Origin of the sequence: Lysinibacillus sp. NPDC095746 (assembly GCF_044763535.1) — a bacterium.
Lineage (GTDB): Bacteria > Bacillota > Bacilli > Bacillales_A > Planococcaceae > Lysinibacillus.
Genome location: NZ_JBIWGL010000037.1, coordinates 1 through 44,530 on the forward strand (window position 1 = coordinate 1; position 44,530 = coordinate 44,530).

Consider the following 44,530-nt stretch of genomic DNA (forward strand, 5'->3'; position numbering starts at 1 on the left):
CAAATTTTCGAGCTAATCCATGGCATTCAAATAGAAACAGAACAATCTGTAAACATCATGGCAAAAGTTACAGAAGATGTTCAAAATGGACTACATGTATCAGACGAAGCTATCACGAAGTTCCAAGTGATAAAGTCGAGTATGGATAAAATTACTCCTAAAATGGAAGAGGTATCTTCTGCATCTGAACAAATGTCAGCAAGTGTACAAGAGGTGACAGCTGTTACGGAGAATTTAGCATTCTCTGCACAAGGAAATGCAACTGCTTCAGAGGATGTTGCAGCGTCTACAGAGGAACAATTAGCTTCTATGGAAGAAATTAATGCTTCTGCACAAGCTCTTGCGCATATGGCAGATGAGCTAAAGCAGCTAATTAGTCAATTTAAATATTAACAGAATCAGACATAATAAAAATCACGATTCCTTTTTTAATGTACCCATTGTAAAGGACATTTTAAAAAGCGCTAGGCACTTGAAGAAGAGCCGCATGGTTGAATGCACCTTTAGTTAATTTAATACCATTCTTCTAAATTCCTTATTGAGTTGGGGCGATATCTAACGTTTTTTTATTAGATACTCCATTTGCCAAAATCTCATTAAGAATAGATTGGAATAAGGATTGATAACTACTTTATCATTTGATTTCAACTCAAGCATTACTCAATAATAGAAAGATTGAAAGGCTTAGGAGATATACCTAAGCCTTTTTAAATGCTTTCATCAAAAGTTATGAATATATTACGCTCTCAGCGCAATAAGTAACTTTTATCAAATTATATGAAAAGTGATAACCCAACTTGATGGAACAACAAATATAGAAGTAGATCAAATTTCTGCTGAACACCAAATACTGCGCAACTAAGGAATTAAACGATTTAGGTAATAACTTGATTATAAATAATAATATGGTAAAATTGGAAATGTAAGGAAATAAATTATAGAAGGGGATAATTGATTATGTTTACAGCGAAACAAAAACTAGTTACCTTAGCAACTACTTTAGCATTAGGATGTGGATTTTCTTTTTTCGGGCTAACACCTACATCTGCTGCATCGAATGAACTTTCGACAGATTCTATTTCTAGTTCATCTTTTGAGAAACAACAACAAACCCATTTTACAGGTTATGTTGTTTCTGTTGGTGATCATTATATGACAGTTGTAGATACGCCGACGATGGGAGAAGCGCTATTTTATCAAGAAAATTGGTGGGACTTAGTCAACCAAAATAAAATATTACTTGTTCCTGTTTTTGATGATATTTCTTATACCAATGGAGATAAACTAGATGTTTATTTTAAAGCAATGACTATGTCTCTCCCACCTATTGCGATGTCACCTATCATTGAAAAAGTAACAGAATAGTCTATGATAAAAAGAGGAGGGTGAAACTGGCAAAAACCATAAAAGCGTGAGAAATCAATGCTTCTAGAATGATTTCTCACGTTTTTCATCAGATGTGTAGAAGTCAAATTTGCTCCAATTGTTCAAATAAATATGGTTTGCAAATCGTAGCTCTTTCTTTACATGGATTAGGCTGGAATTTTGGCTTAATTAGTGGTACTGCTCAAATAGTCGATTCGACCGAGCCGTCTACTAGCGCAAAAACACAAGAGGAATTGATGTTTTAGTTGCACTAACAGGGGCTTCTGGTGGTGCTCTCTCAGGGGATAATAGCTAATGCAAGCTATGGAACATTATCTTTAGCTGGAGGTCTATTATCCTTTAATCCTTTATCCTGTTGTCATTTGGTCAAGAAAAGCTTAGATCAATTATGGATTGCAAAATTGCCCCCTTGTGAATGATGCGTACCTGTGCAAAAGTGACCGGGTCAAGCAGGTCTAATGTACATTCGACCAATAAAAAGAATAAAAGGCTTAGGAGATAGTCCTAAGCCTTTTATTCACAGTCTTATCTAAAGAGCCTCTGACTTCTTATGCATTCGCTCCTGTCAAGAGAATATGAATGTAAATATCTTCACAGAAGGAAAGAGTCACCTTAATTTCACACTATAATATCTCATTGCTCTTGGAATTCCTTTTATTTCAAAAACTCCTTTATAGATTAGGCTTCTCACCCTATATTCAATAAAAGCATCACCTAATTGATTGTTCTGTCCATATACTTCCCCGATTAACCTTGCTGATTTCATAAAATCTTTTTCACTTTGCTCAGCATGTAAATTTCGGGCAGTATTCACAATAAAATCATCAAAGTAATCTTCATTGACAGTGTTAATTTTGTTATTTTCCCAAATCCTCACCAAACCCTCTGATTCTGCTAATGCGATCCATTCTCTTTCATATTGTGTTCTATCCTTATCAGTTAATGGTGCTAATATTTTTTCTTGATATATTTTGTTTAATTGTTCCCCATTTACTTCGCCCGTATGGATATCTAAACACCCAAATTCAGGTGTGTTAAATAATTCCTGAAAAGCAAGTGTAGTATTAATCACGAAAATTTCATTCTTTTTTTCTTTTAGCAAGTATAAAAGATAGCGTAATCCAGTTTGTTCATTTGAATTTTCAGCAGTCCATAAAACAATGGGGACCTTTTCGTTTAAACAATCTATTTCTGCAAGTGATTTTGAAAATCTATCTTCGTACTCTTCTTCAAAATAATCTTCGGAATAATTGAGATGATCCTTCAACCATTCATGTCTGTGCTTACGACCAACCTCTTGATGAAGTTCCCAAATTGGACCAACAGCAAAGAAATCAGGAAATCCGATTATTTTATTCTCACGGCCTAATCCTACTCGTAAAGAACTAGCAGGAGATTCTCCACACACAATATGAACGGTTGAATAATCTCTCTCAACAAGATTTCTATTTTGTACAGCTTCGAAAAATAAATTGTCTATAGAATTTAATTGTTCTAAAATTTCCTCTGGTAAATTCTTTGATTCCTGCATCATTTTTATTCGAAACATCATGCTTAACAATAGGTTCTTTGCGTCGCTAACGCTCAAATCTTTTATTGATTTATGTATCTCTTCTATCACTAAAATTCACCTCGTTATTTATTTCGTTTAAATTCTTTGTTATCTATAAATTTCTCGCCTGGATATTCGAACTACTTCTTCAACCTTACATAACAAGCTTTAAATACGGTAGGTTGAGGTTTACCATTAGTTATTAAGGCTATCTAATAAAGAACACGACGAGAATCCCGAACCTCACTATTGGCCTTTTACCGATGTACCAGATTGTGTATTTTTCGGCCCCTAAGTATTTCTTAAAGTCCTTATATGTATTGAATCTTTCAATATCACCAATTTATGTCCAAGCCGAGGGACAGTAGAATTTCAGTATAAGGGTGGGGTTGAAGTCCTTGTAGTACAATCCATTTTACATGATTCTGGAATAAAAAAACAATGTTCCAAAACTAACTGCAGAGTTTCTCACTTTGAGAACTCACGTTTAAATCAAAGGTACATTGATGAGTATAATTTATATTACATTTTTTAAAACACATATGTGGAGCATGTAGACTATTGAAATTAATTTAAAATAGTTAAAGACCCACAAACTAACGGAGCAGCAGTTTAGCTAAAGAATGACAAGGAGGACATTTGTGTAACTAAAGAGAATTAGTTTAACTCAAAGGGGTTGGGTAATAATGGACGGATACACGATGGAATTAAGAAAACTAATCGGAAATAGACCATTAATTTTAGTTGGTTCTACTATTATTGTTATAAATGATAAAAAAGAAATTTTGTTTCAATACCGTTCGGATACAAAAGAATGGGGTTTGCCTGGGGGAGCAATGGAAATTGGTGAGAATTTAGAACAAACTGCTGAACGTGAACTTTTTGAGGAAACAGGGTTAAAAGCAAAAAGTTTTAAGTTTATTGATACTTTGTCAGGAAGTAATCTTTATTATAAGTATCCTAACGGTGATGAAGTCTATAACGTAATTTGTGTTTACTTAGCGGAAGATACAAGTGGCGAATTAGCTATGAATGATGGTGAAAGTTTGGATTTAAAATATTTCCCCATTAATGAATTACCTTGCAAACTTGATGAAAGAGCAAAGATTATTATTGAAAAACATTTTATATAGGTTTGTTTTCAGTTTTGTTTATTTAACAAGGAATCGCCATTTTTGTTGTATAAGTGAAGTATTGTACTTAAAGTAACGGGGGGCGTTTCTAATAAATTGAAACAATTTTTTACTAAGCAAGTTTAGCTTAAGATACATAATGATATTGTAGGTGGTGATTTTATGAATAAATTTATTATTACATCAGGTGCAGTAGTTTTGGATGAACATAAGAGAATTTTATTAAAAAAAGATCCTGATCGAGGTTGGGAGTTACCAGGTGGGATTGTAGAAGAAAATGAAAATATAAAGAATGCAGTAGTTAGAGAAGTTAAAGAAGAAACGGGAATAAACATTGATATTATTGAGTTTTGTGGAGTTTTACAAGACGTAAAAAGAAATATATGTAATATGTGGTGGTTAGGAACACCTATAAGCGGAAGCTTAAAAGTAAGTAAAGAAAGTTTAGAGGTCGGTTTTTTTAGCATTGAAGATGCATTAAAACTGATAAGAAATAATGACTTTAAAGAGGAACTTTTAATATGTTTAGATAAAGATAATCATCCATTTTTTATTACATTGTAAGTGATTTTTTATTAGCTAACGGGTGAAGTAGCAGAACAACGGCTTCGGCTTTAAGAAAGGTTAACAATTAAGTTAACTGTTCAAAGGTTTTATAAAAGGTGCGATTGTACATGTTATCACAAATCTTCGCGAGCTGATAGCAGAAGAAATCTCCAAATATCCAAGAATGGTGAGCAATTGGTCATTTTTTCACTGGATTAACAGTACTTTAGGCTTAAATGTATCGCCATCAACTGCAACAGTCGATGCCTGTTTTATTTGAATTGGCAAAAGTCTGCCGAATTTTAGAAGGACATGTAGCCCCCTTAGCCCATGTTCCTTAAAGGAATACTGTAAAAATACATATTCTATGTAGGATAAGGGAAACTAATAAATATAATGAGAACTATTACATTATGCAAAGTATTATCTTAGTGAGAATAAAGGCTGGCATTGTCGTAATATCCAAATTAGGCAAAGCTGAAGGGCTTGCCATCCGATATTCACAGACGGCAAGCTCTTACGTTATTGTCTAATATTTTGGTTACTTTGTGTCGACTATTCTAAAGGTCCTATATTCGTTATCTAGTGTCACATGAACAGCACCTAAAATGTCTTTCTTTCCCAAAGAAGCTTGGCTTTGCGGTATGATTCCGTTAGGTGCTGGAAATGGTGACCGCATCTGCATTAGATACAAAAATTAAAGTAAGATCCGTTGTCTCTACAGTATCGAAATAGCACCACCGCCGTTTCCGACAACCTCAGATGTACCCAATATACTGACCTCAGTTGACTCAATGTAATAAACCATGAATAGTCTCGTTCCAGCGTTGACCGGTATATTCAAGTCAGATGCAATGACTACACTCGGTAAACGATTTGCGGGCGGGCTTGGTATAGTCCCTATTATACGCGGTGCCAGTTCAAAATCAGTTCCAGGGATAAACGTAAAAATATTGTTACCGGGCGTTCCAGGCGTATCGTTCCGATATATCCGCGCGTGCACGCCCACGTTAATAGGAAGGTCATTTTGACCCAAAATAAACTTCGCCGAGTACGACATTATGGTTCCCGCACGGGGCATTAACAACGGTTCGAGACCTACCCTACCTATAAACGCATCCAAATCTATCGTGTCAACCAGTGGCGTGACGACAGGGATTGGTGGCGTGCCGTTAAATCCAAAGAAGTACATGTTGCTAGGGTCACCGTTAACATCCGTTGTTAAGGTGATTATAAACGGTGCCGTCGAAAATCCGGATTCTGACCCGCCAAATGGTATAATCGCACCACCTCCAGGGGCACCAGTAGCACCAGTAGCACCAGTAGCACCAGTAGCACCAGTAGCACCAGTAGCACCAGTAGCACCAGTAGCACCAGTAGCGCCAGTAGCGCCAGTAGCACCAGTAGCACCAGTAGCACCAGTAGCACCAGTAGCGCCAGTAGCACCAGTAGCACCAGTAGCACCAGTAGCGCCAGTAGCGCCAGTAGCACCAGTAGCGCCAGTAGCGCCAGTAGCACCAGTAGCACCAGTAGCACCAGTAGCACCAGTAGCACCAGTAGCACCAGTAGCACCAGTAGCACCAGTAGCGCCAGTAGCGCCAGTAGCGCCAGTAGCACCAGTAGCGCCAGTAGCGCCAGTAGCGCCTGGAGTCCCACCAGAAGGCCCAGTAGCGCCAGTAGCACCGGTTGGACCTACTAAAGAAGGAGCAGCCAAGATGTTTTCCAGTTTAGATTGAAGGAGTAGCTCCTTCTTAATTAATTCTTGCATAGTACTTTGAACACTTGAATTTACCTGTAGCAACTCACTGATGGTCGCTGGAATCGAAAGTCCTGGCAGCGTACCGACAGCGTATTGGATTTTCTCCGCTTCGGCATTAATAATATGTCCTAGCCCTAACTCTTCAATCGCTATAGAAGATAACAAGAGGTTCAAGGCGTCATCTCTAGTAATTGTGATGCTAGGGGTTATATTAGGAAGATTCGCTTGTGACAATTTCTTCATCCTTTCTAAATTTATCGATCTAATAGAGAGGTCTCCCTCATGTTAGTCGTATAATGCAGAATATGATTTTTATTCATTAACCGTATGAGCTTTCACCCCGCATAAAAGCTATTTTTATAAATACATACCGAATCACACTAGAATTGGACACAAAGAGCCCGGAGTCACCTCCGTCTCGGACTTTTATTCGCGTTTCTTATTTACCATATATTGTATCCTTAACTGAACATCTAGTAAGATTTCAGATACCTACGCTATTTATAGGAAATGAAAGTGAAGCAGCAGAAGTAGTTATTTCATATAAAGCTACAATTTGAAGGTTAAACTAGTGAGGGATTACGGGATTACTTTATAACGAGCAAGAAACAAAAAATGAATATATCGGAAAATAGGACCAGCACTCACTTCAGTAAGGAGTACTGGTCCGTCTGTGTTCATTCAAAATATATGAGAAAAGGCGTTTTAAATAGCGTATTACAATATCGAGCGAATTTTTGATGATAGAGCCCATCTTTAGGCGTTTGACAAATTCAATTCCCTATTGCGACATTTTATGGTATCTGCCGTTTTAATTCATATAGTTTTTGCTGGCCACCGTATTCGCTAGATGTTAATTTTCATCATACCTTTTACATTTAAATGTTCCATTATAAAACGAGATGACTTAGTTTCACAATCTCATTTAAACACTAATATAAATGATTTATTCGAATGTCGTTAAGTAGCTATATAAATTAGGGTTTTCAGCGTTTTGTTTTGAACATTTTTTAGAGTCTTTAACGGTATTTTATAGAGGGCTTTCGGTTTTTAGTTTACTCTTTTGTTGTGGCTTCAAGCAAACGAGCTAGTTGCCTATAAACTTGAAATAAATATGTACAAAAATGCTTGTTTAACCAAGTACATTTTTGATTCCCTTTGTATATTACAACTTTGCAGGGAGTGGTGAGCATGATAGCCCTTATTATTTAAATAGCCTGAAGACATTGACGGATTTACGGAAGAACTAAGTGAAAAGGGTTTATCTGATTTATTCGACGTAAAAACAGACATGGATAGTTATAATCAAATAGTTGGTCCAGTCGAGGGCTTAAGTAGTGTATTTTCAACATTTCTTATTATCGTGTTGATATTTGGTGGAATTTCTATTGCTGTTATTTCGTCTATTGCTATTCGCGAACGTAAATATGAAATCGGCGTATTAAGAGCAATGGGTATGAAAAAATCAACCGTATCATTCAGCTTATGGTTAGAAGTTTTTCTAATTACTGCGGTTTGCGTCGTCATTGGTATTTTTGGTGGCACTATGATAGCGCAGTCAATTGCAGATATATTGCTACAACAAATAGACGCAGTTCAAGCAGCCACTCAAAATACATAAATGCAAGGCATGATGATGGCAGGTGGAATGAATAATGCAGTTGTTGAAGAACCCCTATCACATTTAGATGTCGTACTTAATATGATTACATTGCTTAAGATAAGTATGATTGCACTATGGTTAACAACCGTATCGGCAGTGAGTTCTATGTTAAAAATTGTGAAGTATGAGCCAATTAAAATTTTGATGGAAAGGAATTAACAGAATATGAGTTGTTTAGAATTAAAAGATATTTCATATGCCTATATGAAAGGTAAGCTTGTCCTTAAAGTGATTAACTATAAATTTAATCAAGGTAAAGTATATACCATTGTAGGTAAATCAGGTGCAGGAAAATCAACTTTACTGTCGCTCGTAGCTGGCATAGATAAGTGTCAAGCCGGTGCAGTGTTAATTAATGGCAAGTCATTAAATGAGATTGATCGTGACAACTATCGTGCTCAAGACGTCGGGATTATCTTCCAACAATATAACTTGCACAAATGCAACTGCACTAGAAAATATAGTGCTTTCAATGTATATCAGTAAAACCAAAATTAAAAATAAGAACAAACACGCTTTGGAGTTACTAAATAAAGTTGGGATTAATGAGGAAAAAGCCACAAGAGCAGTAATGAAATTGTCTGGTGGTGAACAACAACGAGTAGCCATTGCCAGAGCATTAGCTCATAACACCCATATTATAATTGCTGATGAACCGACTGGAAACTTAGATAAAAATACTGAAAAAGATATTTTAGAAATATTTGCAGAATTAGCCTATTCTGAAAACAAATGTGTAATAATTGTTACCCATTCTCAGAAAGTGACAAAAATTGCGGATAACATTTGTTTGATAAAAAATGGTAGTTTAATCGACTTGGGAGACGAGGACAATGATTAGTAAAAAATTACAGATATAAATTTCATGCTAAAGATTACATTATTTTTTATCGCAATGCTGTTTTTTCTATGTAGTATTTGGGGCTTTTTTGAAAATAGCAAATATTTAAATACACTTGTTGAACAAGGGCAACTTGAAGCTATTAGTTTTAATTATGAAATTGTCCAATTTTATGTAAGCAGTAGTGGACAATACTTTGTTTATTCAATACTTATATTTGTTTCTGCGATTTTAATTGGAAGAAAGAATAACAAAATAGACAATCAACCTATTCGGAAGTCAAATACAAATATTCACCTTTCTCAACAGGAAAGCAATGAAAAAGATGAAGAAATTGATGAATGGTTAACTAAAATGATGAAAAAAAGAAAAGATAATTAAAGGATTCATTTGAAAGAGAAGCATAGTGACACTTGGAGTGTACTTTATGCTTCTTTCTTTCATGGTATTTAACTAAAACCCAGTAATTCCTCTTTTGCTTCCTTATACTCAGGATATATTTCTAGTGCCTTTAGAAGTAATTTTTTAGACATAAATGGATTCCCTTTACTTTTAAAACTTAGTGCTTGATAAAATAAAGCTTGATAGGATCCTGTACCAGACATCGTTAAATAGGCAAGGTTTTGCTCTCCTAATGCAAGACAATGCTCTAAGGTTAAAATACACTCATTAAACATACCTTCATGATAAAGAGAGACTGCCTTATAAAAGTGTAAATCAACATAATCAGGGTATAGTAGAATCGCTTTATCAATTCCTTTTAATGCTTCATTAAAGGATCCGGAAGTTACTAGTATTGAATATTTAAGATTATATAGCAGGGAAGAGGGCTTTAAACCAGCTAACAAAAACCTTTTAATAGATTCATTACAATATAAAAAAGCTGTTTCGTATTTTTTTTGCCGATAGTATTCACTTGCAAGATGATATTCCATCCACGGACTATGTTTGTCGTTTTTAATTTCAGTATGAAGCAAATTCATATTTCGTTCATTTTTCTTTTTCTTCTCTGTTACCTGTGTAAGGTATCCTAAATGATGAATCTTTATAGGTAAATGCTGAATGTTATGAATATCCATATCAGCATCATTTAAGTTTATTGTTTCATGAATACTATTTTCAAATTTTAAACCTAGACGATTTTTAAATAGCCTGGACTGCGCCATTGTATAAATTCGATTTTCATCTATTTTATCACCATAATAATTCACAAGTTCTAGTGATAATATATCCACATTGGATTCCTTAATATATTTATGGAAAAGGGTTCTATCGATACTTTCAAGAGTTTCATCTGCATCGAGAATTAATATCCATTCACCATTTGCATTTTCAAGGCTAATATTCCTTGCTTCTGCAAAATTATTATTCCATTTATGTGAGATTACTTTTGCTCCGAAACTTTTACCAATCTCAATGGAAGAATCTGTAGAACCTGTATCCACAATAATTATTTCATCTACAATTTCTTGAACACTCTTGAGGCAACTAGGTAAGAATTCTTCCTCATTTTTAACAATCATACACATAGAAACAAAACAATTATCCAATTAATCTCCTCCCTCAATAGTATACCTTTAAAACTTTATGAATATGAATAAAAGAAAAAGGAGTGTTTTTGTTGAGTATCACTTTATCAATGGTGGTGAAAAATGAGGGCGATCGATATTTAAAAAGGGCGTTGATGCAACATAAGCCATTTATTAACGCTGCTGTCATTATAGATGATGCTAGTACAGATGATACTATTTCAATTTGCAAAGAAGTACTCACTGGGATTCCGTTGAAAATTGTGGAAAACAAAGAATCACGCTTTTTTAATGAAATAACGCTTAGAAAGCAACAGTGGGAGGAGACAATACAAACAAACCCCGATTGGATATTAAATCTAGATAGTGATGAAATGATGGAATCATCTTTTCTTACACAATATGAAATCATTACAAATCAACAAATGTATGATGCCGTCTATTTTCGTTTATATGATATGTGGAATGACTCACATTATCGGGAGGATAAATATTGGTATGCACATAGAACTTTTAGACCTTTTCTAGTTCGCTTCAAACCTACAGATCAATATGTCTGGAAAGAGACGGCGCAGCACTGCGGTCGGTTTCCATTAAATATTTTTGAGTATAAACACTTTTATAGTACCGTGAAAATTCAGCATTACGGATGGTCAACAGAGAAAGGTAGAAAAGCAAAGTATGAAAGATATATGGAGCTGGATAATGGAGGGGTTTATGGGTGCCTCGAACAATATCATTCAATATTAGATAAGGATCCAAATTTAATTAAATGGGGTTGAAAAAGTAATGGCAACAATTAGTCTGTGTATGATAGTGAAAAATGAAGAAGAGGTTTTAGGTCGATGTCTACAATCAGTAAAACATATTGTAGACGAGATTATTATTGTAGATACAGGATCTACTGATGACACTAAGGAAATAGCAAAAAAATACGATGCGAAAATATATGACTTTGAATGGTGTAATGATTTTTCAAAAGCTCGTAACTATTCCTTTAGTTTAGCGAACAAGGATTATATTCTGTGGATAGATGCAGATGATGTAATGGAAGAGAAGGAACAGTTGAAATTAATTAAACTAAAAGAAAGTCTATCCGAAGAGATAGACGCAGTAAGTATGCCATATATATTATCTATTAACGAATTTGGTGATGTAGGCTATCAGATACGTAGACACAGATTAGCTAAACGAGAACGACAATTTAGATGGGAAGGTAAGGTTCACGAAGTCTTATTAGTTTCCGGAAATATCTTACACAGTGATATAGCCATCGAACATAAAAAAGAAAAGAAGCACACAGCTCGAAATTTATTAATCTATATGGATTGCTATGAGAGGGGAGAATACTTTTCACCCAGAGATGTCTATTATTTTGGAAATGAGTTACTGGATCATAAAAAATATGAAAAAGCTATTGAGCAATACAAAGCATTTTTAGATGCCAATCAAGGATGGGTGGAAGATAATATTAATGCATGTTTTAATTTATCACACTGTTATAGCCAACTTAACGAGAAAAATTTACAGCTACAAGCGTTATTACGTATTCTGGAATATACCAAACCTACTCCGAAATTTTGTTGTTTGCTAGGGGATATTTTAAAAGAAAAAGGGAATATTAATGCCTCTTTGTATTGGTATTTAACAGCAATAAATATTGGTAAACCTGATGCGGAATATGCTGTTTTAGAACCACAATATTGGACATGGTATCCTCATCTACAACTATGTGCATTATATTATCATCAGGGGGACGTGAAAAACTCAAAATTTCATCATGATCATGCAAAATACTATGTGCCAGAACATCCAAGTGTAATTTTTAATGAACAATTTTTTATTCAACAACTTGAAAAAAATGAATTATCTGTAGAACATGACATGAAGGACCAAATCTTTAATTTAGTAGAAGCAGGGACCGATGAAAGAAATAAAAAGGGGAAAGTCAACATACTAATTGGGAGCCCAATTAAACAAGATAGTGATATTTTGATTCACTTTCTCTATTCACTTGATAATTTAGAAAAAAGTGATGAAGTACAAGTAAATTACTTATTCTTTGACGATAATGATGATCTGACATCAAAGGAACTACTAGAAAACTTCTCTACTAATCGAGAGGTTTCCATTATTGAAACAAAAAATAAATATGAATATATAAAAAATGATGTTACCCATTACTGGACCACTAATAATGTACATCATGTGTCATGTATGAAAAATCATATCCTTCATTATGCGAAAGAAAAAGACTTTGACTATGTATTCTTAATAGATTCTGATTTAATATTACATCCAAAAACTTTAGTTCATTTGCTTAAAGCAAACAAGGATATTATATCAAATATATTCTGGACCAAGTGGACACCCGATGCTATTGAAATGCCTCAAGTTTGGATGCAGGACGAATATCAGTTATTCAATAAGGAAGATCATCATCCTCTTTCTGAAAGTGAGATTAAACTTAAATCCATCGAATTTATTATGAAAATGAAAGTTCCAGGGATATATAAGGTCGGAGGACTAGGTGCGTGTACACTTATAAGTAAGAATGTAATAAATGCTGGCGTAAACTTCAACAAAATTTATAATGTTTCTTATGTTGGTGAAGACCGTCATTTTTGTATAAGAGCAGCAGTACTCGGCTTTTCTATGTATGTAGAAACGACCTACCCTGCTTTTCATATATACAGAAAAGAAGACCTAGAAGAAATAGAGCAATGGAAATCTAAAAATTCATTCAAACAAAAAGGGGAATGAAAATGAGTTGTTTAAACGATGCCCTTTCAAAAAAAGTAGATTTTTCATTTTGTATCGAAAAGGAAATTTCAAGACATTATCTTTATAATGTAGCTGGAAAATTAATCAAAACGGCCATTGACGATGGATCAAAACATGATTTGGTTATAGAAAATTTAACTTTTTTATTTACTAAAATTCATGGTCAACAAATATCTGATATGCAAAAATATAGTATATACAAAAAAATAATGGTTGAGTTCAATGAAGTGATAGAAACTTCTTTTACAGAAAAGTTAATTAAAAAGCTGGTTGTTGGAAATAAATTGTTATATCTTCTGAACAAAAAATTAGAGCAATATCAACTGAATAAGAAAGTGGAATGTACCCATCTCAATTTTATCTTATTAGGAATAAAACATAATTACAGTACGTTTTTGATTGAGATAGATCCAAAATTAATTGATTTAATTAATACAAATCATGCAGATGAAAGCATTATTAGCTCAAGAAATAAAAATGTATCTTCTCAAAATAATACTACAAGTGAAAATATTAGTAGCCCAAGCGATAAAAGTATATTTTCTCAAAGGAATAATAGGGAAAATATTTGGATAGATAATAAAAAAGTATGGAATCGTAAAGATGATACTTAATTTATCAAGTTTCACGATTAAACACGGGGGTATGGGATATAGAGGAATTAGCGGTTATGAAAACCTTATGAGAATCGGCTACGTGTTTGTACGATCAGGCATCAAATACTCCCGGCAATTATTATACACCTTGTAAAAGACTTAAAAGGTCCTGCACCCCTAAAGTTAGAAGTCAAAATTCTACTTTAAGGGTGTTTTTTTTATGGCGAAATACAGTGAAGAATTCAAAATAAATGTCGTTAATGGCTATATGAAAGGTCCTTTAGGTTATAAATTATTAGCGAAAAACATGACTTATAATATCATTCGTATGTAAAGCGTTGGGTAAGACTAGATGGAGCAGAACTTATGGTAAAGAACCTATTTCAAAAAATTACTAGAAGCTTCCTTATATAATATTATTTTCTACTGTACTAGTCATACGCTATATAAAACGTCTCTTCCCATATATTTATATGAACACAAACGGATCTGTACTCCTTATTGAAGTGAGTTCTGGTCCTATTTTATATAAATTCACTTTTTTTGTGTAGCTTAAATGTATCACTTTCATTTTGTAAACATAGCTTAGATATCTGATAACATACTTCATGTTCAGGTTCGGGATGTATACTATATCGGAATATAGGAAACGCGAGTCAAAGTCCAAGGGTGATTCCGGGCTCTTTTCTTCCAACTCTAGTGACATTCATTCTTTGGTATGTATTTGTAAAAAAGGCTTCTTAACGGGTAGAAAGCTCATACAGCTAATGAAAAAAATCATATTCTACATTATACGACTTAAAGGAGGGAGACCTTCTATTAAATCGACAAATTAAGAAAGGATGAAGACAATGTCGCAAGCGAATATTCCTAATATAACCCCTAGCATCACGATTACTAGAGATGACGCCTTAAACCTCTTATTAGCTTCTATAGCGATTGAAGAGTTAGGGCTAGGACACATCATTAATGCCGAAGCGGAAAAAATCCAATACGCAGTCGGTACATTGCCAGGACTATCGGTTCCGGCGACCCTTAATGAGTTGCTGGAAGTTAATGCAAGCGTTCAAACTACTATGCAAGGATTAATTAAGAAGGAGCTACTCCTTCAATCTAAACTGGAAAATATATTAGCTGTTCCTTCTGTGGGAGGTGCAACAGGTGCAACAGGTGCAACAGGTGCAACAGGCGCAACAGGTGCAGGGGCAACTGGGGCTGCAGGGGCAACCGGAGCAACAGGTGTCACTGGTGCTACAGGGCTAACGGGAGCCACTGGAGCTACAGGCGGTACGTTTACAGCCAACAACATCAAGGTAGGAAGCTTCATTCAGCAAGTAGTTACACCAGGGTCGTCTTATGTGTTTGATTCAACTATAAATAGCAATGGAATCGGTATTACACATACACCTGGATCACCAGATATCCATCTAAGTCCGAATAGCGTCTATTGGATCGATAGCTATTTGGAAGGGGTTGAGACGCCAACTGGCGGTGTCGGATTCGCGCTTCGCCTAAACGGGGTTCCTCTTTTTGGGAGTCATGTTGGCAACGGAGGCGCTGTTGGGATCGATACACAACTCTCAGGAGCATACATTTTGAACACTGGACCTGGTGTTAACGTTCTACAGATGTTCAATGATGATAACACAAATACTACGACGGCCAGTAACGGTACGCTTGGCGCTTCATTGACAATTATGCAGATTGGTTAGTGCATTAGCCTAGAAGACAATGTCGCAAACGAAGATTATTATAACCCCTAGTATTATTATTTATCATCTAATGCATTGAACGACACGTCAACAGTCATTCCGCACTTCCAAAGAAGATGCCGATATAGGACTGGTTTTAATAAAAAATATAGAGCCTTCATTACACCGATATAGTAATTTCTAACATGATAATCTAACAAACGTCTAAATAAATGCAGAAAATAGCCCCTGCGTTTATTTAGACGCGATGTATATTCCAGTACGTCGTGAAAAGGAAAGAAGTAGTGTATATCGCAGTTGCCTTCGTGAAGATGTCTCAAAGGATGGGCTAACAAAGAGATGACGCCAATTGAATCTGCATACAACTGGTAGAAACTTCTCACTGAACGCTAGGAACGATTCTTGTGCCATGGAGGTGTCACGCGTCTACAATCAGATATAATGGGCTTGACAATTTTTCTCCATTTTTCTTCGTGTTATTATCGATAATTACCTTTTGATGCCCAACTGAATTTAGGGAACAATGGTTACATCATCGTTACTTCACCCATTAATCAACCGTGTTATTTGCAATCATAATCATCATATTCACATTCACATTCACATTCACACTCTTTTTCATGCTTACAATGTTTTTTGCATTTTACTTCATGTGTCTCAGTAAAATCAACAACACTTTCTAATTTCATTAATAGGAGCATTTCTTTTTTTACAATTGTTTTTAATAACTGATTTACATTACTATTAGCTTCTAACAAAACATTAATATCACACGTTTCTTTAGTTATCTTCTCTAGTTTTCTTCCTTGTGCTTTAATAATCTCGGCTAAACCTAATTCTTCCATCGCAATTGATGAAAGTAATAAATTTGCAATATCTTTTTTACTAAGATTTATATCTGGCTTGATATCAGGTATGTTGGGCATCGACAATTTAAATCACCTCAAATGTTTCCAATTTTTTCTTCATCGATTTAAAAATAATTACGCAAATCAATATATTCATATTGTCCAAGCTTTATTCTTAACCTAATTATGCCTTGGCATAATTGAGTCCAAAGGCTGAATGTGTGATAGTTGCCCCAATTTCAAACGCCTTTGTAAAGCGCTTTTACGATGCTGCTTACATAGCATTTCTTGTGAAAAATCAAGGACCCAGAAAGATTGTCGACTACAATATGCCTGGGTATTCATGAGTCGACTTGATTTGACAATCTTGACACAAATATAAATACTCATCATACAATAAACGTGTAATCAAAAATTTGTAAAGGAAGGGGTTTTTTCATGAGTTTCCCTAACATACCGAATATTACAGCTTCAATTACTATTACTAGGGATGAAGTTTTAAACTTATTACTTTCATCAATTGCTTTTGAAGAGTTGGGATTAAGCCACATTATTAATGCAGAGGGAGAAAAAATTCAATATGTTTTAGGATTGATCCCGGGTTTAACCCAAGCAGCTTCAATACCTGATTTATTAAGTATTAATGATAGTGTGCGTAAAACATTAGATTCTGTTACGAGAAAAGAACTTGTTTTGCAATCAAAATTGCAAAACATCGTGGATCTTTTGACAGGTGACTAATTACTTAAAGAAGTGAAATTAGATTTATTTAAAAATCAAAACGATTCTTATTTATTTTATTTAGTTAAATTGCAATGTATGCACATAATCAAATAACACATATAAATAATCAAGCACTTCCGGAATGATAGGCGTATCAAAAAGGGGGTGCTTCTTAATGTGCTACCAAACTAACAATTGTCCCTGTGATACTGGATCCCATCACGGACAAGTAATCTAATAATTCCACGTAATTTTCCTCTGAGCCAAGCTGTATCATTAAAACAGGCATACATGAACGCATCATCCAAACGATCATGAAGGAGTTGAGTAATCGATAAAGCATTTTACGAGTGTGCAAGACATCTTTATCATTTGTGGCAATGCGGAAGTGTGAAAAGGCTTTGATGAACTAGTAGAGATCGTTATAAATGTTTGTGCTTCGATGGGGATGGCTTTATCATACTTTTGGCTAGAAAATGGGAAACTGCTGGCTCTTAGAAGGATTATCCCTCCAGTAGCAAAAGGCAATAACTTTGAGAAGATGATTCGTTTATCTTCTTTGTATGTTATGAAACACGAGGAAGAGATTCCTACGTTTTCTAGCGAAGGCGCTAAGATCGTATTTTACATCATGTAAGCGTTGTCACAATGGTTGGTGTTTCATACCGGTTAAAGCATTATTTAACCTCGGAATACAAGTGATTTTGTACACCCTTAATCGAGAAAACTGTACATATTTATAATTACCTCTAGCCATATAATTACCCCTTAGATTTCACCACTCTACCTTATGAGGAGCATATTAAATGCTCATTTCAATAAGGGACCCAAAAAGATTTCCACCTCCATATGCTATTAAGGATTCTGAACTGTTCGACTTGATTTGACAATTTATATGACATAAATCGAAATATACATCATACAATAACCATGTAAATTAAAAATTAGCTAATGAAAGGGGTTTTTTATGAGTTTTCCTAATATACCGAATATCACAGCTTCAATTACTATTTCCAAGAACGAGGCATTAAATTTATTACTTTCATCTATTGCTTTTGAAGAGTTGGGATTAAGTCATATTATTAATGCTGAAGGGGAAAAGATTCAATATGCTTTAGGTTTAATCCCAGGTTTAAGACACCCAGCTTCAATAACTGATTTATTAAGGATTAATGATAGTGTCCGTAAAACACTAGATTCTGTTACCAAAAAAGAAATAGTTTTGCAATCGAAATTACAAAATATTATAGATCTTATGTGTGATGACTGGAACCATGACTATAACCCCAAAAAAAAAATAGTTAGTCAAATTGAAAATCAAAATAAAAATACCAAACCTGATATTGGTAACATGGAATAGCACATAATTATTAATTTTTAGAAGGGAGCACTTTTTTATGCTTCTATTGTAGACAAACTCGGCAATCATCAAATTGGTCTTGCTAATAAAGCTAGTTCTTTTGTTGGCATAAGCTACTCCGAAATGTAAATATAGAATATACTTTTACAATAATTAATGGGTGTTAGGGACCATGTTGACAATCTAATATTTTTTTATTATTATTTTAAAAAACATTAAGGAATCAATAAATTTTCGTATAACTCCAATAATATGGTTTGGGGGTCTCTACCAGGAACCGAAATTCCTGATTACGAAGAAAGTACAAAACTTGTATTTTCTTTGTAATCAGGAATTTTTTTGTATTTATCTGAAAATTTATTGTAGGAGGTCAACAATGAACTTTTTAGCATTGCCCAAAATTGAACTTCACTGTCATTTGGATGGAAGCCTAAGGGGTGAAACTATTATCGATATTGCACAGAAGGAAGGTATTCAGTTACCCTCTTTTAATAAGGATGAACTGCAAAAGGAGCTGATTGCTCCGTTAGAATGTGAATCCCTTGATGAATATTTAAAAAGATTTTCTCTTCCTAATTTAGTCATGCAGTCCAAGGAGAACTTAAGAAGAATTACTTTTGAGCTATTTGAGGATGCAGCAAGAGAAAATGTAAAATATTTAGAAGTCCGATTTGCCCCGTTACTTCACACATTACAAGGTCTTAGTGTTGAAGAAGTTATTCAATCTGTTATAGAGGGGATGAGAGACGCTGAAAGCTGTTACGAAATAAAGGGAAACATAATCCTGTCTTGCATGAGAACGATGTCTGTAGAAAGTGCATTTGAGGTAGTTGAAAAGGGGAAAATGTTCCTTGGAGAAGGTGTGGTAGCAATAGACCTATGTGCATCTGAAGAAGAAGGCTTTTGTGAAAAATTCGTAGATCCAATCGCTTTAGCGAAAGAATATGGCTATAGAGTCACTATTCATGCCGGTGAAACGGGAATTGGTAAAAACGTACTAGAGGCAGTTGAACTGTTGGGTGCTGAAAGAATAGGACACGGAGTATTTATTAAAGATTGTGCCGAGGCTTATAAGATTGTGAAAGAAAGACAAGTAGTGCTTGAAATGTGTCCAACAAGTAATGTCCAAACGAAAGCTGTTCATCATTATTCTGAACATCCGATTTATAAGTTTCATAAAGATGGGATAAAAGTGACATTTAATACGGATAACAGAACAGTATCAGATACTACTATGGCAAATGAAATCCATTTAGTTAACAACGAATTTAATCTAAGTGAAGAAGATTATCGACAAATCTATTTAAATAGTGTAGAAGCATCCTTTGCCGACCAACAAACGAAAGACTGGTGCTTAGCGCAATATTAAAGAAGATTGGATTTAGCAACAAAAATAATCCCAAAACGCGAACATATTTTTTTGTAACATTAGGAAATAAAAATGAATTTAAAATGGCAGCACTACGTAATTAAATTATAATAGATACTAAAGTTTGATAAAAAATAACCTCTTATGGTGAAATATCCTAAAGAGGTTATCTTTTATTTTTTAATAACATCTGGTAAAAGTGTTTCCTGAATAATCCTAATAATTCAGAGTTATTAAAATCTATTGTATGCTTTGCTGAACTACTAGGTTTTTCGAATTTAATAAAAAATACGTCACTATATTTCAAACTTAGCCTTCATTTTGCATTTTCCTAATCTCAACAATTTTCTTCCAGATCGCCCTATCAATTTTGGCAAAACTACTTATGCTTGGCGTTGTATTTACTTCAAATAATATAGGTTTTCCTTCAAGATTTAATCCGAAATCAATGCCATATTCTCTACAAGGAAAGTGGGATGCTATTACTTCAGCTGCTAAAATTGAATCTTTTTTTAGAGAATCTATTGTTTTATCTTTCTTTGTCTTATCCATCATCATATAATCTGATAATAATTCATCAATCGGTATTATTTGAGAACCCCGATTTGAATTGACAATCCCATGATCCTCAGTTGCGATCCTTCCGTAAATCCCACCAATTATCCATTCTCCCTTTAGATTTTGAACATGAACACGAATGGATGTAGAATGCCCATCAGGGGTAAGACTTATGACCCCCTCCTGAAAAGGAGTGATGATATGTTAAATACAAAAGAATTTGGAAATGAGCTTAAAAGACTTGGGTTTGACTTTTACAGTGGAGTTCCTTGTTCATTTTTAAAGAATCTTATTAATTATTCCATAAATGAGTGTGAATATATTGCTGCAGCCAACGAAGGTGATGCTGTAGCCATTGCTTCAGGAGCATACCTTGGGGGAAGGAAATCAGTTGTTTTAATGCAAAACTCTGGTCTAACTAATTGTATTTCTCCCTTGACGTCTTTAAACTACCCCTTTCAGATACCTGTACTTGGGTTTGTAAGTCTACGTGGAGAACCCGGGTTGAATGATGAACCCCAGCATGAATTAATGGGGCAAATTACGACACAACTATTAGATCTTATGCAAATAAAATGGCAATTCTTATCTCCTGATAATAGTGAGGCAAAGAAACAGCTTGAAGAAGCTAACAAGTGGATTGAAGTAAATCAACCATTCTTTTTTGTAGTGAGAAAAGAAACATTTAAAAGTGAGAAATTGAAGATAGAGCAACGACTTAATCATAAAAATATGATAAAAAGTGAAAAAACGGACGTAGATGAACTGCCAAGTCGTTTTGACACTTTAAAAGTGATAAATGGACTCAAAAATATGAAAACAGTATTAATGGCGACAACTGGTAAAACAGGAAGGGAACTATATGAGGTCGAGGATGCTGATAATAATCTATATATGGTTGGCTCCATGGGCTGTGTTGGTTCTTTAGGATTAGGATTAGCCCACACGCGAAAAGATATAGATGTAGTTGTTATTGATGGAGATGGTTCCCTCCTTATGCGAATGGGGAGCTTATCTACAAATGGCTACTATCAACCTGAAAATATGCTACACATTCTTCTAGATAATCAAGTTCACGATTCAACTGGAGGGCAAAATACCGTTTCTCACAATGTTAATATGGTCGAAATTGCTGCGTCTTGCGGGTATGAAAAGTCATACTATATCCATAATTTACATGAACTTGAAGAGTGTTTACAAGAATGGAAAATGACAAAAGGGCTGACGTTTATTTATTTGAAAATCTCAAAGGGATCTAAACAAAATCTAGGACGCCCAAAAGTAACGCCAAGTGAAATCAAAACTCGTCTACAGAGATTTATTAAATAATTGTTCTGAACATATTAGTAGGTTGTTCTTGCCTATAAATAAGCCTCTTTACAGGACGAAAACTTTGTTGTAGCGAGAATTCGAACTGCGTATAAAAGTGAAATATAATGAAAGGGAGGAGTACCGTGAAGAAAATTACTAGAAATATATTACTGAATCCCGGACCTGCTACTACAACAGATACTGTTAAATACGCACAAGTAGTACCTGATATTTGCCCTCGTGAAGATGACTTCAGCCAATTATTGCACTTTGTTATTTCAGAAATTACTAGTTTAGTTTCAGAAGAGAATCAATATACAACTGTTTTATTCGGTGGTTCAGGTACTGCTGCTGTGGAGTCAATCTTGAGTTCAGTTATGACTGATGGGGTTTTAGTAATTATAAATAATGGAGCCTATGGAAAAAGAATGTGTGAAATTGCAGAAGCTTATCAGCTGGATTGGATTGAGTTTTTAAGTCCACCCGATCAACCTATTAATTTAGATCAATTACAGTCATTCATTCAAAGCATTCCAAGAAAGGTTTCTTTTCTAGCTGTCGTGCATAATGAAACTACAACGGGATTATTAAACGATATAGAATCGATTGGCTCCATTTGTGAAGAAAATGAGATTAATATGATGGTTGATGCAATGAGTTCGTTTGCAGCTATCCCTATTGATATGAGTAACATGAATATAAGTTATTTGGCGGCTAGTTCCAATAAAAACCTTCAAGGCATGGCAGGGGTCTCTTTTGTAATTGCAAAAAAAAGCGAACTAGAAAAAGGAAAAACAAAAAAGCCGACAAATTATTACCTGAATCTTTACGCTCAATATGACCATTTCATCGAGACAGGACAGATGGTTTTACTCCACCTGTGCAAACTATCTATGCTCTAAAACAGGCGATTGTAGAATTAAAAGCAGAAGGAGTGAAAGAAAGATATGAACGATATTCTAAATGTTGGGAAACCTTAATAGAAGGTCTTTCTAGACTTGGTTTAAGATATCTCGTCCCAGTGGAGCACCATTCGAAAATTATTACAGCAATAGTAGAGCCCGAAAGTGAAAATTATAATTTTAAGGAAATGCATGATTATTTATATGCTAACGGAATAACGATATATCCTGGAAAACTTCATCAATTAAATTCTTTTAGGGTAGCCAACATTGGTGATCTTAGCAAAGAGGATATCGAGCTCTTTTTAACTTTATTAGAAAAATATCTTCAATTTTAAATTATTCACGAAGCTGTAGAATACCGACAACAGTCATTTAGAAGTTATAGATCTACACATCTTAAACAAAGTATAATTCATATAATAAATGTCTGCTTATGGGGTAAAGTAAATATTTTTTTGTGGGAATTTTGGACATATCGATGTCTTCTATTGATTAGAGGATGCTTTTTATTAGATTAGGCATGGATGGTTGAATGTAAGCTGAAAGTTTGTATGTTTTCTGAACGTATTCCCTGATTACTTATATAATGGAGGCGTTTCTACAACAAGTGGAGACGCTTTTTTACTCTCGGGGGAAATAAACCTTTTTGCAAATGTTTTCTGCGCGAAAGCGAAGCGTCAGCGGCAATTATGCCGAGGCATAATTGATACGCCCTACAAGTAATCCAGACTATTGAAGATTAGGATGATTCCAACTACACATTTTCCAAGAAAGGGTTGCCCCCGTATTATTAGCTATTTTCACCCGAAGTTTCTTAAGAGTTTTTTCATCCTCCGACCAAACAGGAGGTAAAAGAGAAACAGCAAGAGGGAAGGCATCACCATGATAAAATTGTATCCAGCTAAAATAGAAGAAGACCATTCCATCCATGAGAGATTAGAAGTAGTCATGATTCCAATTGCTGCAAAATAAGGTGAAGCCATACTACTTCAATTAATGAAGTAGTGAACCCCAGAGCCACAATGAAAAGAATGCTTTTTGTTTTTGGAGAAGGCAAGTCTGAATTTTTGTTGGAATATAAAAACTTGTGATGAACAAAATTGCTCGAATAATAAAGATTATCCAGCTTACAACTCGATTTTGAAATACGATTTCATTATTTATATATAAACAATGTACACCTTTTTGGATGTTGGTTTTAATAATCCGAATTTTATCTGAGTGACGTAGTGTTCTGTTGATGATAAGGTATTGGTCAGAAAGATAGGTTGATCAGTTGATACCCATTAATAAAGTGGGAGAGCTGACAGGTGTTACAACTGTTTTATTCATTCCACTTTTATTCTTCTTTACTAAAAAAAGTTTTAAGTAGGAACCCTACACCTAAGCCAATCAGTACACCAGGAAACGCATGATCCATAGCCAGTCCAATCCCAGCACCTATAATGACACATCCATAAATAATTATATCTCCCTGTTTCATCGAATCCCCCTTATTTTCCTAATTTGTTTAGATATTGCAAAAAAGTAGTTACTTAACAGTATACAAAATGACGAAGCGTAAGCTTCAAGGTTTTTTAACAGTTTTATTAATTAATTTATAGAAACTTTTAAACCGACAAGGGGTCACCTTTTATAATGAAATCCAAAGAGAGGAGGGTAACGTCGTTGGTAAAAATCTGCAAACGCACGATCTCTGAATGAATAGTAGCAGTGTAACGTAAACTTGACTTCCTTGACTTGCATAGTTGAGGTTCACGTTACTACACCAAGTGGAATGTGGACATTGCATTGAATGAGGAGGCCACGCTCCTTCCAAAAGCGGGCTTTGTTAGTAAATGATAAACAACAAAGCAAAGGAACGTCCGGGAGCGGAGATTATAAAGTAAAGCTGGAACCTCTTCAAGAAATATAGCATTGAAATAAATAAAGATACTACTTAAAAGTGAATGCATCGTTAAATAATTACTTTTTATGTGGGAATTCTACATAATGATACGAGCGTCACTATGGAGATATCACCGCAAGTGTTGCACTATGGTGATTAAAGTTGATAGGGTCGTGTGTCATATTAACTATCTATTAACTTTTAATAATCTGAATGTAGTGCTAAGCTACTATGTTTGGAAGGGGTGCTTTTGTGGTATAATTTCCTAAAAAAAGGAGTGTTGTTTTTGGGAATTCGAAATTATTTTAAAGTAATAAAAGTACTAGTATGTTTATCTGTTAGTTTATGCATCATAAATTATCCGTTTATTTCCTTTGCTGAAACACTTGATACGAATGTAAGTGAAAAAAGCAAATCTAATGATATTGATACTGGTATCGCAAACTTGAACTATGATAATAGAGAAGTTTTAGCTGCGAATGGTGACAAGGTTGATAGTTTTGTCCCAAAAGAAGGTATTAACTCAAAAGATAAATTTATAGTGGTTGAGCGTAATAAAAAGTCACTTACAACTTCACCGGTAGATATTTCAATTATCGACTCTATGGCGAATCGTACATATCCAGGAGCATTACAACTTGCCAACAAAGCTTTTGTAGACAATCAACCAAGCTTATTGGTTGCCAAAAGAAAACCGCTAAATATTAGCATAGATTTACCTGGCATGAAAAGAGAAAATACAATGACTGTAGACAATCCAACATATGGTAATGTATCTGGAGCAGTAGATGAATTAGTATCTACTTGGAGTGAAAAATATTCAACAACCCATACTTTACCTGCAAGACTACAATATTCAGAATCTATGGTTTATAGCAAATCTCAAATTGCAAGCGCTCTGAATGTTAACGCCCAAGTTCTTGATAATTCACTTGGAATTGACTTTAATGCAATTGCGAGTGGAGAGAAAAAAGTGATGGTTGCGGCATATAAACAAATATTTTATACGGTAAGTGCAGAACTACCTAATAATCCATCAGATCTTTTTGATGATAGCGTTCCTTTTGAAGAATTAACGCGTAAAGGGGTAAGTAATGATGCCCCTCCGGTTATGGTATCAAATGTAGCTTATGGCAGAACAATTTATGTGAAATTAGAAACAAACTCTAAGAGTAAGGATGTCCAAGCTGCTTTTAAAGCCTTACTGAAGGATGTCAATACGAATGTAGAAACTAGTGGGCAGTATAAAGATATTTTTGAAGAAAGTTCCTTTACTGCTGTAGTATTAGGTGGAGATTCACAAAAGCATAACCAGGTTGTCTCAAAAGACTTTAATGATATTAGAAAAATAATTCAAGATAATGCAGAATTTAGTCTTAAAAATCCAGCATACCCAATATCATATACAAGTGTTTTCTTAAAGGATAATTCAATTGCTGCTGTTCATAACAATACAGATTATATTGAGACGACGGCTACGGAATATTCTAAAGGCAAAATCATCCTTGATCATTATGGTGCATATGTCGCTCAATTTGAAGTAGCCTGGGATGAAGTTTCATTTGATGAAAATGGACAAGAAGTACTATTCCATAAAACTTGGGATGGAAACTGGAAAGACAAGACAGCACATTTCTCTACAGTAATACCCCTTCCTCCTAATTCAAAAAATATAAGAATATATGCAAGAGAATGTACAGGTCTTGCATGGGATTGGTGGAGAACAGTTATTGATGAATACAATGTTCCATTATCTAATGAAATAAAAGTTTCAATTGGAGGAACTACATTATACCCAACAGGTACTATTAATTAGGTATAAACTTCCACTCTGGAAGAACAAACGGCTGAGGCTCTTGTTACACAAGAACTTCTGCCGTTTTTATTTTCAAACAACTAGCATACTTTATGAACACCAAAAACCCCGCCAAGTGCATCCATCATCATGGTAATCCCCTTTTTCTATGAACTAAATATGAGTTTAATACTCGATCAATTATCAAAAGATTTACGCAGGAGTTATTTAACCTTAAATATTCAATAACGCTTGTTTAAATTTGCTTGAAACGAAAGCTTACAAAATTATAAGTTTTATGTCACCAAAATTAATTGTTAAAATTAAAATTATGTTTTAGAATTGCTATTGTTGAAAAAAATTAAAAAAGTGTTTTGAAATCATCCTGTATATTAAAGTGGGAAATATGAATAAATATTTCAATAAATACTGAGGTATTCCCGTGGTTTAAAATATCCCGTAAATGTTAGTTGAAAAAATAACATATTCGGGGGTTTTTATGACAAGGGTTTACAATAATAGAAAGAAGCGTGTTACTATTTAACAGCTTGACAGAAGTCTATATGGGGAGTAGTATACAATAGCTGTGAAAAAAGCTATTGTGAAGTAACATTTTTTCAAATGTAATACTTATATTCTAAGTTTATATATAAAATGATTTAAGTTTAAGTAAGTAAAAGGTAGGTGCAAGAATGAAGAATTTATTAAGTAAAAAAAATGACCTATTAAATAAATTTTTAGGGATATATTTATTAGCTGTTTTAATGTTATGGTTAAAAACATACATCGCTCAAACAGCACAATTTAAACTGGGAGTAGAAGGATTCCTTCAAAATTTCCTTTTATTTATAAATCCACTAGGCTCAGCAATGCTATTTCTAGGAATTTCATTTTTATTTAGAGGAAAGAGAAAATATACATCACTAGTTGTAGTTTACACGCTGATGTCTATTCTTTTATATGCTAATATTGTTTATTACCGATTTTTTAGTGATTTCATTACATTACCTACAGTTACCCAAACGCAAAACTTCGGAGATTTAGGTGGTAGTGTTCTTACTTTATTAAAGCCTTATGATTTCTTGTTCTTTGTGGATGTATTTGTAATGTTTTACCTACGATTCTCAAGAAAAATACAAAAAGATAGCAATCGTTTTGGATATAAAAAAGCAACGGCAATCATTACTCTTGCATTAGCAATATCAATCCTAAATTTAGGACTAGCAGAAGCTGATCGTCCGCAACTATTATCTCGAGGTTTTGATAGAAACTATATTGTGAAATATCTAGGAATGTATAACTATACGATTTATGATTCAGTAGAAACGATGAAAGCATCTTCACAGAGAGCTTTGGCGGATAGTAGTGATATTACAGAAGTAATGAACTATACAAAATCTAACTACGCCAAACCTAATGCACAATATTTTGGTAAAGCAAAAGGGATGAACGTCATCTATTTGCATTTAGAATCATTCCAAAACTTCCTGATCAACTATAAATTAAACGGTGAAGAAGTTACACCATTTTTAAATTCATTAACAAAAGATAAGAATACAATGTATTTTGATAATTTCTTCCATCAAACAGGTCAAGGTAAAACTTCCGATGCAGAATTTATGCTAGAAAATTCTTTATTTGGGTTACCACAAGGATCTGCTTATATTACAAAAGCACAAAATACGTATCAAGCAGCGCCTAGTATTTTAAAAGATTATGGTTATACATCAGCTGTTTTCCATGGTAATAACGGAAGCTTCTGGAATCGAAATGAGATTTATAAATCATTTGGATTCGATCACTTCTTTGATGCTAGTTATTATGACATTGGTTCTTCAGAAAACATGGCTGAATACGGATTGTTAGATAAACCATTCTTTGAACAATCTAAAAGTATGTTAAGTAAATTACCACAACCTTTTTATACGAAATTAATTACAGTAGGGAACCACTTCCCATATAAAATGGATCAAAGCTTAGTAACAATTGATAAAGCTAATACTGGAGATTCAAGTGTAGATAATTATTTCCAAACAGCGCGTTATGCAGATGAAGGAATCAAACAAGTATTCGACCAATTAAAAGAATCAGGCTTGTATGATAATTCGATGATTGTTCTTTATGGTGACCATTACGGTATTTCAGATAATCATAATGATGCGATGGAACAAGTCATTGGAAAAGAAATTACACCATATGAAAGTGCTAATTTACAACGCGTACCATTATTTATACATGTTCCAGGAATGCAAGGTGGAACTAATCATACTTATGGTGGCCAAACAGACCTTCTTCCAACGCTATTACATTTACTAGGAATTGATACGCAAAAGTTTGTTCAATTTGGTTCAGACTTATTATCAAAAGAGCATGATGAAATTGTGCCATTTAGAAATAGTGATTTTGTTAGTCCTACGATTTACTCAATTAATGGGAAATTTTATGATAATAAAACAGGTTTACTACTAGATGAAAGTCAATTAGAGTTTGCGAAAACGATCAAAGATAAAGTAGAACTTAAATTGCATTTATCTGATAAAGTCGTGAATGGTGACTTATTGAGATTCTATACGCCAACAGATTATACGCCAGTGGATCGTTCTAAGTATAATTACTCCAAAGATGCGAATGAATAATCTAAGTAATTAATGAAATTTGCTGGGCAATTCAAGAAGATGTGTTTGATATCAAAGAGTTTATTTTCCGATTGCTCTTTGGTATCTTCCCGTTTCTTGAATTGTCTTTTTTAGGTTCTATTAAGTATTAAAAAGGATGACACCTTCTTTACATCTTTAGACAATATCAAATGAAGCGTTACACAATAATAGAATGACTTAAAGGCTTAGGTGTTATTCCTAAGCCTTTTGATTGTTTCAATGAGATAAATTTACGGCAGAAACTCTGTTCAATATGTCTCTTCGGGAGTGAAATGGCCGATTCCTTTTAATTCAAAGTCAAAAAATTTAAGAATTAATTCATTTTCAGTTTCAATACAGTAATATTTATCAATCTCGGCTTTTCCTCCTTGTATAATATATGTCAAAATAGGAGAGAAAAGCGACAAATCGGTCAAGCTTAAATGTTTTGCTCCTTTAAGATGAGTAGTATATGCTCCTTCGAACTGTTTATTATGGAGTTTGTTCGCTACATAAACAGGAGTACGATCCAGTTGAATCCAAACATCGTCAGAATAAATGTTAAAAAGAGGGGTTGTATAGGCTTTGCTGCTTGCCATAAAATTATCATCGGCTTTGTTATAAACAAGTTCACTAAAGAAAGGGGCATCGATATTTACTACTGCACTTACATCATTGCGTGCTCTACCTAGCCACACACTTGCAGCACCTCCCATTGAGTGCCCAAACACACCAATCTTCTCTGTATTGATATGTTGATAAATAGGGTTATTGTCACTTTTGGCTTTTGCTAGTACTGTATCAATGACAAAATTCATATCGTCTGTTCGTAGTTTCATCCATTTTTGGATAATATTATAGCGTTCTTCATTCGAGTAAACACCTTTATTTGCATTTTCAACTTCATTTTTAAAATCTGAATTGATCATCGTTACTTTTCCATCCTCTGATTGAGTATAGAAGGAATGATAAGGATGATCGATGGAAACGACTACATACCCGTGGCTTGCTAGCTCAGTAAAAGTAGATCCGTTGCTTGTCTTAATACCATATGCTCCATGTGAGAATACTAATAGAGGGTATGTTCCATCTGCGTTTTTTGGATACCAAAATTCCACATTAACACTTCTGTTGTCCCCCTTATTAGAAAACGCCTCCATACGATTCCTGTCAATATATGTGTCAGTAGCGGTTGCGACTTCATATTCTCCTGTCACTTTTGGTAATTGATACTGTGGAAAAATAATGACAGGTGAGAGTACAAAGACAAATATCAATATCATCATAATGGACTTCCACACAATGTTAGAAGTTTTGTATTGTTTGATATTCGTTTTCTTAAGAATAAGAGATCCTGTCCCTTTAACGGCCAATAAGAAAAGAAGGATAGCAAGCATTACCCAGCTAAAACTCCAGACAATAACCGATGAAACAGTAAGTATTGCAAAAACAATAAATATAGCAATTCTAATCCAATTCTTTAATTTTTTATGGTTTTGCTTAGTTGCTATGCAGTAGATTGCAAAAGCAATTTCGAAAATTAAAGCAATTACTAATAGTAATATTCCCATAGTCGTTCCTCCACCTCATTGGAAAAATTTTTATGAAATCATCATAATAAACAGTTGGAAGGATGTATATGGAAAAACAGTAAGTTGTATTTATAAGGCAATAAGATGCAAAAAAACGGTAAGCTCAAAATGCTTACCGTAAAATAATCTGTTGCAGCCGATTACTGTACTGCTTCTTGATTTTCTGTTTACTCATCAACGTCTTTCTTAAATGTCTTTAGTTTTTCATTGATTTTTTTTGCATCTTTTTTATCATTTTGCCATGACAGTAGATGAACAATGATATAGATTACCGCAATTTGCAGTGCAAGAATGATGACACCCTGACCAGTTACAAGATTCAAAGCGCTAGCAAGGACAATCAATAAAATCTCCAAAGTGAAGAAATGAATAATAATCCTTATACGCATTTTCTTCTCACTTAGATCATTTGGAGAATAAAAAATAAATTCCGTTAGTGCACCTAAAAATGAAAATGCCATAAGGATATAAATCGACTTCAAATCAAAGGCCATGTCAGGATGATACATTTGTCGCAACAAAGTAATAATCATGATTATGGATGCGAAGATGATAAAGAAATTCTTAATTATCTTTTGCACAAATTCCAAAAAATTCATATGTATCCCTCTTTACAAACCAAGCATATTTTTAAGGACAGGCACATACTGCCTTGATATAACAGCTCGTTCTCCGTTATCCAGTACCGCTTCGAATCGACCACTTATGGTCGGATAAACAGATGAAATTTTGGTGATATTCAAAATGGTTGATTTCGATGCGCGAAAACAGTTTTTTCCTTTACATAATTCTTCTAACTCGTATAGTTTTTGTTTTACCTCAAAAACGGTGTCCTTGCAATAAATAAACACTTTTCCCTCAACTGCCTCGAAATAATAGATATCATGAAGCTTAATGCGGTGAATACTATCGTTTTGATGTCCAAGTAAAATGATGTCTTCCGTTGTCAGCTTGTTAATAATTTCGTATACTTCGTCATCAACCTCATAACACCTAATAAGAATCTCTTCTTCTAATTCTTGGCTTATTTCTTCAATTGAAATTTTCAAATGATCACCCACGAAATTTCAAATTCTTTAAATCTATTCAGTTGTATAAATTTGCAAATGAAGCATAGCTAAATTGATTTGTTAAATCGACTATTAATATCTTTATATACAATTTTATACATTTCATCAGAATACTGTATAGATTTTATTTCATGATAGTAGCCAAAGTCGGCTAAGTCAAGTTTACGAAGGCACCTTATAGATAAAGTATGAGGAAAAATTACAATACCTACGATTTTCCTATTAGACTAGCGGAGGTAGCTGACATTTTAACAAAAAAGCTTATAAAAACTTTAATGGTTAAACTTTACAAACGAATAAACAAAATGTATAATGATAATCATATTAACAATGTTTATATGGTTGTTGGTTATATAATGGTGAATGAGGTGATTTTCTTGAAAGGAAGAGATGTTGTTTTAGGGTTACTCATGGAAAAAGAATTATCTGGTTATGATATAAAAATAGTTTTTGAAGATGTATTTTCTCATTTTTTTGATGGCAGTTTTGGAATGATTTATCCGACATTAAGACAGCTAGAAAAAGAAGGGAAAATAAAAAAAGAGGTTGTGATGCAAGAAGGTAAGCCTAATAAAAAATTGTATTTCATAACAGATGAAGGAAGAGAAGAGTTTTATCAATATATGAAGTCAGATGTAGAGAAGGAGGTTCTGCGTTCTGACTTTTTAATGCGCATGTATTTTGGGGATTATAGCGATACGAATACTATTAGAAAGTGGATTGAAGAGGAAATTGAGAGAAAAGAGGCGTATGTTACAGATCTCCGTTTAAAATACGAAAAATGGAAAGAAGCTATTACATTTGCGGAGGAGATTTCTTTTGATGTTGGGATTGCAAGTTATACTGCACAAGTTGAAACATTAAAAAATAAATTGGCGCAATTAACAATACAAGAAAAAAGAGAAGGAAAGTAATACAAGTGAGTGGGGAATGTTATGGAACAATCTAAAGGAATCAAAATCGTATTTTTAATGTGTCTAGGAATTTTCTTGTGTATGATTGATACGACAATTATGAATATTGCTTTACCAGCAATACAGGCTGATGTGAGTGCATCGTTGGAGAAAATGTCCTGGATATTGAATGTATATACGATGTCTATTGCGGTATTAGCAATACCACTAGGTCGGGTCGCTGATATCTTTGGAAAAGCAAAATTATATATTATAGGCTTAGTAATTTTTGGCATTGGTTCAGCATTATGTGCGCTTGCAAATACGGGCGATTTTCTTATTTTTTCTCGTTTTATTCAAAGTATAGGAGCTGCTATTTTGTTTCCAACGAGTATGGTAATTGGAGTTTCGGCGGTTCCAATAGCAAAAAGGTATGTTGCGCTTGGTATTTTAGGGGTGACACAAGGATTATCTGCAGCCATAGGGCCTGTACTAGGAGGAGTTATTACACAAAATCTAGGTTGGAGATGGGTATTCCTTGTTAATCTACCTATTTGTTTTGTCGGTATTGTTTTATGTTTCATTATGTTAATTATTAAGAATGAGGAACGAGTAGTTGCTAAAATTGATTGGACTGGATTAGTACTTTCTAGTTTGGCTATTTTCTTTTTCACACTTGTTTTAGTGAAAGGGAATAGCTGGGGGTGGCTGAGCAACTTTGCATGGATGTGCTATATCATCAGTACTATTTCTTTTATTTTATTTATATTAGTCGAAAGAAAAGTTACGTCACCGATGATAAATTTACTGTTATTTAAAGATCGAACTTTTGTTGGGGCCTCTATTGTCGTTATACTTAGTAATTTGTTTTTAATTGGGGTAACTGTTTTACTGCCAACGTTTCTCACAAAGATACAACATCGAACAGAAATTGAAGCAGCTTTCTTAGTGACACCTATTTCTGCCATGATATTTCTAGTTTCTCCATTTGCTTCATTGATTATGAAGAAGCTTGGTAAGGTTCAGGTAATATTAGTAGGATTTATAGTTATGAGTTTGGCTTATTATTGTTTACAAATGATAGGAACAAATTCAACAAGTAATGAAATTATCATTCCGTGTATGATTTTAGGTGTTGGATATGGTTTAGTTGTTGGGCCAATTACTATATTGACAGCCTCCACATTTGAGGGAGAATTATTAACTGCTTCTCAAAGTGTTGTGTCCATGCTTAGACAGATAGGAATTGTATTGGCAGTGGCTATTTTTGTATCAGGCTTGACTCATAATTTGTCAATAAATAAAGGTAATATTTTCCATTATGCAGAAGAAAAAGTGCATGGTCTTCATGTTGATAAAGCTGAGCAAGAGAAAATATTAACAGTAACAAAAGAAAAAATACAAAACAAAGAATTAGAGTCGAGTATAGAAAAGAAACAGGGAACTGATAGTATTGGCATAAGTCAACAACAAAAGGAAAGCATCATTGAAGAGAAAGTAAATAATGCACTAAATGAAGTCCCGGTACAATACAGAGAAATGAAACGGTCAGAAATTACTAATCAAGTAACGAAAGGAGTTGAAGAAAAAATAGAGGGTATAAAGAAAGAAATGGATGCATACTCGGATGATATTAGTCATTACGCTGAAACAGAAATGGCAAAAAGTTTTACAGATTTATATAAAGTGAGTGTACCAATTATTTTGCTATGTAGTTTAGTCGCGTTTCTGTTCCGTAATAGAAAATTTGAACTTGGTAATAATAAGAGACAAAATGTATAGTTACCCCAAGATTTAACAACTAAGTTTCATTGATTAATTGGAAGGTAGGATTTTGATCTATATAGACTAGCTAGTTTTACAACAATTCTAAAATTATGCTTTACATAAACGTACTTTCATGTTAGATTACTCTATAATAAATTTGACAAAAGGAGGTGGAAGCAATGTTAACTGTTTTTAGAATTCTGTTCGGTAAAAACGTAAAAATTGGAAATGTTTTAGCTGTTAAAGGGAGTAGTCTGTCCTTTTTTAAGCTATACAACCATACAAAAACAGTTATCGGAGCTTCACCTCTATGGCAAATAAATGACAATGCAATGATTTAGTGTCTTTGTTTATTTATTTGTGCATTATTTTTTTATTTAAAGTTCAGCACCGATCATTTTATCGGTGTTTTTTTGTGTTTAAGGCATAGACAACTCCTTTCAATTTACTCCTATAAAAATAGAGAGCTTCTGGAAGGAATGAGAATGATGCAAGTAAAATTAAACAATAAGTATAAAAGAATAGAAGAATTATTAAAGGAACATAATTATCCTAACTTTAGAATGAAACAAATACTGAATGCCATTTTTAAAGAAAGAATAAATAAATTCTACGAAATTAATGTACTTCCAAAGTCGTTAAGAGAAATTTTAATTAAGGAATTTGGAGAGTCGATTTTAGATGTTGTTCCTTTAAGGGGACAACATTCTGAGCAAGTCACTAAAGTTTTATTTGAGATTTCAGGAAATGAAAAAATAGAAACGGTCAATATGAAGTATAAAGCTGGGTGGGAGTCATTTTGTATATCTTCTCAATGCGGATGTAATTTTGGGTGTAAATTTTGTGCAACAGGTGATATTGGATTAAAAAGAAATTTGACGTCAGATGAAATAACTGACCAAATCCTCTATTTTTACTTACAAGGTCACTCTATCGATAGTATTGCTTTTATGGGGATGGGAGAAGCATTAGCCAATGTACAAGTTTTTGATGCCTTAGATGTACTTACTGATCCTATGTTGTTTGCTTTAAGCCCTCGTAGGATATCTATTTCAACTATTGGTATTATTCCAAGTATAAAAAAAATGACGCTGAATTATCCGCAAGTCAATTTGACGTTTTCGTTACATTCCCCATTTAATGAACAACGAAGTAAGTTGATGCCGATTAATGATAGGTATCCATTATTAGATGTAATGGACATATTAGATGAGCATATTCGAACAACATCAAGAAAAGTATATATTGCTTATGTCATGTTACCTGGTGTAAATGATTCTATTGACCATGCTAAAGAAGTAGTAAGTTTATTAAAAGGTCGATATAAAGAAGGACGTTTATATCATGTAAATTTAATCAGGTATAATCCAACTGTTAGTTCTCCTTTAAGATTTGGTGAAATTAATGAAAGCCATGTGGTGAATTTTTACAAAACATTAAAAACATCAGGTATTCATGTAACCATTAGAAGTCAATTTGGTATTGATATCGATGCAGCTTGTGGTCAATTGTATGGCAATTACCAAAGGAGCAACAAGCAGTAATTTGAAATGAAGAAAATTGTTGAATTGTATTTTATAAAAAAATTTGGTAAAATGAAAATACAAATTATGAGAGGACTGATGAATGGACGATGATTAACTAAACTATATTTTTATTTGAAATGAACAACTTCAAACTTCAAATTACAAAATATAGGATTAGTCTGTCCATTTTTATAAATCAGTTTACGTTTTATTTGTCACGGTTCCAATGGCAAAAAAGAACACTTATTTAGTATAAGTGAAAGACTAATCCTTCCAATTTCAAATTGGGAGGATTTTTTATGCTCTCATAGTTAAGACAAATTTTTTTAGTCTGTAACATAAATCAAAAACAAAGGAGAGAAAAAATGAGCGATTCAGACACTATTGTTACGCATGTATTACTCCGTACAAGTCGTTAATATCCATCAACTTATACGGAGAAATTTAGAAATGGATGGATATGCCGACTTTGTATAAAAGGTAAAAAGAATGGATATACAAAGGAGGATTTATCATGTCAATGATACAAGTTCAAAATTTAACTTTTTCTTATCCAAGTAGCTTTGACAATATTTTTGAAAATGTAAACTTTCAAATAGATACGGATTGGAAACTTGGATTTATCGGTCGAAATGGACGAGGAAAAACAACATTTTTTAATTTATTATTAGGGAATTATGAGTATAGTGGGAACATCAATTCTTCAGTGGAATTTAATTATTTCCCTTATCCAGTTTCGGATAAAAACAAGTATACGCATGAAATCATGGAAGAAATTTGCCCCCAAGCAGAAGATTGGGAAATTCTTCGTGAAATATCCTATCTGGACGTTGATGCCGAGGTCATGTATCGACCTTTTAAAACACTGTCAAATGGAGAACAAACAAAGGTGTTGCTTGCTGCACTTTTTTTGACGGAAGGTCAATTTCTATTAATCGATGAGCCAACCAACCATTTAGATACGGAAGCACGAAAGATGGTCTCTGAATATTTAAGGAAGAAAAAAGGGTTTATCTTAATTTCACATGACAGAATCTTTTTAGATGGATGCGTTGACCATATTCTATCTATAAATAGGGCCAATATTGAAGTTCAAAGCGGTAACTATTCTTCTTGGAAGTTGAATTTTGATAGACAGCAGGAACACGAAGAGGCAACTAATGAGCGTCTACAAAAAGATATAGGGAGATTAAAACAATCTTCAAAGCGTACATCAGGTTGGTCAAATCAAGTGGAGGCTTCCAAAAATGGAACAACGAATTCGGGTTCTAAGTTAGACAAAGGTTTTGTAGGACATAAAGCAGCAAAGATGATGAAGAGAGCAAAAAACCTTGAATCAAGGCAACAAAAAGCTATTGAGGAAAAGTCAAAACTGCTAAAAAATGTGGAAAAAACGGAGTCATTAAAATTAGAATCATTGGCGTATCATTCAAATGAATTGATTGTTTTGGCTGATGTGTCTATTAAGTACGATGATCAAATAGTGAATAAGCCAATAAGCTTTAAACTGGAACAAGGTGACAGAATTGTGCTTGATGGCAAAAATGGAAGCGGAAAAAGTAGTATCCTCAAACTAATTCTGGGAAATCCGATACAGCATACAGGCTCGATGTATGTAGGTTCAGGCCTTATTATTTCCTATGTCCAACAAGATACTTCTCATTTGAAGGGAATGTTATCGGACTTTATTGAAGAGCATGGAATTGATGAAACGTTATTTAAATCGATCCTACGTAAGATGGACTTTGACCGAATTCAATTTGAGAAAGATATTGCTCACTATTCCGGTGGACAAAAGAAAAAGCTACTTATAGCCAAAAGTTTAAGTGAAAAAGCGCATATCTATATTTGGGATGAACCGTTGAATTTTATTGATATTTATTCGCGCATGCAGATTGAAGAGCTTATTCAAAAATTTAATCCCACAATGGTGATTGTTGAGCATGATCAGGCATTTCAACAAACAGTCGCAACCAAAACTATATTTATGTAGTTAAATTTGAAAAATGAATATGTAATTGAAGAATCCATTTTGAAACAATCTCTTTTTCAAAATGGATTCTTTTATTTATCGTAAAAAACCGGATTATTGGTGATCTATTTGTACACTCGATGATTCCTTTAGCGGCTGCCTTTACTTTAATAGCTATTTTATCGCCTTCTGACTCAGTGGCAGTAAATGGCATCGCCAAACGATTTTATATTTTAGATTGTAAATGAATTTAGTTCGTGGGGAATTTTTATCGGAATTCATCGCGTTTTAATATTCAGTTGCGGAGATCGTAACGGGTTATTTTTCATTAAAATCAGGTATTAGAGAGTTTCGGGGCATTAACAAAATTTTGGATACGACTTCATCTTGGGCAGTATTGGAATAGTGGATTCAACATTTTACGTCATGCTAGAAGTTCCCATACCATTTATTTAATATTTGAAAGCAGATGAAGTGTTTCACGCTTCAGGCGAAGTCATGGATAGAAGAGCTAAAATCGTGGATAGAACAATCAGAATCGTGGATAGAAGAGCCAAAATCGTGGATAGAACAATCAGAATCATGGATAGAAGAGTCAAAATCTTGGAAAGAAGACCCAACATGGCGGCTTGAGCCCTTTAGAAAAGTGTTTTACTATTAGTAAGAAGACTGTCTAACCAAGTTATAGTTGTTTTTTTAGCATTTGAGGGTTGAGTATGATAGAGACAGAGGAAAATTTAAAAGGGTCATCGGAGGATAATGACCCTTAATATTTGAATGTGAAAGGTTAATTTATTATGACCTTCAAATAGTTATGAGCATTAGGGGGCGGTGTTGGGTATTAATAGACTCTCATGAAACTAGCGCCGACAATAATTAGAAGAATGAATAGAACAACAATTAACGCAAATGCTGAACCTGTGCCATAGCCACTACCACTACCACAAGACATAATTATTTCCCTCCTTTCTTTAATTTATAGTATTCATAGTATTCGAGAACAATATTGATAATTATCTAGTTGTTTTTAAGTAATTTTAGAAAAGAAAATGATGACGATTTGAAATTGGAAGATAATTGGAGTTGGGTGCGTTAACAAGAATCAATGCTATAACATTGTGAGCTCCAAGAAAAATTTAGGGATAGGTTTTTATTTTAAATTAAACTGTTTTATGTTGTTGCATAACTTTCGGACAATTTGAATTCCTCGGGTAAATCGGTCTGTAAATTTTTAGCGATTTCAATGATTAAATAACACTTCAATTGCATTTAGATGTAAGTATATGGTAATATTGGAATAACTCTATTTGGATAGAAAGGATACAGGAGAACACGTATGCCAAACTTTACTTTGTAATGATCAATAAATTGGATAGCATTACCCTCAAAAAAACATTGTTTTTTTCAAGGGGGTAGTATGCCCATTTTTCTCATTACAAAGGAACCAAGCAACCCTGTAGTCTCAATGCGTCAGGAGGTCCTTGTTTAGGATCTCCTTTTTTATTTAAACAATAAATTTTACATTGTACTGCGAGATATCCAAATAGATGCTTGCGTACCTTTATCTTAAGAGGTGAAGGATTAATGTTAAATATTACATTCCGCTGGAGACTTTCTCAAATACCAGAACAAACTGTCAAGAAGCACTGCAAAATGTGTGGGAGAATATCTGTTTTTACGGATACAAATGTACGAAGGCATAACGCAAATGGAAAAAATATATACCAATATGCAATATATAAATGCGAAAAAAATCATACGTGGAATAAAAAGTTAGCTATGTATAAAACGTTCTCAGAGCATGTTGCTGAAGTTGAGGAACAGAAAGAAGAAGCTTCAATATTATCAACGATTCCGATAATCAGCTTAGCAAAACAAGGAATAAAGGTGATATACATTGTATTAGATGATGTAATTGGCAAACACCGAATTGATAAAGTGCTTGCAATTCAAATTGAAGATTGGAGTCGATCACAGATCATAAAGAAAATTGAAGATGGAACGATTCAATTAAATGATCAAATCATTAAACCTAGTGCAAAATTGTCAAAAGGTGAACGCATTTCTATTTACATTGACAAATAAATTTCTTTCAAGGTCGCAACATGGTGAAGGGAGACATTTCCCTGCATCGATGCGACCTTTTGTTTGAGGGAGAAACTCACATAATAGCATAACAGGTGGATCGTGAAGTTTTAATGGTCAATTGAATAGTTTATTACAACTTTCTCCAGTTTAAGAGGGGAAATCAAATGGATAGGTTTAGCTTTAGTTTCTTTCGGCAACTTTAGCATGTATTACTCTCAAATTAGATTTTTTTGGAAAACAGTGAAACTGTTGTCATAAATGTACGTCTACTAAACGAATCCTAATTTTAGGAGGTGAAATATGAATTGTAATGAACGCTAACATACAGGTTTTACGGATTAAACAATGATGACGCTGCTCTTCGGGGTTTGAAAATAAAAGAAAATGGGTTTTCTTCCCGCAAAGGAAAAGAAGGATAGGAAAAATAAAGGGGGCCAATGCCATGAAAAAAATACTTTTCATTGTCATGTTTTTAAGTTTCAGTATAATAAGTGCATGCTCTGATCAAGAAGAACCTGTGCCGAACAAGTCGCAAGAAGAACAACAACCTAACGTGTCAAACAAGCCACAGGAAGAAGAGCGTCAATCACATAAAAATCAACAGGAACTGTCTAAAATAAATAAAGGAAACATAGTAGCCTCTAATACACAAGCTGGTGTACTCAAAAATATGAAGGACCAGCTTAAAACTAATTTTCCTATCATTTTACCAAAAGAACTTCCGATAACAAAAGGTACATTTTTAACTGCAACAACGAAGGTAGAAGCTAACCAAGTTGAAGTACTATTTTTTGAAAGTAAAGAGTATTTGCCACTCAATGATAGAAAGCTTAAAAATTCACAGAATGCTATAATTATTGCAAGACTAGTAGTAAAGCAATATCCGAATGCTAAAGTAGCAAATGAGCAAATTTCATTTGTGAACTATAGTCAAAATGGTGGTCAAAAGGTTGATCTTGGTTATGACATTATAGGTTATCAGGATGCTGGAGCTGGTTCGCTATGGACTGGTTGGAATGAGGGACGATGGGCATTAGCGACACATACACGAACTGACAATCCAAATGCAGGTGTTAAGCTTGCAAAACAGGCAGTCCAATTTTTAGAAACACATATGCTTCCTATTCCAAAACAAAATGGTTGTGCGCGCTTAGATGTTTATAAATCAGGAAATATAATTGTTTGGCAGGACGAAAAACTTGTCTATACGCTTGACTTAATCAAAGAGCCGCTAAAAGCACTTGAAATTGCTGCAGCTTTTTACCATTAACAAATTCTAATTGGTGTGATGCAATAACTCGCTTTACCTCACTAAATTTGTTACGGGCTAAAACTAAGAGCCAACATGTGAAGGGCATTTGAATAGTAGGATGCTCCCATATGGATTATGTTTTAGAGTATACGGTGAACAAAATAGGTTTAAATAGATTCGTAAAAATGTATAAATGTTAAGCGCCTGAGGTTGAAGACTCAGGCGTTTTTTGAGTAAGAGCTTGTTGGGAAGTGCCTATGAGATAAAGCAATTTGCAAAACGTTCTTTACCATTATTGCTGATGAGTGAAGTTGCATGGAAAATGAACTTAGTTCCTAGCGCAATTGCATGATTATTTTGTAGTGATTTTAAAACTTGCATTATTATGCTAATATTTACACAAATAAGAATATTGAAAGGAGACCTTTATGAATTCATATGAAACTAAAGTGAAAGAATTTTTAGACGCTAATGATGTAAAAGCTGAGCACTTCGTTTTTAATCAATCATGCCACTCTGTAAAAGAGGCTGCTGAAGCAGTTAATGGTTCGGAAGACGATTTTGTAAAAAATATTTGCATGATTGACTCAAATAATGAATTAATCGTTGCTATTGTAAAAGGAAACAATAGAGCTAGTACGACTCGTGTTGCCAAATCACTAAACATAGAAAAACCAAGACTTGCTAACGGCAATGAAATTATTGAACATACAGGTTTCCCACTAGGTGGAGTCCCTTCTTTTGGTTTTCAAGCAAAGTTTTTAGTGGATCCCAAAGTAACAAATATGGATTACATATATACTGGTGGTGGTTCTGAAAACTCATTAGTTAAAATAAATGTTCAAGACTTATTAAGAATCAATCAAGGTACTATTATTAAAGTAAGTAAATAGCAATTTATCACAAACGTAAAAAGAGCTGCGTTTTTATGAAGCTTGATTAATCTAATTACGATTCGTTTGCATGATAGGGCATTGGGTCACTAGACTAATGTGACCCAATGCATCTCCTTTATAATTTTTTTATCTGTTTTAGTAAGTCATTTAGCTCATTCGCCTCTTTTTTAGTCTTAGTAAGTGTTATGATCCAAGCAAATAAATAGAGTAATAAAAAACCGCCAAGAAAATCTAGGCTTAGAAAAAGATCTACCCACTTGTTATATAAAGATATTGAAAAGACTACTAGAAACATCATGATAAAATGGATGACTAAAGCAAACAAATAGTTCAATTTTTCAATGTCAAAAATGATTGTAAAAATACCTGCGCAAGCCGAGATTATGAATACACTAATAATCTCAGCTTCTGAAGAAATGATATTTTTTCTCGATAGTAAAACCATCATAAAAATAAATGCACCAGTGCCTAAACCTGAAAATAGTCTGTTTTTTAATTGCAACGAAATGTCTTCCTCTCAAAATAAGATAGGCTTGTTTAATTCTTTTTGTACATAATAGGTATAAAGAATTCCCCCGAAGAAAAGTCCGATAGAAAGTCCATTTATGGCAGAATAGATGATATTAAATGAAAGGTCATTATAAAATGATGGCGCAATGCCTAACGTTACATTTAAGAGATACTTCACTAAAAAATTTATCAAGATAATAATTAACGGAAGATAGCACTTCTTTCTGATGATTGTTGATTCCTGTTTGAAAAACATTTGATATTTTTTATACAACAAATAACCAATTAAAGTCCCAGGAAATATGAAAAAGAAATAGCTCATCAAACAAAATTCTAAGTGTGAAAATTGAGATGTCATTTTTTCAAATCCCCATATCATAAATAGGAAAGGAACTAAAAACATTTTAGATAAATTAATTGGTCTTTCCTGGGAAATAGCGATACCTCTTTTTATTAAAATAAATAATAATATCCATACCCACAATGGCGTTCTTAAAATTACTTCTCTAATGATGTTATACATTCTTTATTGCCTCCTTTGATGATATTCATCATGGCATCAAAGAGGGAATAAAGAAATACGTCTAAACATATGTGGTGAAATTCAATACATAAGTGGACTTTTGGAATATCTTGTTAATGTCTTTTTCAACGAAGATACATATTTTCTTGACACAATTACTTTCTCTTCATTCGAGAGAAAGGCTTCAAGATTACCGTTAGGCTTAACAGAAAATTTATTTAAAAAATGAATATTGATTATTATCGTTTTTGAGATTCTGATGAAGTTATTGGGAAGATCATGCTCCAATTTATATAAAGGGCTTTTTGTTTCAAAAATAGTATCATTTGTATAAATGAATATTTTCCGTTCAAGATATTCTAAATAAAATATATTGGAATAAGGAATTTTTTCTTGTTCGTTTTTTGATATAGACTTCGCTAGTAAATAGTTGTCCGAGCTTTTTTCAAGAGTTGATACAATATCTTTAATAAAAGACGTTACTTTGTGAATGTTAAATGTACATGTTTCTTCTGTAAGTTTTTCAATAATTTTAATGTTAACCTTCATGTAAGACATATTTTCCTTTCAAAATTGGTTCTTCGTAATTTAAACAAATGTTACGCTGATTTTTATAATTGTAGGATAGTTTTCACCAATATTATATATATAAAAACATAAATCTATGAAATAAAGCCATTTCTAAGCAGAAAAATCTGTCTATAGAAATGGTTTTTTATTGTATGTAAAAATTTGTTTAAAAAATTCAGTCTTGTATCATTTTTGGAACCTACAATGAAGTCAAAGGAAAGGAGTAGTGGAGATGAAGATGAAAAAAATTAGTCTTGTTGTAGTTCTCATATTGGCAGGTTTTATGTCAAATGACGTAGTCGTACATGCGGATGATCACGAACATGAAGATAAAAAACATGAAAAGTATAAAGAATATAAGGACTACAAAGACGACGATGATGATGACGATGAGAAATATTACGATGATGATGATGATGATGAAGGTGAAACTTATTATTTTCAAGACGCAGTAAGTGCGAAAGGTACTTGGAATATTTGGACAAGAACAGTTGCTGTAGATAAAGAAGTGCTACCTTTTACAAATCCTCATAAAGTCACGTTAAAGGTAGAAGGGACAAACAAGGAGCTAAGCTTTTTTATTGTACCAAAAGACGGGGAATTTTTTGTACCTGGAAAAGCTGTAGCACAGGTTTTAGGAGCGGAAGCGACATTTTACAAAGAGAGTAAAATTTTAGTTATCCAAAAAGAAGCAAATGAATTGATTTACCGAGCTGGAACTAACGTTGTTTATGATAACAATGTGAAAACACCATCTCCTGCACTAGTATTTTACATGAAAGAAGAATTATATGTACCTATTAGTACAATAACGAATAGCTTAGGTTATATAACAGAGTGGCAAGAGAATAATCAAACATTTATCTGCCAACCAATTACGAATTAGCCCAGTGGTGATATGTCAACCATAAAAAACATCAGAATTGGAAAATTCTTAAGCTACTAAGCATCTAAAAACTGTTTTTAAGCATACTCAA

General features: G+C 33.7%; 38 protein-coding genes, 6 pseudogenes and 1 riboswitch. Of the genes and pseudogenes, 29 read left to right on the forward strand and 15 right to left on the reverse strand.

Annotation, left to right across the window (positions count from 1 at the left end):
* The 3 genes and pseudogenes from ACIQ7N_RS20620 to ACIQ7N_RS20630 all read left to right on the forward strand — a co-directional run.
* Nucleotides 1–393: pseudogene (locus ACIQ7N_RS20620) on the forward strand (chemotaxis protein); the annotation flags it as partial.
* 564 nt (nucleotides 394–957) lie between these two features.
* Entirely contained in the window at nucleotides 958–1,365 is a 408-nt protein-coding gene (locus ACIQ7N_RS20625) for a DUF3221 domain-containing protein (RefSeq protein ID WP_402935705.1), read from the forward strand.
* A 137-nt stretch (nucleotides 1,366–1,502) separates the two neighbouring features.
* Nucleotides 1,503–1,767, forward strand: a pseudogene (locus ACIQ7N_RS20630) (MFS transporter); the annotation flags it as partial.
* A gap of 226 nt (nucleotides 1,768–1,993) precedes the next feature.
* Here the strand turns inward: ACIQ7N_RS20630 and ACIQ7N_RS20635 are convergent.
* Both ACIQ7N_RS20635 and ACIQ7N_RS23700 read right to left on the reverse strand, forming a co-directional pair.
* Nucleotides 1,994–3,007, reverse strand: a complete 1,014-nt coding sequence (locus ACIQ7N_RS20635; protein ID WP_402935708.1) for a DUF1835 domain-containing protein — start codon at nucleotides 3,005–3,007, stop codon at nucleotides 1,994–1,996.
* An 83-nt stretch (nucleotides 3,008–3,090) separates the two neighbouring features.
* Nucleotides 3,091–3,339, reverse strand: a pseudogene (locus ACIQ7N_RS23700) (transposase); the annotation flags it as partial.
* Nucleotides 3,340–3,624: 285 nt separating this feature from the next.
* Here ACIQ7N_RS23700 and ACIQ7N_RS20640 point away from each other — a divergent pair.
* Entirely contained in the window at nucleotides 3,625–4,071 is a 447-nt protein-coding gene (locus ACIQ7N_RS20640) for an NUDIX hydrolase (RefSeq protein WP_132359580.1), read from the forward strand.
* Nucleotides 4,072–4,233: 162 nt separating this feature from the next.
* Nucleotides 4,234–4,635: an NUDIX hydrolase gene (locus tag ACIQ7N_RS20645; RefSeq protein WP_402935711.1), complete on the forward strand. Its 402-nt coding sequence runs from the start codon at nucleotides 4,234–4,236 to the stop codon at nucleotides 4,633–4,635.
* Nucleotides 4,636–5,335: 700 nt separating this feature from the next.
* Here the strand turns inward: ACIQ7N_RS20645 and ACIQ7N_RS20650 are convergent.
* Nucleotides 5,336–6,610 carry an alpha-helical endospore appendage domain-containing protein gene (locus ACIQ7N_RS20650; protein WP_483869820.1) on the reverse strand — a complete coding sequence of 425 codons (1,275 nt, stop codon included), beginning with the start codon at nucleotides 6,608–6,610 and terminating at the stop codon, nucleotides 5,336–5,338.
* A 1,057-nt stretch (nucleotides 6,611–7,667) separates the two neighbouring features.
* On the opposite strand from ACIQ7N_RS20650, the gene ACIQ7N_RS20655 reads away from it, so the two are divergent.
* From ACIQ7N_RS20655 to ACIQ7N_RS20670, 4 genes and pseudogenes are all read left to right on the forward strand, one after another.
* The gene (locus ACIQ7N_RS20655) at nucleotides 7,668–7,997 is read left to right on the forward strand and encodes an FtsX-like permease family protein (RefSeq protein ID WP_402935717.1); all 330 of its coding nucleotides are present in this window, start codon (nucleotides 7,668–7,670) and stop codon (nucleotides 7,995–7,997) included.
* 15 nt (nucleotides 7,998–8,012) lie between these two features.
* On the forward strand, nucleotides 8,013–8,198 hold the full coding sequence (locus ACIQ7N_RS20660; RefSeq protein ID WP_402935719.1) for a hypothetical protein: 186 nt from the start codon (nucleotides 8,013–8,015) through the stop codon (nucleotides 8,196–8,198).
* Between the two features lie 6 nt (nucleotides 8,199–8,204).
* Nucleotides 8,205–8,880 (forward strand): annotated as a pseudogene (locus ACIQ7N_RS20665) (ABC transporter ATP-binding protein).
* Between the two features lie 24 nt (nucleotides 8,881–8,904).
* Complete coding sequence (locus tag ACIQ7N_RS20670; RefSeq protein ID WP_132359563.1) at nucleotides 8,905–9,261, forward strand: hypothetical protein; 357 nt, start codon at nucleotides 8,905–8,907, stop codon at nucleotides 9,259–9,261.
* A 68-nt stretch (nucleotides 9,262–9,329) separates the two neighbouring features.
* Here the strand turns inward: ACIQ7N_RS20670 and ACIQ7N_RS20675 are convergent, their stop codons facing one another.
* Nucleotides 9,330–10,430: a glycosyltransferase gene (locus ACIQ7N_RS20675; protein WP_402935722.1), complete on the reverse strand. Its 1,101-nt coding sequence runs from the start codon at nucleotides 10,428–10,430 to the stop codon at nucleotides 9,330–9,332.
* A gap of 71 nt (nucleotides 10,431–10,501) precedes the next feature.
* Between ACIQ7N_RS20675 and ACIQ7N_RS20680 the strand changes: the two genes are divergently transcribed.
* The 4 genes from ACIQ7N_RS20680 to ACIQ7N_RS20695 all read left to right on the forward strand — a co-directional run bounded on the left by ACIQ7N_RS20680 (nucleotide 10,502) and on the right by ACIQ7N_RS20695 (nucleotide 15,501).
* Nucleotides 10,502–11,191 (forward strand): glycosyltransferase family protein, encoded by a 690-nt coding sequence (locus ACIQ7N_RS20680; RefSeq protein ID WP_402935725.1) that lies wholly within the window; start codon nucleotides 10,502–10,504, stop codon nucleotides 11,189–11,191.
* A gap of 7 nt (nucleotides 11,192–11,198) precedes the next feature.
* Nucleotides 11,199–13,172, forward strand: a complete 1,974-nt coding sequence (locus tag ACIQ7N_RS20685) for a tetratricopeptide repeat-containing glycosyltransferase family 2 protein (RefSeq protein ID WP_402935728.1) — start codon at nucleotides 11,199–11,201, stop codon at nucleotides 13,170–13,172.
* A gap of 2 nt (nucleotides 13,173–13,174) precedes the next feature.
* A complete protein-coding gene (locus ACIQ7N_RS20690; protein WP_402935731.1) occupies nucleotides 13,175–13,807 on the forward strand; it encodes a hypothetical protein in 633 nt (210 codons plus the stop codon).
* A gap of 833 nt (nucleotides 13,808–14,640) precedes the next feature.
* Nucleotides 14,641–15,501, forward strand: a complete 861-nt coding sequence (locus ACIQ7N_RS20695; RefSeq protein WP_402935734.1) for an alpha-helical endospore appendage domain-containing protein — start codon at nucleotides 14,641–14,643, stop codon at nucleotides 15,499–15,501.
* A 563-nt stretch (nucleotides 15,502–16,064) separates the two neighbouring features.
* On the opposite strand, the gene ACIQ7N_RS20700 is transcribed toward ACIQ7N_RS20695, so the two are convergent.
* Nucleotides 16,065–16,427: an alpha-helical endospore appendage domain-containing protein gene (locus ACIQ7N_RS20700; RefSeq protein WP_402935737.1), complete on the reverse strand. Its 363-nt coding sequence runs from the start codon at nucleotides 16,425–16,427 to the stop codon at nucleotides 16,065–16,067.
* 360 nt (nucleotides 16,428–16,787) lie between these two features.
* Between ACIQ7N_RS20700 and ACIQ7N_RS20705 the strand changes: the two genes are divergently transcribed.
* The 3 genes from ACIQ7N_RS20705 to add all read left to right on the forward strand — a co-directional run bounded on the left by ACIQ7N_RS20705 (nucleotide 16,788) and on the right by add (nucleotide 19,801).
* Entirely contained in the window at nucleotides 16,788–17,090 is a 303-nt protein-coding gene (locus ACIQ7N_RS20705) for an alpha-helical endospore appendage domain-containing protein (RefSeq protein WP_402935739.1), read from the forward strand.
* A gap of 949 nt (nucleotides 17,091–18,039) precedes the next feature.
* Entirely contained in the window at nucleotides 18,040–18,432 is a 393-nt protein-coding gene (locus ACIQ7N_RS20710) for an alpha-helical endospore appendage domain-containing protein (RefSeq protein WP_402935742.1), read from the forward strand.
* Nucleotides 18,433–18,646: 214 nt separating this feature from the next.
* Nucleotides 18,647–18,745, forward strand: a riboswitch (purine riboswitch).
* A gap of 63 nt (nucleotides 18,746–18,808) precedes the next feature.
* The gene (gene add / locus ACIQ7N_RS20715) at nucleotides 18,809–19,801 is read left to right on the forward strand and encodes an adenosine deaminase (RefSeq protein WP_402935745.1); all 993 of its coding nucleotides are present in this window, start codon (nucleotides 18,809–18,811) and stop codon (nucleotides 19,799–19,801) included.
* A gap of 309 nt (nucleotides 19,802–20,110) precedes the next feature.
* On the opposite strand, the gene ACIQ7N_RS20720 is transcribed toward add, so the two are convergent.
* The gene (locus tag ACIQ7N_RS20720) at nucleotides 20,111–20,560 is read right to left on the reverse strand and encodes a YheC/YheD family protein (protein ID WP_402935795.1); all 450 of its coding nucleotides are present in this window, start codon (nucleotides 20,558–20,560) and stop codon (nucleotides 20,111–20,113) included.
* Here ACIQ7N_RS20720 and aepY point away from each other — a divergent pair, their 5' ends adjacent.
* Together aepY and ACIQ7N_RS20730 are read left to right on the forward strand one after the other, a co-directional pair.
* Nucleotides 20,561–21,688 carry a phosphonopyruvate decarboxylase gene (gene aepY / locus ACIQ7N_RS20725; RefSeq protein ID WP_402935748.1) on the forward strand — a complete coding sequence of 376 codons (1,128 nt, stop codon included), beginning with the start codon at nucleotides 20,561–20,563 and terminating at the stop codon, nucleotides 21,686–21,688.
* 107 nt (nucleotides 21,689–21,795) lie between these two features.
* Nucleotides 21,796–22,910, forward strand: a pseudogene (locus ACIQ7N_RS20730) (2-aminoethylphosphonate aminotransferase).
* A gap of 378 nt (nucleotides 22,911–23,288) precedes the next feature.
* Here ACIQ7N_RS20730 and ACIQ7N_RS20735 read toward each other — a convergent pair.
* Nucleotides 23,289–23,724: pseudogene (locus ACIQ7N_RS20735) on the reverse strand (GAP family protein); the annotation flags it as partial.
* A 190-nt stretch (nucleotides 23,725–23,914) separates the two neighbouring features.
* The gene (locus ACIQ7N_RS20740; protein WP_402935751.1) at nucleotides 23,915–24,058 is read right to left on the reverse strand and encodes a hypothetical protein; all 144 of its coding nucleotides are present in this window, start codon (nucleotides 24,056–24,058) and stop codon (nucleotides 23,915–23,917) included.
* Between the two features lie 682 nt (nucleotides 24,059–24,740).
* On the opposite strand from ACIQ7N_RS20740, the gene ACIQ7N_RS20745 reads away from it, so the two are divergent.
* Entirely contained in the window at nucleotides 24,741–26,279 is a 1,539-nt protein-coding gene (locus ACIQ7N_RS20745) for a thiol-activated cytolysin family protein (protein WP_402935798.1), read from the forward strand.
* 671 nt (nucleotides 26,280–26,950) lie between these two features.
* On the forward strand, nucleotides 26,951–28,894 hold the full coding sequence (gene ltaS / locus ACIQ7N_RS20750; RefSeq protein WP_402935754.1) for a lipoteichoic acid synthase: 1,944 nt from the start codon (nucleotides 26,951–26,953) through the stop codon (nucleotides 28,892–28,894).
* A 269-nt stretch (nucleotides 28,895–29,163) separates the two neighbouring features.
* Here the strand turns inward: ltaS and ACIQ7N_RS20755 are convergent, their stop codons facing one another.
* From ACIQ7N_RS20755 to ACIQ7N_RS20765, 3 genes are all read right to left on the reverse strand, one after another.
* Entirely contained in the window at nucleotides 29,164–30,465 is a 1,302-nt protein-coding gene (locus ACIQ7N_RS20755; protein WP_402935757.1) for an alpha/beta hydrolase family protein, read from the reverse strand.
* A gap of 188 nt (nucleotides 30,466–30,653) precedes the next feature.
* The gene (locus ACIQ7N_RS20760; protein ID WP_132359499.1) at nucleotides 30,654–31,085 is read right to left on the reverse strand and encodes a DUF3021 family protein; all 432 of its coding nucleotides are present in this window, start codon (nucleotides 31,083–31,085) and stop codon (nucleotides 30,654–30,656) included.
* Between the two features lie 12 nt (nucleotides 31,086–31,097).
* Nucleotides 31,098–31,535 carry a LytTR family DNA-binding domain-containing protein gene (locus ACIQ7N_RS20765; protein WP_402935761.1) on the reverse strand — a complete coding sequence of 146 codons (438 nt, stop codon included), beginning with the start codon at nucleotides 31,533–31,535 and terminating at the stop codon, nucleotides 31,098–31,100.
* 398 nt (nucleotides 31,536–31,933) lie between these two features.
* On the opposite strand from ACIQ7N_RS20765, the gene ACIQ7N_RS20770 reads away from it, so the two are divergent.
* From ACIQ7N_RS20770 to ACIQ7N_RS20790, 5 genes are all read left to right on the forward strand, one after another.
* Nucleotides 31,934–32,470, forward strand: a complete 537-nt coding sequence (locus tag ACIQ7N_RS20770; RefSeq protein WP_402935764.1) for a PadR family transcriptional regulator — start codon at nucleotides 31,934–31,936, stop codon at nucleotides 32,468–32,470.
* 21 nt (nucleotides 32,471–32,491) lie between these two features.
* The gene (locus tag ACIQ7N_RS20775; protein ID WP_402935766.1) at nucleotides 32,492–34,231 is read left to right on the forward strand and encodes an MFS transporter; all 1,740 of its coding nucleotides are present in this window, start codon (nucleotides 32,492–32,494) and stop codon (nucleotides 34,229–34,231) included.
* A gap of 164 nt (nucleotides 34,232–34,395) precedes the next feature.
* Complete coding sequence (locus ACIQ7N_RS20780) at nucleotides 34,396–34,557, forward strand: hypothetical protein (RefSeq protein ID WP_402935768.1); 162 nt, start codon at nucleotides 34,396–34,398, stop codon at nucleotides 34,555–34,557.
* Nucleotides 34,558–34,704: 147 nt separating this feature from the next.
* Nucleotides 34,705–35,760, forward strand: coding sequence for a Cfr family 23S rRNA (adenine(2503)-C(8))-methyltransferase (locus ACIQ7N_RS20785; RefSeq protein WP_402935801.1), 1,056 nt, complete (start codon nucleotides 34,705–34,707; stop codon nucleotides 35,758–35,760).
* A 496-nt stretch (nucleotides 35,761–36,256) separates the two neighbouring features.
* On the forward strand, nucleotides 36,257–37,735 hold the full coding sequence (locus tag ACIQ7N_RS20790; protein WP_402935771.1) for an Lsa family ABC-F type ribosomal protection protein: 1,479 nt from the start codon (nucleotides 36,257–36,259) through the stop codon (nucleotides 37,733–37,735).
* An 820-nt stretch (nucleotides 37,736–38,555) separates the two neighbouring features.
* Here ACIQ7N_RS20790 and ACIQ7N_RS20795 read toward each other — a convergent pair.
* Complete coding sequence (locus ACIQ7N_RS20795) at nucleotides 38,556–38,666, reverse strand: YjcZ family sporulation protein (RefSeq protein WP_142506927.1); 111 nt, start codon at nucleotides 38,664–38,666, stop codon at nucleotides 38,556–38,558.
* Between the two features lie 632 nt (nucleotides 38,667–39,298).
* Between ACIQ7N_RS20795 and ACIQ7N_RS20800 the strand changes: the two genes are divergently transcribed.
* The 3 genes from ACIQ7N_RS20800 to ACIQ7N_RS20810 all read left to right on the forward strand — a co-directional run bounded on the left by ACIQ7N_RS20800 (nucleotide 39,299) and on the right by ACIQ7N_RS20810 (nucleotide 41,947).
* Nucleotides 39,299–39,799: a S4 domain-containing protein gene (locus ACIQ7N_RS20800; protein WP_402935775.1), complete on the forward strand. Its 501-nt coding sequence runs from the start codon at nucleotides 39,299–39,301 to the stop codon at nucleotides 39,797–39,799.
* Between the two features lie 445 nt (nucleotides 39,800–40,244).
* Nucleotides 40,245–41,072, forward strand: a complete 828-nt coding sequence (locus ACIQ7N_RS20805; RefSeq protein WP_402935778.1) for a hypothetical protein — start codon at nucleotides 40,245–40,247, stop codon at nucleotides 41,070–41,072.
* Between the two features lie 410 nt (nucleotides 41,073–41,482).
* Nucleotides 41,483–41,947: an aminoacyl-tRNA deacylase gene (locus tag ACIQ7N_RS20810; protein ID WP_402935781.1), complete on the forward strand. Its 465-nt coding sequence runs from the start codon at nucleotides 41,483–41,485 to the stop codon at nucleotides 41,945–41,947.
* 118 nt (nucleotides 41,948–42,065) lie between these two features.
* Here ACIQ7N_RS20810 and ACIQ7N_RS20815 read toward each other — a convergent pair whose 3' ends face one another.
* The 3 genes from ACIQ7N_RS20815 to ACIQ7N_RS20825 form a co-directional block, all read right to left on the reverse strand.
* Nucleotides 42,066–42,452 carry a DUF3021 family protein gene (locus tag ACIQ7N_RS20815; RefSeq protein ID WP_402935784.1) on the reverse strand — a complete coding sequence of 129 codons (387 nt, stop codon included), beginning with the start codon at nucleotides 42,450–42,452 and terminating at the stop codon, nucleotides 42,066–42,068.
* A 15-nt stretch (nucleotides 42,453–42,467) separates the two neighbouring features.
* Complete coding sequence (locus ACIQ7N_RS20820; RefSeq protein WP_402935787.1) at nucleotides 42,468–42,983, reverse strand: hypothetical protein; 516 nt, start codon at nucleotides 42,981–42,983, stop codon at nucleotides 42,468–42,470.
* A gap of 81 nt (nucleotides 42,984–43,064) precedes the next feature.
* On the reverse strand, nucleotides 43,065–43,532 hold the full coding sequence (locus ACIQ7N_RS20825; RefSeq protein WP_402935790.1) for a LytTR family DNA-binding domain-containing protein: 468 nt from the start codon (nucleotides 43,530–43,532) through the stop codon (nucleotides 43,065–43,067).
* A gap of 253 nt (nucleotides 43,533–43,785) precedes the next feature.
* On the opposite strand from ACIQ7N_RS20825, the gene ACIQ7N_RS20830 reads away from it, so the two are divergent.
* The gene (locus tag ACIQ7N_RS20830) at nucleotides 43,786–44,439 is read left to right on the forward strand and encodes a copper amine oxidase N-terminal domain-containing protein (RefSeq protein ID WP_402935792.1); all 654 of its coding nucleotides are present in this window, start codon (nucleotides 43,786–43,788) and stop codon (nucleotides 44,437–44,439) included.
* Nucleotides 44,440–44,530: the final 91 nt, after the last annotated feature.

Coding starts and splice junctions, on each gene's coding strand:
- ACIQ7N_RS20805 (WP_402935778.1), top strand. CDS start 40,245: ATGAAAAAAATACTTTTCATTGTCATGTTTTTAAGTTTCAGTATAATA.
- ACIQ7N_RS20710 (WP_402935742.1), top strand. CDS start 18,040: ATGAGTTTTCCTAATATACCGAATATCACAGCTTCAATTACTATTTCC.
- ACIQ7N_RS20800 (WP_402935775.1), top strand. CDS start 39,299: ATGTTAAATATTACATTCCGCTGGAGACTTTCTCAAATACCAGAACAA.
- ACIQ7N_RS20670 (WP_132359563.1), top strand. CDS start 8,905: ATGCTAAAGATTACATTATTTTTTATCGCAATGCTGTTTTTTCTATGT.
- ACIQ7N_RS20785 (WP_402935801.1), top strand. CDS start 34,705: ATGCAAGTAAAATTAAACAATAAGTATAAAAGAATAGAAGAATTATTA.
- ACIQ7N_RS20700 (WP_402935737.1), bottom strand. CDS start 16,427: ATGCCCAACATACCTGATATCAAGCCAGATATAAATCTTAGTAAAAAA.
- ACIQ7N_RS20655 (WP_402935717.1), top strand. CDS start 7,668: ATGGATAGTTATAATCAAATAGTTGGTCCAGTCGAGGGCTTAAGTAGT.
- ACIQ7N_RS20780 (WP_402935768.1), top strand. CDS start 34,396: ATGTTAACTGTTTTTAGAATTCTGTTCGGTAAAAACGTAAAAATTGGA.
- ltaS (WP_402935754.1), top strand. CDS start 26,951: ATGAAGAATTTATTAAGTAAAAAAAATGACCTATTAAATAAATTTTTA.
- ACIQ7N_RS20795 (WP_142506927.1), bottom strand. CDS start 38,666: ATGTCTTGTGGTAGTGGTAGTGGCTATGGCACAGGTTCAGCATTTGCG.
- ACIQ7N_RS20690 (WP_402935731.1), top strand. CDS start 13,175: ATGAGTTGTTTAAACGATGCCCTTTCAAAAAAAGTAGATTTTTCATTT.
- ACIQ7N_RS20645 (WP_402935711.1), top strand. CDS start 4,234: ATGAATAAATTTATTATTACATCAGGTGCAGTAGTTTTGGATGAACAT.
- ACIQ7N_RS20695 (WP_402935734.1), top strand. CDS start 14,641: ATGTCGCAAGCGAATATTCCTAATATAACCCCTAGCATCACGATTACT.
- ACIQ7N_RS20810 (WP_402935781.1), top strand. CDS start 41,483: ATGAATTCATATGAAACTAAAGTGAAAGAATTTTTAGACGCTAATGAT.
- ACIQ7N_RS20820 (WP_402935787.1), bottom strand. CDS start 42,983: ATGTATAACATCATTAGAGAAGTAATTTTAAGAACGCCATTGTGGGTA.
- ACIQ7N_RS20705 (WP_402935739.1), top strand. CDS start 16,788: ATGAGTTTCCCTAACATACCGAATATTACAGCTTCAATTACTATTACT.
- ACIQ7N_RS20775 (WP_402935766.1), top strand. CDS start 32,492: ATGGAACAATCTAAAGGAATCAAAATCGTATTTTTAATGTGTCTAGGA.
- add (WP_402935745.1), top strand. CDS start 18,809: ATGAACTTTTTAGCATTGCCCAAAATTGAACTTCACTGTCATTTGGAT.
- ACIQ7N_RS20640 (WP_132359580.1), top strand. CDS start 3,625: ATGGACGGATACACGATGGAATTAAGAAAACTAATCGGAAATAGACCA.
- ACIQ7N_RS20830 (WP_402935792.1), top strand. CDS start 43,786: ATGAAGATGAAAAAAATTAGTCTTGTTGTAGTTCTCATATTGGCAGGT.
- ACIQ7N_RS20790 (WP_402935771.1), top strand. CDS start 36,257: ATGTCAATGATACAAGTTCAAAATTTAACTTTTTCTTATCCAAGTAGC.
- ACIQ7N_RS20660 (WP_402935719.1), top strand. CDS start 8,013: ATGGCAGGTGGAATGAATAATGCAGTTGTTGAAGAACCCCTATCACAT.
- ACIQ7N_RS20740 (WP_402935751.1), bottom strand. CDS start 24,058: ATGAAACAGGGAGATATAATTATTTATGGATGTGTCATTATAGGTGCT.
- ACIQ7N_RS20755 (WP_402935757.1), bottom strand. CDS start 30,465: ATGGGAATATTACTATTAGTAATTGCTTTAATTTTCGAAATTGCTTTT.
- ACIQ7N_RS20825 (WP_402935790.1), bottom strand. CDS start 43,532: ATGAAGGTTAACATTAAAATTATTGAAAAACTTACAGAAGAAACATGT.
- ACIQ7N_RS20685 (WP_402935728.1), top strand. CDS start 11,199: ATGGCAACAATTAGTCTGTGTATGATAGTGAAAAATGAAGAAGAGGTT.
- ACIQ7N_RS20760 (WP_132359499.1), bottom strand. CDS start 31,085: ATGAATTTTTTGGAATTTGTGCAAAAGATAATTAAGAATTTCTTTATC.
- ACIQ7N_RS20625 (WP_402935705.1), top strand. CDS start 958: ATGTTTACAGCGAAACAAAAACTAGTTACCTTAGCAACTACTTTAGCA.
- aepY (WP_402935748.1), top strand. CDS start 20,561: ATGTTAAATACAAAAGAATTTGGAAATGAGCTTAAAAGACTTGGGTTT.